45 protein-coding genes and 1 pseudogene are annotated in these 43850 nt (G+C 37.7%); 26 read left to right on the top strand and 20 right to left on the bottom strand.

Translation table 11 applies throughout. The annotated features are described in order from the left end of the window. Window positions 1-764, top strand: a 764-nt coding sequence (locus CDA10_RS15225; RefSeq protein WP_157909365.1) for a calcium-binding protein, incomplete at its 5' end; no start/stop codon positions are given. A 414-nt stretch (window positions 765-1178) separates the two neighbouring features. Continuing rightward, a complete protein-coding gene (locus CDA10_RS15220; RefSeq protein ID WP_228704646.1) occupies window positions 1179-1475 on the top strand; it encodes a helix-turn-helix domain-containing protein in 297 nt (98 codons plus the stop codon). On the opposite strand, the gene CDA10_RS15215 is transcribed toward CDA10_RS15220, so the two are convergent. Beyond that, the gene (locus CDA10_RS15215; protein ID WP_089606426.1) at window positions 1376-1990 is read right to left on the bottom strand and encodes a TetR/AcrR family transcriptional regulator; all 615 of its coding nucleotides are present in this window, start codon (window positions 1988-1990) and stop codon (window positions 1376-1378) included. The two genes, CDA10_RS15220 and CDA10_RS15215, sit on opposite strands and share 100 nt — an antisense overlap. A gap of 80 nt (window positions 1991-2070) precedes the next feature. On the opposite strand from CDA10_RS15215, the gene CDA10_RS15210 reads away from it, so the two are divergent. Then, complete coding sequence (locus CDA10_RS15210; protein ID WP_089606425.1) at window positions 2071-3732, top strand: acyl-CoA dehydrogenase family protein; 1662 nt, start codon at window positions 2071-2073, stop codon at window positions 3730-3732. A 158-nt stretch (window positions 3733-3890) separates the two neighbouring features. Here CDA10_RS15210 and CDA10_RS15205 read toward each other — a convergent pair whose 3' ends face one another. The 3 genes and pseudogenes from CDA10_RS15205 to CDA10_RS15195 all read right to left on the bottom strand — a co-directional run. Then, the gene (locus CDA10_RS15205) at window positions 3891-4340 is read right to left on the bottom strand and encodes a winged helix-turn-helix transcriptional regulator (RefSeq protein WP_089606424.1); all 450 of its coding nucleotides are present in this window, start codon (window positions 4338-4340) and stop codon (window positions 3891-3893) included. 114 nt (window positions 4341-4454) lie between these two features. Next, window positions 4455-5270 carry an alpha/beta hydrolase gene (locus CDA10_RS15200; RefSeq protein WP_089606423.1) on the bottom strand — a complete coding sequence of 272 codons (816 nt, stop codon included), beginning with the start codon at window positions 5268-5270 and terminating at the stop codon, window positions 4455-4457. A gap of 293 nt (window positions 5271-5563) precedes the next feature. Then, a pseudogene (locus CDA10_RS15195) lies at window positions 5564-6325 on the bottom strand (LysR substrate-binding domain-containing protein); the annotation flags it as partial. Window positions 6326-6329: 4 nt separating this feature from the next. Between CDA10_RS15195 and CDA10_RS15190 the strand changes: the two are divergent. Together CDA10_RS15190 and CDA10_RS15185 are read left to right on the top strand one after the other, a co-directional pair. Then, on the top strand, window positions 6330-6932 hold the full coding sequence (locus CDA10_RS15190; RefSeq protein ID WP_089606422.1) for an isochorismatase family protein: 603 nt from the start codon (window positions 6330-6332) through the stop codon (window positions 6930-6932). A gap of 215 nt (window positions 6933-7147) precedes the next feature. After that, the gene (locus CDA10_RS15185) at window positions 7148-7336 is read left to right on the top strand and encodes a DUF7230 family protein (protein WP_089606421.1); all 189 of its coding nucleotides are present in this window, start codon (window positions 7148-7150) and stop codon (window positions 7334-7336) included. 31 nt (window positions 7337-7367) lie between these two features. Here CDA10_RS15185 and ptsP read toward each other — a convergent pair whose 3' ends face one another. Both ptsP and CDA10_RS15175 read right to left on the bottom strand, forming a co-directional pair. Then, a complete protein-coding gene (ptsP, locus tag CDA10_RS15180) occupies window positions 7368-9662 on the bottom strand; it encodes a phosphoenolpyruvate--protein phosphotransferase (RefSeq protein ID WP_089606420.1) in 2295 nt (764 codons plus the stop codon). 77 nt (window positions 9663-9739) lie between these two features. Continuing rightward, window positions 9740-10243 carry an RNA pyrophosphohydrolase gene (locus CDA10_RS15175; RefSeq protein ID WP_089606419.1) on the bottom strand — a complete coding sequence of 168 codons (504 nt, stop codon included), beginning with the start codon at window positions 10241-10243 and terminating at the stop codon, window positions 9740-9742. Between the two features lie 183 nt (window positions 10244-10426). On the opposite strand from CDA10_RS15175, the gene CDA10_RS15170 reads away from it, so the two are divergent. Beyond that, on the top strand, window positions 10427-11077 hold the full coding sequence (locus tag CDA10_RS15170; protein ID WP_089606418.1) for an HAD family hydrolase: 651 nt from the start codon (window positions 10427-10429) through the stop codon (window positions 11075-11077). A 205-nt stretch (window positions 11078-11282) separates the two neighbouring features. Further along, window positions 11283-11525 (top strand): DUF2789 domain-containing protein, encoded by a 243-nt coding sequence (locus CDA10_RS15165; protein WP_089606417.1) that lies wholly within the window; start codon window positions 11283-11285, stop codon window positions 11523-11525. 165 nt (window positions 11526-11690) lie between these two features. On the opposite strand, the gene CDA10_RS15160 is transcribed toward CDA10_RS15165, so the two are convergent. After that, window positions 11691-12548, bottom strand: a complete 858-nt coding sequence (locus CDA10_RS15160) for a LysR family transcriptional regulator (RefSeq protein ID WP_089606416.1) — start codon at window positions 12546-12548, stop codon at window positions 11691-11693. Window positions 12549-12760: 212 nt separating this feature from the next. Here CDA10_RS15160 and CDA10_RS15155 point away from each other — a divergent pair, with 212 nt between their 5' ends. Next, entirely contained in the window at window positions 12761-13612 is an 852-nt protein-coding gene (locus CDA10_RS15155) for a glycine-rich domain-containing protein (protein ID WP_171334006.1), read from the top strand. A 50-nt stretch (window positions 13613-13662) separates the two neighbouring features. On the opposite strand, the gene CDA10_RS15150 is transcribed toward CDA10_RS15155, so the two are convergent. Beyond that, the gene (locus CDA10_RS15150; RefSeq protein WP_213062852.1) at window positions 13663-13911 is read right to left on the bottom strand and encodes a DUF2061 domain-containing protein; all 249 of its coding nucleotides are present in this window, start codon (window positions 13909-13911) and stop codon (window positions 13663-13665) included. A 398-nt stretch (window positions 13912-14309) separates the two neighbouring features. Here CDA10_RS15150 and leuC point away from each other — a divergent pair, with 398 nt between their 5' ends. From leuC to leuB, 4 genes are all read left to right on the top strand, one after another. Beyond that, window positions 14310-15725 (top strand): 3-isopropylmalate dehydratase large subunit, encoded by a 1416-nt coding sequence (gene leuC / locus CDA10_RS15145; protein ID WP_171334007.1) that lies wholly within the window; start codon window positions 14310-14312, stop codon window positions 15723-15725. A 99-nt stretch (window positions 15726-15824) separates the two neighbouring features. After that, on the top strand, window positions 15825-16475 hold the full coding sequence (gene leuD, locus CDA10_RS15140) for a 3-isopropylmalate dehydratase small subunit (protein WP_089606413.1): 651 nt from the start codon (window positions 15825-15827) through the stop codon (window positions 16473-16475). A 105-nt stretch (window positions 16476-16580) separates the two neighbouring features. Then, window positions 16581-17150 carry a hypothetical protein gene (locus CDA10_RS15135; protein ID WP_089606412.1) on the top strand — a complete coding sequence of 190 codons (570 nt, stop codon included), beginning with the start codon at window positions 16581-16583 and terminating at the stop codon, window positions 17148-17150. 43 nt (window positions 17151-17193) lie between these two features. Next, complete coding sequence (gene leuB / locus CDA10_RS15130; RefSeq protein ID WP_089606411.1) at window positions 17194-18273, top strand: 3-isopropylmalate dehydrogenase; 1080 nt, start codon at window positions 17194-17196, stop codon at window positions 18271-18273. Between the two features lie 87 nt (window positions 18274-18360). On the opposite strand, the gene CDA10_RS15125 is transcribed toward leuB, so the two are convergent. Together CDA10_RS15125 and infA are read right to left on the bottom strand one after the other, a co-directional pair. Further along, window positions 18361-18768 carry a hypothetical protein gene (locus tag CDA10_RS15125; protein WP_089606410.1) on the bottom strand — a complete coding sequence of 136 codons (408 nt, stop codon included), beginning with the start codon at window positions 18766-18768 and terminating at the stop codon, window positions 18361-18363. Between the two features lie 482 nt (window positions 18769-19250). Continuing rightward, the gene (infA, locus tag CDA10_RS15120; protein WP_001284370.1) at window positions 19251-19472 is read right to left on the bottom strand and encodes a translation initiation factor IF-1; all 222 of its coding nucleotides are present in this window, start codon (window positions 19470-19472) and stop codon (window positions 19251-19253) included. A 228-nt stretch (window positions 19473-19700) separates the two neighbouring features. Here infA and CDA10_RS15115 point away from each other — a divergent pair, with 228 nt between their 5' ends. Next, window positions 19701-20711, top strand: coding sequence for an AraC family transcriptional regulator (locus tag CDA10_RS15115; RefSeq protein ID WP_089606409.1), 1011 nt, complete (start codon window positions 19701-19703; stop codon window positions 20709-20711). An 89-nt stretch (window positions 20712-20800) separates the two neighbouring features. Here CDA10_RS15115 and truA read toward each other — a convergent pair whose 3' ends face one another. From truA to asd, 5 genes are all read right to left on the bottom strand, one after another. After that, window positions 20801-21598, bottom strand: a complete 798-nt coding sequence (truA, locus tag CDA10_RS15110; RefSeq protein WP_089606408.1) for a tRNA pseudouridine(38-40) synthase TruA — start codon at window positions 21596-21598, stop codon at window positions 20801-20803. Window positions 21599-21606: 8 nt separating this feature from the next. Then, on the bottom strand, window positions 21607-22581 hold the full coding sequence (locus CDA10_RS15105) for an asparaginase (RefSeq protein ID WP_089606407.1): 975 nt from the start codon (window positions 22579-22581) through the stop codon (window positions 21607-21609). 48 nt (window positions 22582-22629) lie between these two features. Further along, window positions 22630-23940: a FimV/HubP family polar landmark protein gene (locus tag CDA10_RS15100; protein WP_089606406.1), complete on the bottom strand. Its 1311-nt coding sequence runs from the start codon at window positions 23938-23940 to the stop codon at window positions 22630-22632. A gap of 48 nt (window positions 23941-23988) precedes the next feature. Continuing rightward, the gene (locus tag CDA10_RS15095; RefSeq protein WP_089606405.1) at window positions 23989-25506 is read right to left on the bottom strand and encodes a FimV/HubP-related protein; all 1518 of its coding nucleotides are present in this window, start codon (window positions 25504-25506) and stop codon (window positions 23989-23991) included. 161 nt (window positions 25507-25667) lie between these two features. Next, window positions 25668-26786, bottom strand: a complete 1119-nt coding sequence (asd, locus tag CDA10_RS15090) for an aspartate-semialdehyde dehydrogenase (protein ID WP_089606404.1) — start codon at window positions 26784-26786, stop codon at window positions 25668-25670. A gap of 186 nt (window positions 26787-26972) precedes the next feature. Here asd and CDA10_RS15085 point away from each other — a divergent pair, with 186 nt between their 5' ends. Beyond that, window positions 26973-28088 carry an endonuclease/exonuclease/phosphatase family protein gene (locus CDA10_RS15085; protein ID WP_089606403.1) on the top strand — a complete coding sequence of 372 codons (1116 nt, stop codon included), beginning with the start codon at window positions 26973-26975 and terminating at the stop codon, window positions 28086-28088. A gap of 385 nt (window positions 28089-28473) precedes the next feature. Here CDA10_RS15085 and CDA10_RS15075 read toward each other — a convergent pair whose 3' ends face one another. After that, a complete protein-coding gene (locus tag CDA10_RS15075; protein ID WP_089606401.1) occupies window positions 28474-29409 on the bottom strand; it encodes an LpxL/LpxP family acyltransferase in 936 nt (311 codons plus the stop codon). Between the two features lie 181 nt (window positions 29410-29590). Here CDA10_RS15075 and CDA10_RS15070 point away from each other — a divergent pair, with 181 nt between their 5' ends. Together CDA10_RS15070 and CDA10_RS15065 are read left to right on the top strand one after the other, a co-directional pair. Continuing rightward, a complete protein-coding gene (locus CDA10_RS15070; RefSeq protein ID WP_089606400.1) occupies window positions 29591-30142 on the top strand; it encodes an O-acetyl-ADP-ribose deacetylase in 552 nt (183 codons plus the stop codon). Between the two features lie 30 nt (window positions 30143-30172). After that, entirely contained in the window at window positions 30173-31150 is a 978-nt protein-coding gene (locus CDA10_RS15065; RefSeq protein WP_089606399.1) for an acyltransferase family protein, read from the top strand. Between the two features lie 175 nt (window positions 31151-31325). On the opposite strand, the gene CDA10_RS15060 is transcribed toward CDA10_RS15065, so the two are convergent. Next, window positions 31326-31553 (bottom strand): hypothetical protein, encoded by a 228-nt coding sequence (locus CDA10_RS15060; RefSeq protein ID WP_089606398.1) that lies wholly within the window; start codon window positions 31551-31553, stop codon window positions 31326-31328. 353 nt (window positions 31554-31906) lie between these two features. Continuing rightward, the gene (locus tag CDA10_RS15055; RefSeq protein ID WP_089606397.1) at window positions 31907-33817 is read right to left on the bottom strand and encodes an ATP-binding cassette domain-containing protein; all 1911 of its coding nucleotides are present in this window, start codon (window positions 33815-33817) and stop codon (window positions 31907-31909) included. A gap of 34 nt (window positions 33818-33851) precedes the next feature. Here CDA10_RS15055 and CDA10_RS15050 point away from each other — a divergent pair, with 34 nt between their 5' ends. The 7 genes from CDA10_RS15050 to CDA10_RS15020 all read left to right on the top strand — a co-directional run bounded on the left by CDA10_RS15050 (window position 33852) and on the right by CDA10_RS15020 (window position 40799). Further along, window positions 33852-34097: a SlyX family protein gene (locus CDA10_RS15050; protein ID WP_089606396.1), complete on the top strand. Its 246-nt coding sequence runs from the start codon at window positions 33852-33854 to the stop codon at window positions 34095-34097. Window positions 34098-34256: 159 nt separating this feature from the next. Further along, on the top strand, window positions 34257-35303 hold the full coding sequence (locus CDA10_RS15045) for a hypothetical protein (protein ID WP_089606395.1): 1047 nt from the start codon (window positions 34257-34259) through the stop codon (window positions 35301-35303). 324 nt (window positions 35304-35627) lie between these two features. After that, window positions 35628-36077 (top strand): ammonium transporter, encoded by a 450-nt coding sequence (locus CDA10_RS15040; protein ID WP_089606394.1) that lies wholly within the window; start codon window positions 35628-35630, stop codon window positions 36075-36077. A 29-nt stretch (window positions 36078-36106) separates the two neighbouring features. After that, on the top strand, window positions 36107-38752 hold the full coding sequence (gene topA / locus CDA10_RS15035; RefSeq protein WP_089606393.1) for a type I DNA topoisomerase: 2646 nt from the start codon (window positions 36107-36109) through the stop codon (window positions 38750-38752). A gap of 88 nt (window positions 38753-38840) precedes the next feature. Beyond that, the gene (locus CDA10_RS15030; RefSeq protein WP_089606392.1) at window positions 38841-39287 is read left to right on the top strand and encodes an NUDIX hydrolase; all 447 of its coding nucleotides are present in this window, start codon (window positions 38841-38843) and stop codon (window positions 39285-39287) included. 54 nt (window positions 39288-39341) lie between these two features. Next, the gene (locus tag CDA10_RS15025; RefSeq protein WP_089606391.1) at window positions 39342-40100 is read left to right on the top strand and encodes a hypothetical protein; all 759 of its coding nucleotides are present in this window, start codon (window positions 39342-39344) and stop codon (window positions 40098-40100) included. 132 nt (window positions 40101-40232) lie between these two features. Next, a complete protein-coding gene (locus tag CDA10_RS15020; RefSeq protein WP_089606390.1) occupies window positions 40233-40799 on the top strand; it encodes an HdeD family acid-resistance protein in 567 nt (188 codons plus the stop codon). A gap of 112 nt (window positions 40800-40911) precedes the next feature. Here the strand turns inward: CDA10_RS15020 and CDA10_RS15015 are convergent, their stop codons facing one another. Next, window positions 40912-41361, bottom strand: coding sequence for a carboxymuconolactone decarboxylase family protein (locus tag CDA10_RS15015; protein WP_089606389.1), 450 nt, complete (start codon window positions 41359-41361; stop codon window positions 40912-40914). Window positions 41362-41453: 92 nt separating this feature from the next. Between CDA10_RS15015 and CDA10_RS15010 the strand changes: the two genes are divergently transcribed. The 3 genes from CDA10_RS15010 (at window position 41454) to CDA10_RS15000 (ending at window position 43212) form a co-directional block, all read left to right on the top strand. Beyond that, complete coding sequence (locus CDA10_RS15010) at window positions 41454-41645, top strand: hypothetical protein (RefSeq protein WP_157909364.1); 192 nt, start codon at window positions 41454-41456, stop codon at window positions 41643-41645. A gap of 86 nt (window positions 41646-41731) precedes the next feature. After that, window positions 41732-42865: a glycerate kinase family protein gene (locus CDA10_RS15005; RefSeq protein WP_089606387.1), complete on the top strand. Its 1134-nt coding sequence runs from the start codon at window positions 41732-41734 to the stop codon at window positions 42863-42865. A 17-nt stretch (window positions 42866-42882) separates the two neighbouring features. Continuing rightward, window positions 42883-43212 carry a hypothetical protein gene (locus tag CDA10_RS15000; RefSeq protein WP_157909363.1) on the top strand — a complete coding sequence of 110 codons (330 nt, stop codon included), beginning with the start codon at window positions 42883-42885 and terminating at the stop codon, window positions 43210-43212. 22 nt (window positions 43213-43234) lie between these two features. On the opposite strand, the gene CDA10_RS14995 is transcribed toward CDA10_RS15000, so the two are convergent. Beyond that, window positions 43235-43850 (bottom strand): S41 family peptidase (locus CDA10_RS14995; protein ID WP_267284021.1); only part of this gene is annotated, 616 nt, incomplete at its 5' end.

Raw genomic sequence — 43850 nt, 5'->3', positions numbered from 1 at the left:
AGAAAGATATTTACATCTTCCAAGCCGGGCATGGTCAAGACATTATTAAAGATAACAGTCAGGACTGGACGAATTTCCAGAACTTCAATGATGTGGGGTTTGAAGGCGCAAACTTTGCAGATGCCCAATTTCTAAAAATAGGAAATGACTTGGTTATCAAAGCATTTGGTGCAGAAGATACAGTAACCTTAAAAAACTACCTAAATGACAATGATTCATATAGCCGAGATTTCAATTTTATCTTTGCGGATAAGACGATTTCAACTTCAGATATTATGAACATCTCGATACAGCAAGAAGGTACAGATGGGAATGATGTACTGACTGGATGGGGAAGTCGGGATGAGTTAATTGGTGGTCTTGGAGACGATACACTGAATGGTAATGAGGGTGTAGATACCTTAATCGGTGGCATAGGTGATGATGTTCTGAATGGCGGCACAGGATTGGACACAGCAATTTTCAAACTTTTACAAGGTTTTGAAAGTGACGCAACTGGTGGAAATGGAATAGATACATGGGGAGATTTTAATCTAAGTCAAGGTGATAAAATTGATGTATCTGATCTATTCATTGGTGAGATAAGTAAAGAAAATTTAAACCAATTTGTATCTTTCGAAAAAAATGGTTCAACGGTTACACTAAGCCTTGATCGAGATGGAAGTGGAACTAACTACTCAAGCAGTAAAATATTAGCCCTAAATAATCAATCTTCTCTAAATAGTTTAGATGATTTAATACAAGTTGATACTTTTATTATTTAACAGCTTAATTTATAGCTACAAATGAGGTTACTGATGGTAGCCTCATTTTCAATTAATATATACTCAAAAAAACAGCCATTCAAAATGGTGATTTCTTAATGACAAGTTATATCAGTTAAAAATTCACTATTAAGTAGCGAAGTTAGATAAATAGGTAAATAAAACTTTGTACTTATTTCGACCGAATATCATCAGTTTTTTGGCGCTATTTGCATATCATTTGTCGTGATCCGATTTATTATTCGCTCATTAAAATTTCTAAAATACCTCTAAGCAATGCGAATACACGCAATATGAATACTGAGGTAATAGAAATGAATAAAGTTCAAGACCAAGTTGTACTAATTACTGGCGCTTCTTCTGGAATGGGGGGGAAAGCTTTTATTAAAAGAAGAAGATACAAGTTTTAAAACGATATTAGATGATACCCGTCAAGCTTTAGCGCAGTATTATTTAAAGCAATCATCCATCAGTCCAAGTGAAATTTCATTCTTATTGGGTTTTCAGGAAGTCAATTCATTCGCAAGAGCTTTTAAAAGTTGGACTGGACACACTCCTAATACATATAGGCTTCAATCGTATTGCTATCTTACGCTCCATGGTTTTGAAAGTTATACAAAACAGCTTAATCCATTGATAATATCCTTCTCCAAAACCTCCCATTCTGCAAACTCAGGCTGCGTCAATAAAGTCTGTGACACAAAGCCATAGCAAACCCTTTGCACATTTAAGCTCATACGTTGAAGCAGTTCATTATCCTGAATAAAAGGTTCAAGAATGCTTTGCCACATTTGCACCATCATGGCATAACTTTTTTGATAACTTTCAATGCTTGAAACTTGCCGTTCCAATAAAAAAGACTGTGCCCACAAAAACTGTTGTGCTTTAATTTCTTTAAGCTGGAAATGAATAATCTGCTGTAAATAAGCTTGAAAACTCGGAATTGTGGATAACTCATATTGGCTTTGTGCATAACTTTTTAAGATTTCTGCATTACTTTTGACATGCTGATGAATGGTTAATGCAATCAAATCTTCTTTCTTCGAAAAGTATTCATAAAATGTTCCTAAACCTACACCTGCAAGATCGGTAATTTCACGAATGGTAATTTCATTGGCTGAACGCTCAGCTAAAAGCCGAACAAAACTTTCCATCAATGCTTCTTGAGTCATTCTCGCCCTTGATTGGCGTGGCTTACGACGGACTTGAATGTCAGGAATTTTCATAAATTAAAGCTGAACACCCGCAAAAGAATTTTATCTTATACTGAATGTAATTCGGTAAAACAACAAGGTGAAGATTCAGGATGAATACGGCACACAACTGGCAAACACACCAAATTCACAATCAATTTGATGAATTGCAGAATTACAACTTGTTGAGTACAGATCAAGTACTGCAAGAAATTTTGCAGCGCTATGGTAGTCAGGATCAATACAATTTAACTGAGTTTGGGAAAATTGTAGGTTCTGCTGAATATTATGAATATGCAGATTTAGCTAATCGACATACTCCTGAGTTACATAGTTTTGATGCACGTGGTCGCCGTAAGGATTTTCTAGAATTTCATCCTGCATGGCATAAATGGATGCGTTTGAATCGACAATTCGATACCCATGCTTATCCATTTAATCATCCTCAATCATCGAGCAAATGGGTTGATTGGGCGGCACGGTTTTTCCTGAGTGGACAGGTTGAGGCTGGCAATTTATGCCCTAACTCAATGACAATGGGGAGTATTCCACTGATTCAGAATGAACCTGAGCTTTGGGCAAAAATCGGTGAGAAATTACTATGTAAAGAATATGATGAACGTGACGTGCCGATTAGCCAAAAAAAATCCATTTGGATGGGCATGGGTATGACGGAAAAGCAAGGTGGCTCAGATGTGCGTGCCAACGAAACCTTTGCTGTTCCTGTCACTGAGTCTGGCCGTGGACAAGTGTATTTACTCACAGGGCATAAATGGTTTTTCTCTGCACCAATGTGTGATGCACATCTTGTGGTCGCGAAAACTGAACAAGATGGTTTTGCATGTTTCTTTGTTCCTCGTTGGTTGGAAGATGGCACTAAGAATACGATTGAAGTACAGCGCTTAAAAGATAAGGTCGGTAACCGTAGTAATTCAAGCTCAGAAGTAGAGTTTAAAAATGCTTGGGGCATTATGATTGGTGAGGCAGGGCGAGGTATTCCGACCATTATCGAAATGGCAAACTATACACGTTTAACCTGTTCAGTCGGTTCAAGTGCCATGCTACGCCAAGCTTTGGTGCAATGTATTGCTTATACACGGCAACGCAAAGCATTTGGAAAGCATTTAGCTGAACAACCTTTGATGCAAGCGGTTTTGACCGATTTAGCTTTGGAAACAGAAGCTGCGATGCAACTCAGTTTTCATCTTGCACATTGTTATGAAAATGATGATGAATTGTCATTGGCATGGAAACGTATCATGACACCTGCGGCTAAGTTCTGGGTATGTAAACGAGCTGTAGAGTTGACTGGTGAAATGATGGAAGTCTTTGGCGGCAATGGTTATGTTGATACTGGAATCATGGCACGTATTTTTAAAGAAGCACCTGTGAATACCATTTGGGAAGGTTCGGGCAATGTCATGTGTTTAGACGTATTACGTGCGATTCAACGTGAGCGTGAATCGATTGAAATATTGTTTAAATCCTTTGCCGAGGTGGCCAGCCAAGATGCAATTCTACAGAATGAATTACAGTCCTTGTTTAAATTATTCAGCAGCTTGCAAGCAGATGAATTACAGTTCATGGCACGGGGTTTAGTCAGCCGTTTGGTGATTTTTGCGCAAGCGATTTTATTGAAACAGCATGCACCTGATTTTGTTGCTCATGCTTTTATTCAGAGCCGTTATAGTGAATTTCATGGCAGAGTTGTTGGTATTCTCGATCCAAAAGTTGTGGATGTGGAAAGAATATTGGAACGGGCTTTGGCGAGTTAATTTTATATTTAAGCCTTAGAATTTTATCTTTTATATTTGCTCAATCACTTACGGCGTTTTCTTTATCGTTTCTTTGTCGTTCTATGGATTGAAATGCCGCATTTAAAAGCCTTAGTTATTTAAAATTAGGTGAGGCTTTTAAATATGCAGTTGGGTGATTACTTATTTTTATAGGTTCTTTGAATCGCATGGGTTTCTTCAGTAATGATTTTACCTGTTATTTGATCAACCAAAATAGGTTGAGTGGCTTGTCCTGTTTGAGTATCTGTAATCACAACAGTGACTTGCTCAGGTGGGAAATGTTGATTTCCCCAATCCATCAATGAGATAAGAACAGATTTAAAATCTCGACCTCGTTGGGTTAAGTGATATTCATCACGAGGTGGTTTAGATGAATATTGGTATCTTTCTAATAAACCTGAATCAACCAATCCATTCAATCTACGAGTCAGTGTACTTGAAGCAACTCCAAGACTGGTTTGAAATTCATCAAAACGTTTCATGCCATAAAATGCATCTCTTAGAATAAGGATGCTCCACCATTCTCCAACATTATCAAGGCTTTGAGCAATAGGGCATTGCATATCACTAAAACTTTTTTTTTGCATTTTAATTGACTCAAATGATTTTAGAAAAAGCACAAAAGAGGTAAATCACCTCTTTTGCTTGATTCATAATGACTTGGACTAAACATCATAAATCATAATATGTTGTGAGTCTTGTTAAGTTGGTTTTGTAAAAGATTTTTTTAAAAAGGGTAGGACATATTTTATATATTCCTCAGGTTGGTCTCGGTAAATATAAGTATGTTTTCCACCAGAGATGACGTGCATTTCTACATTTGCAGAGTTTCTCATGGCATGGCTGAGTTTTTCTCCATGTTTAGGTGGTGTATAAATATCTTTATCACCATAAATCAACATGATATTGGGTTTCCCTAAAAGCTGAGATGCATCTTCAATCGGTCTAAGATCTCGTTCAATCCACGGCCAAATAATTTTAGAGGTTTGAATTGCGGTATGTGCGATTGGATAATGTTTCCAAAAATCAGGAAGTGTTGGAAATACTGCTTCTAAGATTGCAGTGGTGTATGGACTTCCTTCTCTTGCCATAGAACATAGTCCCCAACCTGCACCAAATGATGCGCCAACCAAGCCTACATCTAGACTTGTTGCTTTATTTTTTGCAAATATACCCGCAGCCAAAAAGTCGGCAGGATAGTCAAAGGATGCGGCTTCACTTTCTCCAAAACCATTCGCATCGAATAAAAAAACATTAAAATTATTGTTTAAGAATAATTCTGCATGTCCATAACGCAACCAAAAACCTTTGGCGGCTTTCCCCATAGGATGGCCTAATACTAAAGTGCCTATTGGTGCTACGGCACTTTTCCAATAACCAATGAGTTGAACGCCTTTGGCATTTTTGAACGCAACATGTTCCCAGCCATCTTGTGAAATATCACTGGGCCAATTCCAAGGTGTTTCAAAGCGACCAAAAAAAGGCTTTCTTAATATTCTATGTGCAATGTGATTCATTCAATTTTTCCTGTTTGTTTTTTGAATAAGGAGGAGTCATTTTTATAACTTACTTTCATAATGAAAGCAACTTGTGAATTTATTCTGATATGTTTAAAACAAATATTTTGAATGTGGTGGTGTCGTGATAAATACTGAATGAGTTGATTAGAATATTTGACCCTGATCTAATAAGATAAACGATCATATAGGTCGGACTATATTCTATTTTTATGAAATATAAGCCTTTTTCTCACAATCATAACAATAAAGAAAAAGGCTGATTTATTTTGTCAATTCAAAACAAAAAATTGTCAGGAAGCTCTAAACGCATCTACTAAAAAGTCGATTAATGCTTTGACAGAAGGCAATAGTCCTCTCTTTGAGGTATATGCCAAATGAATGAGCTCAGGTTTAGGCTCCCATTCTGGAATGACTTTAACCAACCGCCCTGATTTTAAGTCTTCACTAACAATCAAATCTGGTAATTTTGCAACACCTAAACCTTGTAATGTCGCAGAGTGCAAAGCACTGAGATCAGTCGTTGTCAGTCTAGGTTCACACTTAAAGTAATAATGTTCACCATTTTCATTAAATAAGTTCCAATGGTATTCAGGTGAAAATGATTCCATCATTAAAATGGGTCAAGCCTTTAATTCTTCAAGAGATTGAATAGCAAAATTTTGATGCGCTAAGTCAGGGCTAGCAACGATATATTGTCGAGCTACAGATAAATCACGAACAATCAAATCACTTAATGGTAATGGTCTAATTCGAATCGCAATGTCATAGCGTTCATTGATTAAATCCACTTTTCGATTTGTTGCTTCAACATGCAATTTTACTTTTGGATATTGTGCTAAAAACTGATTGAGTATCGTGCTGATATTGAGATGCAAAAGGTTGGTTGGGCATGAAATTTTTACAGTCCCCATTGGCTCAGAACTGAGCATTTCAATCGCTTCATCAGCAGATTCAGCTTCGATCAGCATGGCTTTGCAATGTTGATAGTAAATTTTTCCAACTTCTGTAATTGAAATTTGTCGAGTGGTGCGATTGAGCAATTTGACGCCTACAGCAATGTTGTTAATTGATCATCAAAGTGGTTTATTTCAAACTGTTGGTGATATGCCAATGCCTGAATTACGCCAACGTGCAGCAGCATTAGCCAAAATTGCTTCACTCGCAAATATTCCAGTGATTACTACAGCATCAGTGCCACAAGGTCCAAATGGCCCACTTATTCCTGAAATTCATCACAACGCACCACATGCACAATATGTGGCACGTAAAGGCGAAATTAACGCTTGGGATAATCCTGAGTTTGTTGCAGCAGTCAAAGCAACTGGAAAGAAAACGTTAATTATTGCAGGAACGATTACCAGTGTATGTATGGCATTTCCTGCAATCAGCGCTGTTGCTGATGGTTATAAAGTATTTGCCGTAGTTGATGCTTCTGGAACGTATACCAAAATGGCGCAAGAAATTACTTTAGCACGTGTGGTTCCGATGGATACTGCCGCAGTTGCTTCAGAAATTCAGAAAACGTGGAATCGTGCAGATGCTCAAGAATGGGCGCAAGTTTATACGCAAATATTTCTAGCTTATCAGTTGCTTATGGAAAGTTATGCAAAGGCTCAAGATGTGATTAGCCATAACGAATTGTTAGATTCAAATCGTTAATGAGCGCTTGAATTAACATTGAGAAGCCATCATTTTATTGATGGCTTTTTTGATAGTCGAGCAAATTTTTGGGTGATTTATATTGATCAAAAAATGGAGGCTAAAAATACAATTTTGTTGATAAAATAATGGTGTAATCCGCTTGTATTCTGTACAAAAAAGCGTAATATCACAGTCCCAGACAAAGTGGGAAGCCAATCATAAAGGTGAGAAACATGGCAAAGAAAAAGCAACAGCTTGAGGTTGTGATCAACAACTTTGTAGCAAAACACATGCATGAAGTGAACAAAAGCCAAGTGTTTGTAGATCGAAAGAAAGATGCAAAACGTGGTTATAACAAACATAGGCAAGGTCGATATTCTGATGATTATCGGCCTTTTTTATGTGCGCTTGTTTTTGCTTGAAAATTTAAAAATATAGAATAAAAAGAATGAATTAGATATTTACCATACGATTCGATTTAACCATATCACCTAAACCATGATGCCTGAAATAATATTCCATCCAACTTTTCACCGTCAGCGGATTGTTCATCGCAATCACTTCTTTTAAAAGCTTTTGAGCATCGGTCATAGGCACGTGGCAAATCGCTTTGCGTACACGCAGGATATTACTTGAACTCATCGATAATGTATTGAAACCCATTGCCATTAATAAAATGGCAGATAATGGATCACCTGCCATTTCCCCACAAATACTGACAGGTTTTTCGTATTTATGACATTCTTGTACTAAGCGATGGAGTGCTCTGAGTACAGCCGGATGAAAATGTGAATAAACATTAGCAACCCGTGGATTATTACGATCTACAGCAAGTAGGTATTGCGTTAAATCATTAGAACCGACAGAGAAGAAATCGACTAAAGGTGCAAACTCTTCTATTTGCAATAATACACTTGGCACCTCAACCATGATGCCGATTTTAGGCTTCATGATTTTGACTTGCTCTTCTTCTTGAACAGCAAGCCAATCACGTTCTAATAAATACAGTGCTTCTTCCACTTCACTGACACTGGTCACCATTGGCAATAAAATGTGTAAATTATTTAAGCCGATACTGGCTTTAAGCATCGCTCGAATTTGCGAAGAGAAAATTTCAGGATGGTCAAGTGTGAAACGAATACCACGCCAGCCCAATGCAGGGTTTTCTTCTTCAATTTCAAAGTAAGGTAAGTCTTTATCTGCACCAATATCAAGCGTACGCATGACCACTGGTTTATTGGCAAAGTGACTAAGCTGTTGACGGTAAATCGCACGTTGTTCTTCTTCACCCGGGAAACGTTCACGCAACATGAACGGAATCTCTGAACGATATAAACCAACACCTTTGGCGCCACGTTGTACGCCTCGTACAACATCAATCATGAGACCTGTATTTACATATAACTTAACTTCAACACCATCAGGGGTGATTGAGTCTTTGGTTTCGTATTGCTTCAAATCTTTAGCGATTTGTTCTTCTTCTTTTTGGATTTCTTTGTAGCGGGTACGCAAACGGCGTGGCGGATTGACGAAAACACGCCCTTGATATGCATCCACAATCATTTCAACGTCATCTAGGGTATTTACAGGTAATTCAGTTACCCCAACCACCGTTGGAATACCCAAAGCACGAGCCACAATCACCATATGCGAGTTGGCTGCACCTTCAGAGGTGACGATAGCCGCAATTTTATCAACAGGTAGTTCAACTAGAGCAGCGGTACTGATTTCCTCACCAATGAGAATGCTTTCAGACGGCAGTTCTTTATGACTGGTATCGCCTTCTTGCAATGCTGCTAAGATACGTCGACCAAGATCTTTTAAGTCAGAAACACGTTCACGTAAATAATCATCTTCCATTTGTGCAAAGAGTGCAGCATGACGTTCGATCACATGCTTAACTGCACCTTGTGCCCAACTACCATCTCGAATGATTTCTTTAATTTCAGAAGGTAATGCATTTTCATCTAACATGCGTAAAAACACGCTAAATAAAGCACGTTCTTCAGACATCAGTGAATCTTGCATTTTTTCATCAAGTGATTCAATTTCAGCTCGTACTGATTCAATCGCTCGGTCTAATAATTCAAGCTCTTCACTAATATCATCGGCATCGCGGTCTGGAACAGCAGCTAAATCCGCAGGAGGGTAGAGAATAATGGCACGACCTAAGGCAATACCACCTGCACCAGATGCGCCTTGGAAGGTTTTATAGTTTGGAGAATTACTGGGTTTGCGGAATACATCGATATTACCCACGGCATGTGCGTGTGCAATGACACCTGAAAGTTGTGCGCAAAGGGTGACCAAAAATGATTCGGCTGCTTCACTGAAATCTTGGGGCTCTTTATTTTGAACGACCATTACGCCCATTACCTTACGGCGGTACATCACGGGTACGCCAAGGAATGAGTTATAAATTTCTTCTCCAGTTTCTGGGAAATAAGCAAAGCGTTCGTGTTTAGAGGCATTGTCTAAATTGACAATTTCTTCACGTTGCCCAACTAGCCCCACCAAACCTTCGCTCAATTGGAGTGAAACATTACCAACAGATTCAGGGTTTAAACCTTTACTTGCCATCAACACATAACGCTGATTACGTTCATCCAACAAATAAATAGAGCAAACATCCACATGCATGGCTTCAGAAACTTGGTTGACCATGATTTCTAAGGAATCATGCAAACTGACGGACGCATTGATCTCTTGTACAATGCGTCTTAAGGTGTCTAGTTGCATGTTCGACATGAATGTATGCTCCTTATTTAATATATATTTTAAAACGTTTTAATCAGTATTATTTATAACAGTACGAACCTAAAAAATCATTCATATTTTGAAGAAATTTCAGATGTACGTTGTGGCATTTGCATACACAGCTCCAACATCGCTTTACGATAAACATCCCGTTTAAAGTTCACCACTTGTCCAAGCGGATACCAATAACTGACCCATTGCCATTGATCAAATTCTGGCGGATCCGATAGATTCAACTGAATATGTTTTGTTGAAGCTACCAATTTTAATAAAAACCATTTCTGTTTTTGCCCAATACAAATCGGATCGGAATCCGAACGAATGTATCGAAGCGGCAAACGATAATGCAACCAGTCATCTGTCTGGGCGATTATTTGGACATGCTCGGGTAGGAGCCCAACTTCTTCTCGTAGTTCTCTATAAAGAGCTTGCTCAGGAGTTTCTCCAAACTGGATCCCTCCTTGAGGAAATTGCCATGCATTGTGACCAATGCGCTTTGCCCATAAAACTTGTCCAATATCATTTGCCAAAATGATCCCGACGTTGGGTCGGAAACCTTCTGAGTCGATCATTTGGCTACCTAAATTTCGTGAATTTCATTGACTTTGTATATGGGGACGAACACTCTTTAGTCCAACTCGACGCAGCCAAAGTAATAATGTTATAAAATTGCTATGATCTTAACGAATTTCTATCGACTAGCGGTGATAGATTTACATTTTTTTTCTTAAATTTCAGTTTGAACGAGTATTTTCATGAAATTGGCGTTGTTTGACCTAGATCACACCTTATTAAATACCGACTCTGACCATTCTTGGGGCGAGTTTTTAGTCAACGAAGGCTTGGTCGATCCAGTCCGTCATCGTGCAATGAATGATAAATTTTATGAAGACTATAAAGCAGGACAATTAGACCCGATTGCTTATAATGAATTTGTCTTTGAATTTTTAACACAGCATGATGCTGAATACTTAACTGAGTTACATCAGTTGTTTATGAAAAAAGTGATTCGCCCGCAAATGCGCCCAAAGGGTTTTGAGGCGATTGAAAAGCATAGAGCCGCAGGGCATGCTCTCGTTGGGATTACTGCAACTTCAGATTTTATTACTGCACCAATTTTCCGAGAATTTGGTATTACCGAAATTATTGCGACCAATGCTGAAGTGAAAGATGGAAAATATACGGGTAAAGTCATCAACATTCCATGTTATCAAAAGGGTAAACTCGCTCGTTTAGATCAGTGGTTAGAAGGTCGTGATGTAACGGAGTCTTGGGCATATTCAGATTCAATCAATGATCGTTTCTTATTGGAATATGCAGATCATGCAATTGCGGTCAATCCAGATGATCGTTTGGAAGTATTGGCCAAAGAACAGGCTTGGGATATTCAAGACTGGTCGATTTAATATTCATTCGCTAGGTCTCATATAGGTGTAGTAAGGCAGTGATCATCGCTGCCTTTTTATTGAAATGATTTCAGTATAAAAATGCCAATAGTTTCTTAGTTTTGTAAATATTTTTATAAATGAATATTTTGCACTTCACTTTAGCAATAAAAATGTTATGTTGAATTGAATGTCTAAAAATTTATAAGCTGATGGAGAATATAATATGAGCCAGACTCGCCCAAGAATGACCAATTTATTTGAACAGCTCGGTTTAGATTCAAGTGAGGACGCGATTCAAAAGTTTATCGCAACACATCAATTAGATGCAGATACCTTTTTGACTCAGGCAAGTTTTTGGACAGAGGCTCAACGCCAGTTTTTAGCAGAAAAAATAGAATCAGATGGTGAATGGGCTTTGGTGGTGGATCAGTTAAATGAGTCGTTGCATGAAGACTCTGTGAAATAGTCACTTTTGAAGTTGTTATTGCTGAGTGAAAGTGGAGTCACTATTTCATTATTTTTAAAGCCATTATTTGAGAATTGTTGTATTTAAAGCCTTTCTGCGTGTAAGTGATTTTTATCATTTAAATGCAGAAGGGCTTTTTAACAGCAAAGAAAATTATGGGTTGATTTATTTCATCATGTTAATCAATTCTTGTACAGCACGTGACTGTGTACGTGCAGGATGCCAAACCATACCCAATTGACGATTCATTTCAAAATCGATATCTAACTGTCGTAAGTCTTGATTCAATAAAGTCTTAGGTAAAACTGACCATCCTAAGCCAATTGAAACTAACATTCGTATAGATTCTAAAGGGTTATTACTCATGGTGATTTTAGGTTTCAGTCCTTGCTTTTCAAACTCAGCTAAAGTGATTTGACTGGTATAGGTTTGAGCAGCAGGTAATAAACTTGGATATTCAATTAAGTCTTCAAGTTTTAAATTGGCTTTTTGAGCTAAGGGATGAAATGGTGCAACGACGAAAACTAGAGGGTCATCCCAAATTGTAATATAACTTAAGCGATCATCACCCTGTGGAGGCAAGGTTAAAAAGGCAAGTTCTAAATCCCCTGCAAGTACCTGCTCATGCGCTTGTTCAGAGTCCACAAAGTGTACGTCGAGTTTTACTTCTGGGAAATGTTGCACATATAATTTTAAATGTTGCGGTAGATGATGCAAGCCAATGTGGTGACTTGTCCCGATTTTCAATTTTCCACGAACTTCACCTTGCTCATGGCTGAGTGTATGGTGAATATCGCCGAGTTCATTCAACCAATTCTTTACTTTAGGTAATAATGAATGTGCTGCATGCGTTGCTTGGACACCACGACCTGCGGATTCAAACAGTTTGACCCCAAAATATTCTTCTAAACTGTGTATTCGTTTGGTCACAGCGGGTTGGGTGATAAACAGATGTTCTGCTGCCATCGAAATAGAACCTGTTTCCATCACTTTAACAAAAGCGTCAAAAGCAGCAAGATTCATAATATTTACATCCATAAAGAATTTTTATGCGTAATTCATTATTTAGAAGTTTTAAGAATTAATCAAAGCAATTTTCAATTTTTTTTAATTTATGTATAAAAAGACGATGGTTCTAGCAATTTTAGAAAAATTTGCATACAAGTTTTTGCTATACGTGATTGACTATCATGCTTTATAGTGTGTCTATAAAAACAATAAAAAGGAAAAAATATTTGAATCAAACAACATCTACATCCATCCGTTATTTTCAACAGCTTAATCGAAATACGCTAACAAAAACATGGTTAAGTTTCTCGATCACTATTCTTATTCTTTACAGTATCGGTTTAGCGTTTGCATATTTCTTCAATGCTTATTTTCCAATCATAATCATGATGATCTTTACATTTTCATGGTTTAAAGCACGATTAAATCGTTTGAAGAAAATGCAGAATTTAAACCACTTTAAAATACCCAGTAACATTTGGATTGCTTTTAAGCAAAGGCATCCAAATATAAGCCCATTGGCATATCCATGGATTGAAGAGGGTTTTAAAGACTATTTAGCAATTCATATGTGGCGTAGAAACGCTTATGCGATGCCTTCCAATGCTGTAGATGCTTTGTGGCATTTATTACTTGAAGAGTTTGATGATTTCTATCAGTCCATGTGCCAAGACTTTTTAGGTTATAAACTGGTTCATAAGCCACATGATCAGCAACCAACAGAATCTCAAAAAGCATCGCAAAAACTACAATTAGTAAATACTTGGCATGGCGCATGTCATTTACATGGGTTAAATCCACAAGACCCTCAACGTCTACCTCGGCTATTCCAAATTGATGAACATATTCGATGGGAACAAGGTTTAATTTTTAGTTTGCCTTTTATGGCGGCTATGTATGCTCAAACGATGCAAACAACTTCTGATATACCGAGTACAACTTCGTCTGGATCATCTTGTTCATCATCGACGGCATGTTCAGGTTCATCTTCTGATTCTGGTCATTCTCATCATAGTTCAGATTCAGTTTCGGACTCGTCATGTAGTAGTTGTAGCAGCTGTGGCGGTGGTGGTGATTAGTACACTTTCACAGCTGATGTTTACAACTTAGATTTTAATCAAGGCTAGATTTAAGCTTTAACAATTTGAGTTTGCGCTACTTTTTGATCTTTTTTGTTCCATACTTTCTCGTGGAAGAAGAATGCAACGGCTTGAACAGTCGGTTCAACTAAACTTAAAGTGACTGCCATCCATAAATTACCTGTAATCACATAACCTACAAGCATTGCCACGGTAATATGCATGATGTAATAACTTAAGGTTTTCTTGAAAATACGTTGATTGCTTTGTACGAAGTTTTGAATACGCGCCATGAGCATCACCACACTTGAATAAATCTTGAAATTAAATAAATGATAATCATTATCATATAAAATGTAAAAAGGAATTTTTGATTGATGGTGATTGGTTTTCTAAATGAGTACGATATTTGAGAGAAAAATAAACATTATTGGAGAGTTGAGTTGTGATGGGGGAGCCGTATATAAAAAGTTTCAAATGATTTCAATGATTAAACTTAATGATCATTCATGAAAAAGAAATCATTAAACATGAGCGGTTTTTTTACTTGAAATAATTCCAAAAAGTTTTTAAATTAATAAAAATGATAAATTAGATTTATGTGAAAACGTCGCTATAATCGATATTAATGAAAGAATTACCCAGTCCAGTGGAGCACCTCGACATGGCAGGCGAAAACCAAAAAGCACAAAACCCAATGCCAAAAACATTGTATGACAAATTGTGGGATGACCATTTAGTAAAACAACGAGATGATGGCTCTGCATTACTTTATATCGACCGTCATTTATTGCATGAAGTGACTTCTCCGCAAGCCTTTGAAGGCTTACAACTTGCAGGCCGTAAGCCTTGGCGTTTAAGCGCCAATGTTGCGACACCTGACCATAACGTTCCGACATCAACCAAAGAACGTTCAGAAGGGATTGCAGGGATTGAAGATGATACTTCTCGCATCCAAGTGCAGACTTTAGATGACAACTGTAAAACTTTTGATGTCGTTCAATTTGATATCAATGATGTACGTCAAGGTATTGCACATGTAGTTGGTCCTGAACAAGGTTTAACTTTACCGGGAATGACGGTTGTATGTGGTGACTCGCATACAGCAACACACGGTGCATTTGGCTGTTTGGCACACGGTATTGGTACATCTGAAGTTGAACATGTATTGGCAACCCAATGCTTAGTTCAAAAGAAAATGAAGAACATGTTAGTCCGTGTAGATGGTGTATTGGGTCAAGGTGTGACATCTAAAGATGTGGTTTTGGCAATTATTGGCAAAATCGGTACAGCTGGCGGTACAGGTCATGCGATTGAATTCGGTGGTCAAGTATTCCGTGATATGTCTATCGAAGGTCGTATGACGGTTTGTAATATGGCAATCGAAGGTGGTGCACGTGTCGGTATGGTCGCTGTCGATGACAAAACGATTGAGTACGTAAAAGATCGTCCATATGCACCCAAAGGTGAACAGTGGGATGCTGCTGTAACTTATTGGAATACTTTACATTCTGATGATGATGCACATTTTGACACTGTAGTTGTGTTGCAAGGTGAAGAGATTGAACCACAAGTATCGTGGGGAACATCTCCTGAAATGGTGATTCCAGTTTCACAAGCTGTGCCAACTTTAGAACAAGCCAAAGATGATGTACAGCGTAACGACTGGACACGAGCATACAATTATATGGGTTTGACTGCGGGTCAAGCCTTGGCAGATATTCAATTAGACCGCGTATTCATTGGCTCATGCACCAATTCACGTATTGAAGATATCCGTGCTGCTGCTGAAGTTGCAAAAGGCAAAAAAGTTGCAAGTTCAATTAAACAAGCTATGGTTGTTCCAGGTTCTGGTTTGGTTAAAGCGCAAGCTGAAGCAGAAGGTTTGGATAAAATTTTAGTTGAAGCTGGTTTTGAATGGCGTGAACCAGGTTGTTCAATGTGTTTGGCAATGAATGCGGATAAATTACAACCGGGTGAGCATTGTGCATCAACTTCGAATCGTAATTTCGAAGGACGTCAGGGCAATGGTGGTCGTACACATTTGGTGAGCCCAGCGATGGCAGCAGCAGCAGCAATTGCTGGTCATTTTGTTGATGTACGTACATTCTAGTTTAATCCCTCATCCCGACCTTCTCCCAGAGGGAGAAGGAGTTCCATCTCCTTTAAGGAGAGGGCTAGGGAGAGGTTACGGATTCAGTGAGAAATAATCATGAAAGCTTATACCGTTGAACAAGGTATCGTTGCACCATTAGACCGTGCCAATGTAGATACAGATTTAATCATTCCAAAACAGTTTTTGAAATCAATCAAACGTACTGGTTTTGGTGATAATTTATTTGATGAATTGCGTTATTTAGATGAAGGTTATTTAGGTCAAGATATTTCTAAACGTCCTAAAAATCCAGACTTTGTATTGAATCAACCGCGTTATCAAGGTGCATCTATTTTAATTTCACGTGCTAACTTTGGTTGTGGTTCAAGTCGTGAACATGCACCGTGGGCATTGGAAGAATATGGTTTCCGTACCGTAATTGCACCGAGCTATGCAGATATTTTCTTTAATAACAGCTTTAAAAATGGCATGTTACCTGTCATTTTGTCTGAAGATATTGTTGACCAATTATTTAAAGAATGTGCTGCAAATGAAGGTTATCAACTCACGATTGATTTAGAAGCGCAAGAAGTACGTACACCAAATGGTGAAGCTTTTAAATTTGAAGTTGATCCATTCCGTAAACATTGTTTATTGAATGGTTTAGATGATATTGGATTAACTTTACAAGCAGCTGACGATATTCGTGCTTATGAAGAAAAAACCAAGCAATCACGCCCTTGGGTATTTGCTGAAATTAAAGCTTAGTGAAGTCAATCACACTTTATACATAGCGTGCGAGCCCAAGTCTTGTTAACATATTGAACATAAAAAATGAATGTTTACTCAGTGAAGCAAGGTTGGGGTTGAACAATGGCAAAGTTTTTAGGCTACAGCGTTATCATCGTTTTATCGAGCTTAGTCTTGAGTGCTTGTCAGTCGACTCAAACGGTTGATTTGATGAGAATTAAGAAAGCTGAGAAAAAACATCATAGTCAAAATACTGTTGCTGTTTATTGCTCAGGCGCAGAACATTGTGAATTTGCACGATTAAATGATTTAGTCATTGTTGATGAAAAAGCGGCACGTACGAATCGTAAAGCCATTGAAAAAGGTTATTTGAAATTAACAGGTGAACCTTTGGATCAAAATGGTGTGTATTTAACGATTCCACCTCAGCAATATGAAATGGTGATTCGATTCTATCCAATTACCAAACAACATGCTGAAGTGTTTCATGTGATTCATCAATTTGAAGGTGATCAAACCTATACATTTAAAATGTATCGCCAAAGATCATCAAATTCAGGCAGTTTGCTCAATGTTTCTGCTCCTACACCGCTTTGTGTAGATATGATTCAAGAAAAGCGTACAATTCGCCGTTTTTGCCGACCGCACAATGCGGTAACGGGCGTTAGCGAATTTGTAGAACAAAAAATTTAATCTCAAACAACAGTTAAGCTGTTACATATAATCGGAACGACAAATGTCTAAACAAATTTTGATCTTGGCAGGTGATGGTATTGGTCCAGAGATCGTTGCTGCTGCTGAAAAAGTACTTACACGTGTCAATGAAAAATTTAATTTAGGGTTAACGTGGGAACACGGTTTATTGGGCGGTTCAGCCATCGATGCACATGGTGAACCTTACCCAGCAGTAACAGCAGAACAAGCTCAAAAAGCAGATGCAATTTTACTTGGTGCTGTAGGCGGTCCTAAGTGGGATAATATTGAACGTTCAATTCGCCCTGAGCGCGGTTTATTGAAAATCCGTAGTGAATTAAATTTATTCGCTAATTTGCGTCCAGCAATTTTGTATCCACAATTAGCAGATGCATCAAGCTTAAAACCTGAAATTGTTGCTGGTTTGGACATTCTCATCGTTCGTGAATTAACAGGTGGGATCTATTTCGGTCAACCACGTGGTATTCGTGAACTCGAAAATGGTGAGAAGCAAGGTTTTAACACGGACGTTTATTCAGAATCTGAAATTAAGCGTATCGCGAAAGTTGCTTTTGAAATGGCAAATTTACGTGGTGGTAAAGTTTGTTCTGTAGATAAAGCCAATGTTCTTGAAGTGACTGAGCTTTGGAAACAAACAGTCACTGCGATGAAAGAAGAGCAGTATCCTGAAATTAACTTATCACACATGTATGTGGACAATGCTGCAATGCAATTGGTACGTGCGCCAAAACAGTTTGACGTGATTGTGACTGGAAACTTATTTGGTGACATTCTTTCTGATGAAGCGGCAATGTTGACAGGTTCAATCGGCATGTTGCCATCTGCATCATTAGATGAAAATGGTAAAGGTATGTATGAGCCATGTCACGGTTCTGCACCTGATATCGCAGGTCAAAATGTTGCAAATCCATTGGCAACCATTCTTTCAGTTGCGATGATGCTTCGTTACACCTTCCGTGAAGAAGTGGCTGCAAAAGTAATTGAAGACGCCGTAGGTCAAGTTTTAGATCAAGGTTTACGTACTGGCGATATTATGTCGGAAGGTATGAATAAAGTTGGAACATCTGAAATGGGTGATGCAGTTGTAGTCGCAATTGCTTAAGCTTAGAGTTTGAATAAAGAGACACAGCTTAGGCTGTGTTTTTTATTGCGCGATTAACAACCTCAAATCAATTTATCGCACATCGAATTAACACGCTTTGCCTAGGTATTGAATAGACTGTGCAATATCATCTTTCAGTTTAAAGGTCACTTTACAACTAAAATTAATATCATAGGTGGGCGTTGCTGTCATGTCATAACGAATCACAGGCGCACCCGCCGCATTTGTACCTACGGTTGCATTAGCTCCAGCCATTGGAATGTTTAGTGGCCTGAGAATGGTATAACTGAGCTCTGTAGGAGTGCTTTGAATATTTTTAGAAGTTTGATAGCCCAATGCTTTGAAATCTAAATTCTGCTGAATTTCGGAACGACTTGAACCAATAAATTGTTGTAAATATTCATCTAAATTCATTTGCCTAGGTACATTGGTTTGGCATCCTGTTAAAGGAATTGTAAAACCTATTGCCCATAAAAGTTGTCGAGCTAACTTCATTGTTGCACTCCAAGGCCTACGACTCTATTTTAAATAGTGTAGTCTGAGTGCAATAAATAAACAAATTTCAGCTGGGGTGAATGAGTAAAATAGACAAGCAGAAACAGTCTATGCATTTGAATATCAGAGCAGAATGTGAGAATGTTGAATGATCAGCACTGGGAATGGATTTAAGCATTGAGCAGTAAAATTCACTTCAATATTCCCAAATAATGCTTAAACTCTATGGAGAACAGTGAGATAGATAAAGCGTGGAGCTAAGATTTAACTCAAACAAGATAGCTTTAACTTTAATTTAAATCATCATCTATAAAGCTTTGAAGATTCTAGATGTTTTGAAGAGAAGGTTAATGATGAGTTGATTAGATTTTAGAGAGTAAGAGAATACCTTGCCAAACGATAGCAATGGATCGATGAGTAAAATAAGAAGGATCGTGAGAATGAAAAAGCCACCTCAAAGTGGCTTTTGCTTCCGCTAGAACTTAGCGTGCACGATAAGTAATACGACCTTTAGTTAAGTCATATGGTGTCATTTCGACTTTAACACTGTCGCCAGTTAAAATACGAATATAGTGTTTACGCATTTTACCAGAAATGTGAGCAATCACTTCGTGACCGTTTTCTAGACGTACACGGAACATAGTATTTGGAAGCGTTTCGGTGACAACGCCTTCGAACTCGATAAGTTCCTCTTTATTGGCCATAGCCTACCTGATGATCAAATTGGAAAGGCGCAAATTATAGGCAATTTTTTATAGAAAGACAAGATTATTCGACTTTACAAGGTGGCAGATGACTTGAAAATAGGCGAACATATTGTTAAACAATTTCTACAAAAAAAAGCGGATAAATATTGTCAGTTTAGCCAATCGACTGTAATCTAAATCTGATGATTTAAGTATAAATGAATAACATACAAGGAAGGGCACTGCGTGAGTCAGCTAACTGATGCTTCGGTTGTTTTACGATTAGGCTATCAAGCGATCCGTCGTGCAGGATTGCCGACAGAAGAAATATTATCCAAGGCGGGAGTGACATTAAATCAAGTCGATCAAAATGCACGTACTCCGCTCAACGCACAATATGCTTTTTGGACTGCGGCTGAAGAGGTTAGCCGTGATCTTGATATTGGATTACATCTTGGTGAGCACTTACCTCTTTATCGAGGGCAAGTGATTGAACACCTATTTATTTCAAGTGAAAACTTTGGTGAAGGGCTCAAGCGCGCTTTGGCATATCAACGTTTAATTAGTGATGCTTTTCATGCGACATTGGTGGTTGATGATAATGGACGGTGCTATTTAACCAATGGTCAGCAGCCTTGGGGAGATAATATTGTCAATCGTCATTTTTCTGAATGTGCACTTTCTGGGATTTTACGGTTTTTTAAATTTATTACTGAAGGGCGTTTTGAACCGATTTATATCGATTTTAATTTCAGCCAAGGTGCTTCAGATGCCGAATATTTTCGTGTTTATGAATGCCCAGTAAGTTTGGGACAAAAAGAAACGCGTTTGTATTTTGATCCAGCCATTTTAGATTATCCATTGTGGCAAGCTGAACCTGAACTTTTACAGCTCCATGAGCAATTGGCGCTAGAAAAACTCCAAGAGCTTGCACGTTATGATCTTGTTGGGGAAGTTCGCCGTGCGATTGGTTCAACTTTAGAGAGTGGTGAAACCACACTGGAAACGGTTGCTGCTCAACTGAATATTACACCGCGCCGTTTGCGTACTCAGCTTTCTGAGGCAAATACCAGCTTTCAGCAAATTCTTTCTGACTATCGTTGTCGATTAGCTAAAAAATTATTGGCCAATACCAATGAAAGTGTAGAGCGTATTGTTTATTTAACCGGTTTTTCTGAGCCAAGTACGTTTTATCGAGCGTTTAAGCGTTGGACCAATGAAACGCCAGTGGAATATAGAAAACGTAAACAGCGTTGAGAAATTTTCCCTAACCTCTCTTTTATAAAACGAGAGGAATTCCTCTTCCTTTTTTCAAAGGAAGGGTTAGGGAAGAATTCGAAAATAAACTACTCTGGCATATTCAGCCAATGAGGGCCTAAAGGCATTTTAGGTAATTCGAATTGTTCAGGATAATCTGCATGGATGAAATACAAGCCATCAGGTGGTGCTGTGATTCCCGCAGCTTTACGGTTTTCAGCAGCAAAAATCTGATCGATATGATCAACCTCATACATTCCTTGACCAATTTCCAATAAACAACCCATGATGTTACGTACCATATGGTGTAAGAAACCATCGGCTTGAATATCTAAAACCAAATAATTGCCATGTCGGATTAAACGGCAGTGTTTAACATGGCGCACAGGTTGATTAGACTGACATGCGGCTGCACGAAAGCTTTCAAAATTATGCGTACCTTCAAACTTTTTGGCAGCTTCAATCATCTTATCGACATCGAGCGGATAAAATGCATGTGTCACTTGTTTATGTAATAAAGCTGGACGATTTGCAGATTGATAGACCACATAACGATAGCGCCGTGCTTGCGCTTTAAAGCGAGCATGGAAATCATGATCCATTTCTTTAATCCATTGGATCGAAATGTCTTTTGGCAATTGGCTATTTGAACCCATTAACCAACCACGCATTGGACGGATCGCACTGGTATCAAAATGTGCCACCATATTGGTCGCATGCACACCTGCATCGGTACGACCCGCACCGTGTAAAATAATGGGCTCATCAGCAATTTTACTCAGCACCTTTTCCATGGTTTCCTGAATACTTCGCACACCTGCTTGCTGAGTTTGCCAACCCTTATAACGAATGCCACAAAACTCAATACCAATTGCAAAGCGTTGCATAAAAACCTCTATTCAGGAAGATCATACCAATGGTCGTGCCATTGTTCCGAAGTGGGGTATTGTAAATAAATTTTGAGGATTTTGGCATAAAGATCTGCTTGACTGAGTGCATCGCTGACTAAAATTTTTGCATCTTTGATCCATTGACTCACTGCATAGCGTTGGTCCATACCGCCTAATGGGACTTGTGTGGAGAGAACCACTTGGCAGCCATTCAGTTGTAGTGCTTTAATTTTTTGAACAATGTGATCATTTACCGCAAGATTACCTACACCATAGGCTTGAATAATTAAAAAATGAGGTGGTTTAGTGAGTATCAAATCTAAATTATGAGCCAGCTGTTCTTGTTCGATAGGCAACATCATCCAATTGATAATATTGAGTGTTTTTGCTTTTTCAATATGTGTAAGTTGTACATTGATAACGTGAGGATCAATATTAATTTCCTGATCTACGATTTGTCCTCTAAACGCATCCAGTGCAGTGCTATGGGTTTTTAATGCAGTCCGAGCATGAATCACTTGGTGAAAAAAGGCGAGATAAACCCCCACAGGAAGGCTCATTACAGCATCTAATGCTGTATTTAAATTATCAATGGCATCTGTAAATTCACGAGTATTTTCACCTGAAATATTCAGAAGAGGGTACTGACTCCCCGTGATGACTACATGACAAGATTCAGCGAGGAATCGAGAAAGTGTCGCTGCAGCATAACTGAGTGTATCGGTACCATGAATAATGACAAAATGTTGGAAATTTTGTAGTTGAAGGCTTTGTATTTGTTGAATGAGTGCCAGCCAATCTGAGGCAGTGCAAGCACTACTGTCTTTAATATTCGGTGCTTTAAAACACTCAATTTTTAGATGCGATGGAAGTACGTGTTGTAGCCGAGGTAGAAATTCAGTCTCAGGCATTGGTGCCAAAGGCTCACCGACACAGCCAAAAGTTCCACCCATATAAATTAAAGCAATTTTCTTGTTCATAATAAAAAAGCAGCCATGAATGACTGCTTTATCTTAGAACGAATAGCTTTAAGAAGCTATTTGATTGAGTAATGTTTGAGACAATTGACGTTGTTCAGACGTATATTTTGATTCATTTTGTGAGAGAAGTTCACGAGCAGATGCATATGCACCCAAATCAATATATTGTTGAGCAAGGTCTAAATCTAATTGAATTTCATCCACTTGAGCTAATTCAGGGAAGGATTGAACCAAGGGATCACTTGAATCGACAGTTTGGTCTGTTTCAGCTGTTGATGGTGTTGCTTCAAGGTTTAACGCAGGAACTACTACTTCAGTCTGTTCTGTTTTCTGATCTAAATCAAAACTAAAAGTGGGTTGTGTTTCGGCTTCTTCGTTCGGGGTAAATTTAAACTCTAATTCATTTGGGTGTGTGACAGTTGTTTCTTCTTCAACTGTTGGCGTCGCAATTGGTTCAGCAAAGTCGAGTTTAAATTCGGTTGCAATTTCTTCTGCTGGTTTATCATTTACAACAGGAGTTGCTGTTTCAGCTTGTGTAAAACTAAACTCTAAAGGTGCAATATTTTCTGCTTTCTTTTCTTCAGTTGGAGCGGGAGCTTCAAATGAAAAATCAGCAGTAGGCGTTGTGTCTTTTTGAGTGATTGAGTCAAGATTAAATTCTAAGGGTTGAACTTGTTCTTGTAATGAATCATTTTGCCTTTCTGCATCAATTGAAGTGTCAAATTCAAGTACATTATTTGATGTTTGTGGTTCAGTCGAGTGTTCTGGCGTTGTTTGCGTATGATCAATTAAAGCGTCAAATGCAGCATGATTGCTTTTCGATTCAGACGTATTTGATGTAACAGGTTCAAATGCAATCGATTCAATTGAATTTTCAGTTTTTGCTTGAGTTGAGCTTTGCTTTTCCTTGGATTTAACAACAATCTCATCTAAACCCAGTGAGCGAATGTGGTTAATTAATTGATTAAAAGCAAACTCATCTTTTTGCGCTAAATGTATATCTATTAAATACAAATAAAGTTCATGCTGTGCATTATCTTGATTTAAAGCTTGATTGATTTTTGCTTCAGCAGAGGAGTAATTTTTATCTGAAATTAATTTCTCAATATTTGCTTTTAATTCAGGACTTAACGGTTTTGCGGTTTGCGTAATAACAACTTCTTCTTTAACAACAGCAGTTTGCCCTTGAGAAGTCGTGCTACGTGCAGTACGTGCTACATTTTTCTTCGCAGTCTTTTTATTATTATTCTTTTTAGCGCTGGCGTTAGAACTGGTATTTTCTTTATTGGCATCTTCACGTTTTTTTAAAACGATGGCAACAACCAACAGTAAAATAAATGGAATCACATACAACAACATTTTATTTCCCCTTCATTGAGCACAATGAATCAATATCCTAAATACATTCTAACTTTTTGGCTGTTTTACATTTTGTTGCTGCAATTGTTGTTGCAATTGCGCAAGCCGAGCATTTAATAGTTGAATTCGTCGGTTCTTTTCTTGTAAAGCCGATGCAAGTTGAGTTACGTCCCTCTGTAATTTAACCGTTTTTTCACGGGATGTCATAACTTTTGTAGATAATTCAGTATTTGTCTGATTCACCTGAGTATTTTTCTTGGCAGAGCCTTGTGGTACATTTTGCTCATTATCAGCAATCAAGCTCATTTCTGCTTGGTCTAAACGGTACTTTGCAGATCCTGACTGTTTTCTTGTGGTGATTGGCGCAGTTGGTGTTTTGTATTTAACTTGAGGCGTTTGTTTATAACTTGCCGCCAGATTTAATGCAGCACCACGACGAATACGATTAACGTCGCCTTGAATAAATGCATTGGCATTATTTTCTTTAATTTGTTTCATGACTTCAGGAATACTTTGATGTGTTTCAGCAGAAATTCTTGAAGCGATTGTCCAAAGTGATTCATTGGCTTGAACAACATGTTTAGGGGCATTGTTATTGCTGACTTTTTTGACTTGTTGTTTTTCTGATGGTACCGTTTTTGCTGTTTCAGGTTTTACTTTTGCCGTTTCTGTTTTTTTGGCAATTTCAGGTTTAGGCTTTGTCGTTTCTGTCTTAGCCTTTTCAGCTTGAACAGTTTCTGACTTCGTTGTTTCAGGCTTAGATTGTGTAGTTTCAGTCTTTGCTGCCTCAGTTTCAGTCTTCGCTGTGACTACTTCTGGTTTAATTCCTGTTTTTTGCACATCTAGAATTTGTTGAGCGGCTTTTATCGGTGTTACAGATGCTTGTTGAGTGATTGCTTGAGTATTTTTAGAATAATTCACTGTTTTGGTTTGAGAGGTAGTATTTTGCACGGCTTGTAAAGTTGGTGGTGCAGTAACACTAATGACCAATGGTTGTTGTGCATTTGTTGAAGCAGAAAGTACAGATTTTACTGTGTTGGTAGATGTAGGCGCAGTACTATGTGCCCGATATGAGGTACTGCTTGGTAAGTTAAGAGCAATATCTTTTTCACTAACAATGATTTGTGGTGTCAGTAATTTCTCATTCCCTGTGGCATTCGGTTTCGCTATGGGGATATTTGGACGACCACGAGTTAAAGCTGTTTTTATTTGTTGAAGATGTGTCGCACTTCCTTCTTTTACTTTTAATAAAATATTCAGTTCTGGGTCTACCATCGGACGTGAGGAAGTGATGACGATAACTCCAGTACCATCATGAGAACGTCGTGTATAGAAATTTAAATGCCCTGGTGGCTGATTTGCAAATCCGACACTCATCATGTCTTCTGTGTCTGCTAAACCAACTTCAACTTTTTCATTTGGATTGGCATTACTAAATTTCATCTCAGCATAAAGTAAATCCCCAGATCCAGATTGAATTTGAATCGGGGTGAGCGTGATCGCACTCACTGTTTGCGAAGTCATGATGGTTAAAATGGCGATTTTTAATTTGTTATATCTAGTCATCTCTATCCATTGTTCTGACGAAGTACAAGCCTCTAAAATTATACAATACCTAGCTGTATTCTAAATGTAAAATTTTAACATTGTGGTTACATAAATATAGTTACATAAAAAAGCCGATCAAGATAGATCGGCTTTTTTTAATGTCGAGTTTTTTTACGATTTTAACTATTTTTGTAGTCAATTAAAATACGTAACATACGGCGTAAAGGCTCAGCAGCACCCCAAAGTAATTGGTCACCCACTGTGAATGCGCCTAAATACTCTTTACCCATGTTGAGCTTACGTAAACGACCTACAGGTACAGACAAAGTACCTGTTACAGCCACTGGAGTAAGATCAGTCATGGATGCTTCACGTGTATTTGGAACTACTTTTGCCCATGGATTAGACTGACGAATCATGTCTTCAATTTCATCAAGCGGTACATCTTTCTTCAATTTCAATGTTAATGCTTGAGAATGACAACGCATCGCACCAATACGTACACAATGTCCATCAATCGGAACGATTTGAGAATTACCTAAGATCTTGTTGGTTTCAACTTGACCTTTCCATTCTTCCTTCGATTGACCATTTTCAAGTTGCTTGTCGATATAAGGAATCAACGAACCAGCTAAAGGTACGCCAAAGTTTGCAGAAGGGAAGCCTTCGCCACGTTGTAATTCAGCAATTTTACCATCAATATCTAAAATAGCTGAGCGTGGATCGTCTAATAGGTCTTTAGTATTATTATAAAGATAACCCATACCTGTAATCAGCTCACGCATGTTCTGCGCACCAGCGCCAGAAGCCGCTTGGTAAGTCATCGCCGTCATCCATTCCACCAAGTTTTGTTGGAATAAAGAACCCATGCTCATCAACATTAACGAAACTGTACAGTTACCGCCAACGAATGTTTTAGTACCATTGATTAAACCATCTTTGATGACATTTAGGTTAACTGGGTCAAGAACGATAATTGCTTCATCATCCATACGTAATGTAGACGCTGCATCGATCCAGTAACCATTCCAACCTTCAGCTTTTAGCTTTGGGAAAACTTCAGAGGTATAATCGCCACCTTGGCAGGTAATAATGACATCCATTTGCTTCAGACTGGTAATGTCCGTCGCTTCCATAAGTGCTGGAGCAGTTTTACCACCAAAAGCAGGGGCTTCACCACCTGCATTACTGGTAGAGAAATAGAATGGCTCAAAATGAGCAAAATCATTCTCTTCAACCATACGTTGCATAAGGACGGAACCAACCATCCCGCGCCAACCGACCAGACCTACTTTCATGTCACTTTGCCTCGGTGCGTTAAAAAATAAAAAGGGGGCTTGAGTGTATCAAAAGGGTGTGTAACTGCAATAGCATACACAATGAAAACACAACTATATTGTGCAATATATCTTGTTTATGATACATGCAAAATTGATATTAATTTATGAATGAATAAAAAATTAAGAATATAAGAGTGACAAAATATGATTTGGATTGAAGTATTGGCAGTTGTTGTGATTTGGCTGAGCTTTTGGTCATTGATTCCGCGAGATGAGTGGTGGTTTCGTGGAACAGATTTTCCAAGACTACAGATCTTGGCTTTAGGTATTATCGCCTTATTGTTTTTGCTATTTTGGAAAGCACCGTGGGATCTAAGCCGTGAAGTTATTTTATTCTTTCTAATCGCAGCTTTGGCCTTTCAGTTGAAGATGGTTTTACCTTATACCTTTTTATGGAAAAAACAGGTTAAGCAGGTTAAAAAATATCAATTAAATCGTGATCAACAAATTTCAGTCATTGTTTCTAATGTGCTTACTCCGAATCAGCAATATCATTTACTGATTGAGCAAATTGAAAAACATCAACCTGACATTGTACTCACCTTAGAAACAGATCGAACTTGGCAAAATGAACTTGCTAGAATTGAAAATGACTATCCATATCAAGTTCCTGTTCCTTTAGATAATTTGTATGGCATGCACCTCTACAGCAAATTAAAACTGGTGGATACAGATGTTAAATTTATTTTGAGTGATGAAATTCCATCGATTCATACGACCGTTATTTTACGTTCTGGACAAGCAGTACAGCTTTACTGTTTACATCCTAAACCACCAAGCCCGACTGAAGCCAAAGATTCAACATTACGTGATGCTGAATTGCTGATTGTCGGAGATCAAATTAGAGATTTAGATGAAAGTTGCATTGTGATGGGGGATTTAAATGATGTCGCATGGTCACGTACAACACGATTATTCCAAAGGATCAGTGGCTTGCTTGATCCGCGAGTAGGGCGTCGCTACATCAATACTTTTCATGCGGATTATAAGTTTTTAAGATGGTCTTTGGATCACCTATTTCACAGTACGGATTTTGCCCTAGTACATATGGAACGTTTGCCTCATATTGGATCAGATCATTTTCCTATTTATGTGGTTTTGCAAACAGGGCGTGTCTTTGAGCAGATTCAGGAAGAACTTGAACAGTCAGATGTAGATGAGGTAGAAGCACAGCAAGCGATCCAAGAAGGGATTGAAAAAGCTGAAAAAGAAGAGAAAAAGGTGACGGATGAGATTACAGATTCTTATCGGCGAGATTGAAAACGGTTAGACAAAAATAATGTGAAATGGTTCAGATTTGTAAGAAATTGCTTACATGGATTTAGTCCCGAAGCGGATAGTATCACAAAGCATTTGGGCTTAATCTTTACTCATCGGCAAACGGATTGGGAAAGGAAGAGTCCCGCTAAGGAAGACGAAGCTGATGGAATAATCATCATGGATTTGATGTTGGAATGGATCACCAAATAAAATAAAAATAAGACACGAAAGCACAACCTCATAAGCCCGAGTTTTGCAGGATGCAGAACTCGGGTTGTGTTTTTTATGGAGATTGAAAATTAAAAAGACATCATTTTTCGATAAGCACGTAAAGCTATCGAGTGTATTTCTTAAAGTTAAAATTTAGAGATTGAACCCATTCGATTTAGTAAATTTTGTCATAGCCTTGAGGGCGAGTTTTAAAGCGGCGATGAAACCACATATATTGCGTTGGTGCGATACGAAGCTGATTTTCAATGATTTTATTGACACGAATTGCATCATTTAACTCATCTTCGCTCGGTAAAGGATCAACAGCAGGTTCAATCAAAACATGATATTTAGGATTTTTAATATCACCATCACGATAAAAATAAAGCGGAATAGCAACAGCCTTCGATATTTTCAACAAACGACGATGTGCAGTTACCGTTGCTGCGGGTGTTCCAAAAAATGGCGCCATCACCCCTTGTTTTAAACCAAAATCTTGATCTGGACTATACCAAATTGCATCACCATCTTTTAAATGGCGAATCAGCCCACGCATATCATCATGGTCAATTTGAGCTTTATAAATGGTTGCTCGACAACGGTAGATCAGCATATCTAAAAGAGGATTGTTTTGCGGACGGTAAACCACATCAGGTTCAAAGAATTGCGTACATAAATAACCGCCTGCATCGAGCATGGTGCTATGTGTTCCAAGCAATAGAATGCCTTTGCCTTGTTGTTGCGCTTGAGTGATGTGTTCTAAACCTTCAATGCTGACACGATTTTTAAACCATTGTGGGGAATACCAAGCATTTAAGGTCTCGAAAACGCCAATCATTTGGTCGACAAAAACTTGACGTGAATTTTCAATCACTTGTTCGGGAGACCATTCAGGAAAACAGACTTCTAAATTACGTATCGTGGTTTTACGGCGTGATTTAAGACGATTAAACGCAATATTGCCTAACACTGTCGCCAAACGATGCTGAATCGACCACGGTAAAATGGCAAGTATCATAAGGAATACGATAGCAATCCAAATGCCCCAATATTTAGGTTGCAAGAATGCCCAATAAAATTCTCCAGGTTCGTACTGATGCTTTTTGCTCATAGCAATTTTGTAAATTTGGGGTAAGTTAAGACTGAAAGAAGTGTAGCATGAAGCTGATTAAAGTAGAAAATTGCATGCTAAACAGAGCAATTCGGTAGGACCTAAGATCTGTTGTATTCTCAACACATGACAAAAATATTGGATGTGTTGAGATGGATAATGAATAACAAGGATATTGAAAATGAAAACGCTACGTTTGATTCAAGGTGATATTACGATTCAAAAAGTAGATGCGATTGTCAATGCTGCCAATACTTCTTTATTAGGCGGTGGTGGAGTTGATGGTGCGATCCATCGTAAAGGTGGTTCTCAAATATTAGAAGATTGTCAAAAAATAAGAGCAAAACAAGGTGGTTGTGCGGTTGGTGAAGCAGTGATGACTACAGCAGGGACATTACCCAGTCGTTATGTGATTCACACAGTGGGACCCATTTGGCAAAATGGTCAGAGTGGTGAAGATGAATTACTCAAAAATGCATATTTAAATAGTTTGAAGCTTGCAGAAAAAAACCAATTGACCACCGTTGCATTCCCAAATATTTCAACAGGTGTTTATCATTTTCCTAAACATCAGGCAGCGAATATTGCGATTCAAGTCGTGCTTGAATATATGCAAAATGCTCAGAGCTTGGATGAAATCAATTTTGTTTGTTTTGATTTGGAAAATTTTAAAATTTATCGTCAACAGCTTGCTGAAGTTGATCAAAATCAATTTCACGTTTTAGGTATATAATTGAATTTGTTTAAATAGAAAAATATTGCCATGAGAGATACTTATTTAGATACCAGTAAAGCTGTTCTGATCTTTCTCGTGGTATTGGGACATTTTTTAGAAAGAATGATCGGGTGGAATGATCCAATCGGGCATACGTTATTGGGTGCGATTTATTTTGTGCATATGCCTGCATTTATTTTTGTTTCTGGCATGCTATTTAAAGATAAGAATTGGTTTAAAAATATTTTATTTTTTATCTCACTGTATCTTCCTTTTCAGATTTTATTTCCGGCTTTTGATACGATTTGGTCGGGTCATTTTCAGATCAATTGGAATTTATTTGAACGGCCGTATTGGATTCTGTGGTACTTGCTTGGCATGATGGTTTGGACATTACTGACGCACTTTTTGATCAAAACAAAATTTGCAGTTTGGATTGCTTTGATTTTGGCATTGTGTGTAGGCTTAAGCCCTTGGAATAACTATCAATATTCTATTGGGCGAATTTTTACGTTCTTACCATTTTTCGTGATTGGTGCTGTTTATGGCAAAGCAATCATTCAAAATATTCGATCAATTTGCTATGCAGAGTGGTTTGGATTATTGGTCCTTTTATGCATTGTTAGTTTTGTTTATTTAAGCCAAATCAATCAATTCTGGCTGTATGGAAGTTTAAGTTATCAACAACTTAAAGTCAGTGCATTGGATGGCACTTGGATGCGACTAGGGTGTATGGCTATTTCAAGTCTAGGGATTTTTGCTATTTTCGCCATTGTAAAGCTATTCAAGTCTCGTTTTCTTAAACTCGGCACAAATACTTTACCTGTTTATTTACTGCATGGTTTTGTCGTGATTGTTATTTCACGGTACTGGAAATTAGAGACTCATATTTTTATCGAGATTGTGATTTGTATGGGTTTATCTGTGGTGACCTGCTGGGTTTTACAACAGCAATTTTTTGATATGTTATTAAGAAAAATGTCGTTGTGGTTAATAAAACCTGTTGAGAGATTAGGTTTGAAATAGTATGAATTTTATATGGTTATGAATAGTTTAAAGCGTAGATAAAAACCAAAATTAGCGTTGAAGATTGTATTAGATCCCAATGTGCTTTGATCTTGAGTTTAAATGATTGAATTATATATAAAATTAGAAGCGATATCACTGATATAGCTTCTAATTTGGGAGAATTTCATGCGTTTTATGATTTGGCTACTGGTGCTTTATCCTCTACTTTTTTAGGTGCTGTTTTTGCTGCACTATGTTTTTTAACATGATTTGTCTGATGCTGCTTATGTGTTTTGTGTGTAGCTGTTTGATGAGTTGCTGGTTTTTGTGTTGTATGTTGTGCAGGTGTTGCTGCCATTGCTGAACCTGCAAAAACGGCTGTAGTGAATGCTGCGATTAATAATGATGTAACTTTTTTCATAATGTCTACTCTCTGTTTAAGCGCTTTGATATGTTCGATATCTGGTTAGATTCGATAGTGTTATATTCAATGATTTATGTGGAAAGATCATGGAGTAAATGTAGTATTAAATAGTTGGAATGCAATGAATTTTTGTAAGATTGAAGTGCTATGGTAACGCCAAAGATATTTTAAAGTTAAATTAAGATTTCTATGAATAATGCATCTCGGTTTTATTGTTCTACTCAAACTTAATTATTTCTGAAAATTTTTAAGCAATGTTGAAATGTATTGAATGGATGAGTTCAGTATTTTTAAATGTGAACCGTTGTAAAAAACTCCGCACGATGGCGGAGTTTTTTACACGCTTTAGATTAACCTTTGATCAGGTTTTCTAATTCTTCCCAACGCTCTAATTTTTCCATAAGCAACTCGTCAATTTCTGTTAGACGTGCTGAAAGTTGCATGGCTTTGTCTGCATTTGAAACAAATAAAGAACCATCTGCAAGCAATTTATTAATTTCAGCTTGTTCCTTTTCAAGCGCTTCCATTTCCGCAGGTAACTGCTCTAAAGCGCGTTGATCTTTATAGCTCAACTTTACTTTTTTGCTCGATACCTCAACAGGCGCAGTCGCTGCTTCAGCTTTAGCAAGGGCTTTTTTCACATCACTTTTTTGATCAACGACTTTCTGATCAGGACGTTGCTCTAAATAATCTTGATAACCACCAATGTACTCATCAATATTACCTTTGCCATCAAAGACCCAAGTGGATGTCACAACATTGTCCATAAAGGCACGGTCATGTGAAATCAATAACAATGTTCCCTTATAACCACTCAACATTTCTTCAAGTAATTCTAAAGTCACCATATCCAAGTCATTGGTTGGTTCGTCCATCACAATCAGGTTAGATGGTTTAAGCAATAATTTTGCTAAAAGAATACGATTACGTTCACCACCAGACAGTGCTTTTACAGGTGTGCGGGCACGTTCAGGAGAAAATAAAAAGTCTTGTAAATAGCTGTAAATATGACGGCGTCCACCATTCACATCCACAAAGTCAGAGCCTTCTGAAACGTTTGCCATGACTGATTTTTCAAGATCTAAAGCATTACGCAATTGGTCAAAATAAGCCACTTCAAGCTGTGTACCTGTTTTCACAGAGCCACCATGCTCAAGTTCGCCTAAAATTGCTTTGACTAAGGTTGTCTTACCAACACCATTATCACCGACTAAACCAATACGATCGCCACGTAAAACCAAAGCTGAGAAATCATTGATAATGGGTGCATTATCGCCAAAAGCTACACGTAAGTGTTCAATGTCAAAGACCAACTTACCAGAGCGATTAGCGTCCTGTGTTGCCATGCTCACTTTGCCTTGTTGTGAACGACGGGCTTTAGATTCTTCACGTAAGTCTTTAAGTGCGCGAACACGACCTTCATTACGTGTACGACGAGCTTTAATACCCTGACGAATCCAAACTTCCTCTTCAGCTAAGCGTTTATCAAATAAAGCATTTTGCTTTTCTTCGGCTTCCATTTGCATTGCTTTTAATTCTAGATAACGTGAATAGTTACCTTCGTAGCTACGCAAAGTGCCACGATCAAGTTCAACAATCCGGGTCGCAATACTGTCTACAAATGAACGGTCATGTGAAATGAAAAGTAATGTTAAATTATTTTGATCGAGTAAAAATTTCTCTAACCATTCAATACTTTCAACGTCCAAATGGTTCGTCGGTTCGTCGAGCAATAACACATCAGGTTGAGTCAGTAATGCACGTGCCAAAAGAACACGACGTTTACGACCACCCGATAAATCTGCAAGATCGGCTTCAGGGTCTAAACCCATTTTACTTAGAATAGAATTAACTTTGGTTTCTAAAGCCCAACCGTCAAGGAGATCTAATTTATGTTGTAAATTCCCCATACGATCACAAGCTTCCATATCGCCCAATACACATGCATCACTGGCTTCATGGTATTCTTTGAGCACTTGAGCAGCTTCGCCCGCACCTTCGGCAACGATGTCAGCGACTTTACCTGAGTCCATAGGGACATCTTGGGCAAGCATGGAAATGGTGATCCCGTTTTGTAAGGCAATTTCACCACGATCAGGCAATAAACTTCCCTCAATAAGCTTGAGTAAAGTAGACTTACCTTCACCGTTACGACCAATCAAACAGACTCGCTCGCCACGTTCTAAATTGAAGTTTGCGCCGTCGAGCAGGGCAGGTCCACCAAACGCGAGTTGGACATCCCTTAACGTAATATAGGCCATACTGTTTCCTAAACATCCCAAATGAGGACTTAAAATGACTAAACATAAAAATCTTGATGATCAGGCGCCATTTTCCGCACCCATAGAAGATTTGCAAGTCCGAATTGCATTTTTAGATGATTTAGTCGAACAATTAAATGACCAAGTGACTCAACAAAGCTTAGAACTTGCTGATTTAAAAAAACAAATGCAATTATTGTATCAACGTGTGGAATCTTCAGATTTGTCAGAAGGTATTGCAACATTTGATCCAATGACCAATCGTCCGCCGCATTATTAACAGATTCTGAATTTTTATGTGAATTCAAATCGTTGAATATGACACTCAGTCTGTTGGAAATCGTATGCAATTTGTCGGTTTATTTGATATTTCTATTTGACCTTTTCTTGAAAGCTCGTTGTAATGCATCACTTTAGATAAATAGCAAACTCTTTAACCATGCAGAATAAAGTCGTTTTACTTGATCTTGAAAATAATATGCCATCGGCAAAAATGCTGAGAGATATTGTTGAGCATTATCCAACTTTATATCTGTTTAATTGTGATGGTGGTTTTCAATACTCGCTAGAAGATTTAACTGAATTTTCAAGTTGGGTCAGTAGCGGACAAATCGTGATTTTAGAAACGGCACACGCTGCTCAAAAAGAATTTGAATATGCTGTTGTTGTGGGGCAATTGATGGCATTGTTGGCATCGGAAACACATATTGAAGTGATTTCTGCAATGTCTGATAGTGAAATGCTCATTGATCTTTTATGTAGTTCAGATTTGAGTTGTAGTTTGATTCAGACGCAATCAGACACAGATCTACAAGAACATCAATTTAATCTTCCAAGCTCAACAACCATTCAAGAAAAACCTTATTTACAACTGGTGAAAAAGTATTGCGATGCTTTAGGCAAAATGTCTGGAAAGCCGAATACGATTGAAAAATTAAGAAATTCTATTGGCAATGTCTTGCATATTGTTCCAGAAAAAGCACAGCATTTGGTGGGTATGTTAATTAATCTAAGAATTGTGAAACGCTTTGATGAACAGGTTTCATTTCGTAAAAAAGTATTAAAACAATGGGTTGCTTTACAAGTTGAACAACCTGAAATTGTAAGTGAAATGAGTCTAGATGCAGCAGAGACAAAAGCTCAACCTAAAATGAAGGTGGAGAAAATTGATCAAATTTTAGAAAGTTTAAAGCAAAATGCTGAACAGAAATTAAGTGATACTTTACAGCAAGATGCAACTGAGCATGTGCAAAAAGCACTTTTTAAAAATTTTGAAAAAATTGATCCAGTACAGATAGAAGTTATTCGTAAATTGAATGATTTGAAAAATAATAAACCCAAAGATATTTATGAGCTCAGAGATGTATTGGAACAATTATTTCCGAAGTCTGATATTCGATTGTTACTCAAAGAACTGATTGAAAAAGGCTATATTTACTGGAATGGGCATGAAGTTGTATATAGTCATGAAATGTATTTAAACTAATTTCTCTTTGCTATTTTTGCTAGATTTAGGTCTTAATAAAATAGAAATTTTTATTATTATTCCGTTAAATTTATGCTGTATTGAGGTTTAGAAAGTCGATTAAACCACAATTTTAAAATCGTTTAAGATTTATTCTTAAAAATATTGAATTGAAAATTGGGTTAAATTAACATTGTTTTTACTTGTGAATTATTAATTATTTCATATGGTTATTACATTTTATGTTTCATGTGGTTGAATTCTATTTGCAAATTAATTTATCTGACAAACTTGCGTTTTATATTCAGCTTATGCAACTCTAATATAAGCAATAAAAGGTGAACTATGGAACACACTGGTCTTTGGGTTGCGCTCATTATCATTATTTTTGTATTGGGCTCGATTTTTGGTTTACGCGTAAGCCCTAGAGAAAAAGCATTAGGTTTAATGCGAGAAAAGGCCCGTAAGATGGGTTTATACCCTCGTTTAGTGGCTGCACCCGATTGGACTAAAATACCGAAGGCAACAGAAACAAGAGCGAGTATGGTGGCATATTATAGTGTGCTTATTCCAGAAGCTCGGTTGCCTCTGATGCGTGCAAGAGTTGAAGATTCAAAATTAATCATCATCCAAGGGGATGCGAAATTTAATGATCTTCCCATTGCATTAAAAGGTATTTATGCTATTGATATGCAAGCAAACTGTGTCGGTATGTATTGGGATGAAGAAACAGACCTAAGAGCGACGCAACTTGATGATATGAAAGCATTTTTACTTAATTTGGCTGAATTTTAATTTCATAAACACAGGATAATTGGTTCATTATGGCGAAAGCTCCTCGGTCCACAACAAGCAAAAGCACTACAGCAGACTCTCCTAATGCTGGAAAAAAACGTGCCTTAGTGATTGTGGAGTCGCCTGCAAAAGCGAAAACCATCAATAAATATTTAGGCTCAGATTATATTGTGAAGTCATCGGTAGGTCATGTTCGTGATTTACCTACAGGTGGTTCAAGTAAATCGACAGAAAAAAAGCCTGTTACTCGTACTAAATTAACTGAAGCACAGAAGGCTGAAAAAGCACAAACAGCTTTGGTCAATCGTATGGGTGTAGACCCTGAACATGACTGGAAAGCACACTATGAAGTGCTGCCTGGCAAAGAACATGTTGTTGCTGAACTGAAAAAGCTTGCTTCGCAAGTTGACGAGGTTTATCTCGCAACGGACTTAGACCGTGAAGGGGAAGCCATTGCTTGGCATTTAAAAGAAGTGATTGGTGGTGATGACTCACGTTACCAACGTGTGGTCTTCAACGAAATTACTAAGAATGCCATTCAAGATGCATTTAAGCATCCAGCACGCCTTGATATTGACAAAGTCAATGCACAACAAGCACGTCGTTTCTTAGACCGTGTTGTTGGCTTTATGATTTCTCCATTACTTTGGGAGAAAATTGCCCGTGGTCTTTCAGCAGGCCGTGTGCAATCTGTTGCAGTTAAACTTGTGGTAGAGCGTGAACGTGAAATTCGTGCATTTATCCCTGAAGAATATTGGCAAGTTTTTGCAGATACCAAGTCTCAGAAAGAGGAAATTCGTTTAGAAGCCGTTAAACAAAACGGTAAGACCTTAAAATTACAAAATAAAGCACAAACAGATGCTTTATTGAGTATTTTGAATGGTGCTGAGTATAAGGTTGCAACACGTGAGGATAAACCGACTAAGGTCAATCCAAGTGCGCCTTATATCACATCGACACTTCAACAAGCAGCAAGTACACGTCTAGGTTATTCGGTAAAGAAAACCATGATGCTTGCGCAACGTTTGTATGAAGCAGGTTTTATTACCTATATGCGTACTGACTCAACATTCTTAAGTGATGATGCTGTCAATATGGTACGTACACATATTGAAACTGAGTTTGGTGCAAAATACGTTCCTGCAAAACCGAATCGTTATGGTAATAAAGCTAACGCACAAGAAGCCCACGAAGCGATTCGACCATCCAATGTTGCCTTGAAAGGTGACAGTTTGGTAGGTGTCGAACGTGATGCACAACGTCTTTATGATTTAATTTGGCGTCAGTTTGTTGCATGTCAAATGACACCAGCAGAATATTTATCATCAACGATTTTAGTCGATGCGAATGGTGTCGAGCTTAAAGCCAAAGGTCGTACGTTGGTTTTTGATGGTTTTACTAAAGTTCGTGGTCAGAACAAATCTGATGATGATGTACTTTTACCTGCGGTTAAAGTGGGCGAAGTACTAAAACTTGAAAAACTAGATCCATCACAACATTTTACTAAGCCACCTGCACGCTTTACTGAAGCCTCATTGGTTAAAGAATTAGAAAAGCGTGGAATTGGTCGTCCTTCGACCTATGCTGCGATTATTTCAACTATTCAAGATCGTGGTTATGTGAAGCTTGATAATCGCCGTCTTTTTGCAGAAAAGATGGGTGAAATCGTCACAGATCGTTTAGATGAAAATTTCAATAACCTCATGAATTATGCATTTACCGCAGATTTAGAAGGGCAATTGGATAAAGTTGCGGATGGTCAGCGCAATTGGAAAGAACTTTTAGATAGTTTTTATGGTGATTTCAAAAAACGTTTAACGACTGCTCAGGGTGAAAACGGTATGCGCCGTAATTTACCTGTAGAAGTGGAAGCTGTACATTGTAAAGAATGTGAGCGTCCAATGCAGATTCGTACTGGAACGACAGGTGTATTCCTTGGATGTTCAGGGTATAACCTACCACCAAAAGAACGCTGTAAAGGAACGTTGAATTTAACCCCAGTTGAGTCATTGGCTATACTTTCAGATGATGATGGTGCTGAAACTGCCGATTTAATGTCGAAAAAGCGTTGTCCAGTCTGCGGTACTGCAATGGACAGTTACGTGATTGATGGTGGTCGTAAACTGCATATTTGTGGGAACAATCCTGACTGTGATGGTTATGAACTTGAAGAAGGTGAGTTCAAAATCAAAGGTTATGATGGCCCAACCATTCCATGTGATAAATGTGATGGTGAAATGCAGTTGAAAACGGGTCGTTTTGGTCCATATTTCGCATGTATGAGCTGTGATAATACACGTAAAGTATTGAAAAATGGTCAGCCTGCACCGCCACGTGTAGACCCGATCAAAATGGAACACTTACGTTCAACCAAACATGATGATTTCTTTGTGCTTCGTGATGGTGCGGCAGGTTTATTTTTAGCTGCAAGCAAGTTCCCGAAAGTGCGTGAAACACGTGCACCAAAAGTTGCTGAATTACGTTCTGTTGCAGATCAACTTGATCCGAAGTATCAATTCATTTTGAATGCACCTGATGAAGATCCAGAAGGTAATCCGACATTGGTAAAATTCAGCCGTAAAAACCAAGCGCAGTATATTGGTTCAGAAACCCCAGAAGGCAAACAAACCAAATGGTCGTTGGTTTATCAAGATGGAAAATGGGTTGAAGCCTAAGTTGTAAAAATAATTTATAAAATGCTCACTTTGGTGGGCATTTTTTATATGATAAAGGTTAATCCATAAAAATAAGTTTAGTTTAAAAATGATTCCAATACGCTCGATTGCTGTATCCGCTGTTTTATTATCAGAAATAGAAGGCGAATTAAAAATCCTATTGATGAAACGCGTCAAGCAAGGTTTTTGGTGTCATGTTGTTGGCAAAGTAGAAACCAATGAAACAGCGAGTCAGGCTGTCCTTCGTGAAGTTGGTGAGGAAACAAGCATTCAAGTACGCCAATTATTTAGTGCGGATTACATAGAGCAATTTTATGAAGCAAGTCAGAATGTGATCGAAATGATTCCTACATTTGTAGGATTTTGTGATAAAAATCAAGCTGTGGTTTTAAATGATGAGCACACAGATTATAAATGGTGTAGTTTAATTGAAGCGAAAGCGTTGGCTGTATTTTCAAATCAGAAAAAACTCTATGATTTTGTTTGGGAGCATTTTGTTATAAATAAACCAGAAGTATTGTTAGAAATTAAATAAATATTAAATTTTACCCGTTTATTAAACATTATCTCATAAAGATTGAGGTTGAAGATGTGGAAAAAAATTAGAGTTACACTTTTACTTGTCATTTTACTGGTTGTCGGTATCAATGCTTGGCGAGATATGAATCAAGATTGGTCTAAACCGATTGTTGTTTTAATTCATCCAATTAATGCAGATAGACAAGCAACGACCTCACGATATATTCAACAAATTTCGAGTAATGATGCCATCGAAATCCAAAACTATCTACAAACAGAGTCTAAAGAATTTCGTGATCAACCCATCGCATTTCATTTTAGATTAGGGCGAGAGCTGACAGTATTACCACCAAAAACGCCTGATAATTCGAGCGCATTAGATAATATTCTATGGAGTCTGAAGTTTAGATTTTATGCATGGAAACAACATGAGGGTGTTGATGGATCTCCTTCAGTGACTCTATATCTCAACTTTTATGATCCTCAAATTCACAAAACGTTAAAACATTCCACAGCCTTAGAACGTGGTCGTATTGGAACAGTAAATCTGTTTGCCTCTCGTAAACAAAGCGGCAGTAATAAAATGGTTTTAACACATGAACTACTGCATACCTTTGGTGCAAAAGATAAATATGACCGTGCAACAGGGCAACCAATTTATCCGCTTGGTTATGCCAACCCTGAACAACGACCTTTGTACCCACAACAACGTGCTGAGATCATGGGAGGCTATATCCCAATTTCTCAAACCAAGAGCAAAATACCGAACAATTTGCATGACACCATGATTAGCCGTTTAACTGCGCAAGAAATGGGTTGGGTGAAATAAGTCTTGTTTAATCCATATTTTTGATCAAGAACAAGACAGTCGTTTTGTTCTTATTTGGATGCAGATTTTATACAGACAAAAACTTGAATTAGATCAACAATAAAATTAATCAATAACAACGAAGAGAAGAATATGCGTACAGTTGGAAATGATTTAATTCGTCATCAGTTACATGAAAATCGGAAATGGTATTTGCTACTTGGAGCATTATTGGTCATTTTTGGATTGGTTTTACTTGCTTCATTGGGAATGGCGACACTAACCGTTGTGGTTTTATTTGGTATATTGATGATGATTGGCGGTGTATTACACCTGATCGCAGCATTTAAAATTTTTGATGGAAGCTTCCGTTGGTTATGGGCGCTATTTGGCATATTGTATTTTATCGCAGGTTATTATGCTTTCAAATCGCCAATCACTACGGCTGTAGTATTAACGAATCTATTGGCAATTATTTTATTGATTGGTGGTTTTATACGCGTCTTTAACGCATTTATATTGAAGCCTATGTCTGGTTGGGGTTGGACATTATTTTCAGGTTTACTGACTTTAGCAACAGGTGCAATTATTCTTGCATCTCCAGATGCGCCATTTTGGGTATTAGGTATGTTCTTAGGTGTAGATATTTTATTCCAAGGCGTAAATTATCTAACTTTTGCGGCGGCCATTAAAAAAATTCCACCTGCAAGTCATTCTTAAAAATAAAAGATTTAAAAACAAAAGATTAAAAAAGGAGTCTAATTTAGACTCCTTTCTCGTTTAGCGCAGATCAGCTTCTAGCTTTAGTTTGATGATGAATTTGATTTTTTAATTATGGATTGACCGCATATTGGCTTGAAATCGCGATACGATTCCAAGTATTAATCACAATTGCAACCCATTCAATTGCACTAATTTCTGCTTCAGATAATACTTTTGCAGCTTCTTGATAGGCTGAGTCTGGGAAATGTTGAGTGGCAATTAAAGTCATTTCTTCAATTAAAATTAAAGCAGCTCGTTCTTTCTCTGAAAAATAACCACTTTCACGCCAAGCACTAATCAATGCAATACGTTCCATAGATTCGCCTGCTTTAATCGCATCTTGCGTATGCATACGAACACAGAAGGCACACTGGTTAATTTGAGAAGCTCTTAATTTAAGTAAGTGAGAGAATCCGACATCAAGTCCAGCGTGTTGAACTTTTTGCATAGATAAGTTTTCAAGTTCTAATACCGTTTTATAGAGTTCAGGGGCGGTTTTGCCTAAATTTACACGTTGCATATATAACCTATTTTGAAGAGAGAATTATTGTTCAGAATGATTTTATCTGTAAAATGAATCTCACTTTGTTTAGTTTATGCATAAAAATAATCATGAATAAAAGCTATAAGATTTCTTTCATTCTCTCTGCTATGGTGAGTATCGTATTTTTCATGGCTAAAGAATTACAACAAGACGGTATTCGTATTGATTTTGGGATAGGTGTGATTCTCGGTTTCTTTGCATTGCTGATCATAATCGCATGTTACTTCTATCTACGAGGTGAAGAAAAATTTAAGAAATGAAGAAAAACGATATTTAAGTAAAAAAGAAAAGCCGAGTGATTAAGAAATCATGTTATTAATAAAATCAACATTCTAAAAAATGATGAATGATGAAAACTTTTATTTTAGCGCCTGATTCGTTTAAAGAAAGTATGACTGCTGAGCAAGCATGTATTGCGATGCAACGTGGTATTCAAAAAGCGATTCCCGATGCTCAATTTATCCATGTTCCAATGGCCGATGGTGGTGAGGGGACAGTCGATGCATTGATTACTGCTAGGAAGGGGCGACAAGTTGCGATTCAAGTATCAGGCCCATTCCCTCATCAGAAAATAGATACCTATTTTGGATTGATTGATGATGATAAAACCGCTGTTATTGAAATGGCGATGGCAAACGGGATTCATCTCATTGAAAAATCAAAACGCAATCCGTTATTCACCAGTACCTTTGGTACAGGAGAAATGATTAAAGCGGCTTTGGATCATGGTGCAACTAAAATTATTATTGGATTAGGCGGTAGTGTCACCAATGATGCAGGTGCAGGTATGGCACAGGCTTTAGGTGCAAAATTTCTAAATCAAAATGGTCAAGCGGTTGAACAAGGTGGAGGACAACTTGATCAAGTTTATACGATTGATCTTTCAGGCTTAGATGCACGATTAAAAAATACTGAAATCCTGATTGCCAGTGATGTGAATAATCCTTTATGTGGTGAAAATGGTGCATCACATGTCTTTGCACCGCAGAAAGGTGCTCGTCCTGAAATGGTTAAAATTCTAGATCGTAATCTGAATTATTTTGCCGATCTCGTAAAACGGCAATTCGATATCGATGTTAAACATATAGCAGGTGCAGGTGCCGCAGGTGGTTTAGGCTTTGGACTCATGGTTTTTGCTGCTGCGAAAATTCGTTCAGGGGTTGAAATGATCATTGAAGAAACACAGCTTGCCGAAAAGATTGTGCATGCAGATTATGTTTTTACTGGTGAGGGTGGTATTGATTTTCAAACCAAATTTGGGAAAACGCCTTTTGGTGTAGCTCAAGTGGCAAAGCGTTTGAATAAACCTGTAATTGCCTGTGCGGGGTATATTGGTGAGGGGATTGAAGAACTCTATGTAGAAGGATTCACTGCTATTTTGGGGATTGTTGATGGCGTATGTGATTTGCAGACAGCGCTAAAAAATGGTGAGAGAAACTTAGAAAGAACCTGTGAAAATGTGGCACGACTTTTGAAATAATGAACTGAGAGAAATGTATGAAAAGAATAATGTTGGGGGTCTTATTGCTCTGTATCCAAAGCTTTAGTTTTGTATGGGCAGATGTGACACAAGATGTACAAAATCAATTAAATCAAGGTAATAAAACTTCTTTTCGTTTTGCAGATAATACTATTCAAACCATGGCATATTTAATTGAAGGTGAAAAAGGAATTAAAATTATTATTGATAAAAATGTTGATACTAAGCAGAGTTTTGCTATCAATTTAAGAGATCAAAATTTCCTCGCTTATCTTGAAATGACGACTCAAAAACTGGGGTTAAAATACCAAGTTATTGATTCAAAAACGATTCGTATCTATAAATAATAGTGTTCTTTTTATTGAAAAATTACAGTTTCTGTTCTAAATATTTTTGAGCAAACTTCACTTCATCATCATAAGCTTGCTGATCTTTAGGAATCGGTAGTTTGATACTTGGCGGAATACCAATATTATCAATTTCTTGTCCCGCACGACGATGTACATAGGATGTTGCATACCATAAAGACAATTTGGTAGATGGTGTTTTTATGTCTCTTAAATTAGAAGCATCTAATACTCCATAAGTATTTCTACCCATGGTCACAACCCTTGGGTTTTGTCGAACAGTTTTAACAAACTCTTCACCTGAACTTCCACAATCTTCATCCGTCAGAACAACAACCTTTTTAGGGTTTGCTAATACATCTTTTTTCTTAATTTTGTCTACAAATAATGATGCATTGCCTTCTATATAGACCCAATCATTTTTATTTTGTTCCATTTTATTGATGATTTCGCCAATCTTCTTTTTTGTTTCGGTATCGGGTATCACTTTTTTTAGGTCTTTATAAGCTTGAATATTCGTTGGTGAAGTGTAAAGTTGTGGTATTTCACTCCAATATTCGGCTTCACCAAGTAGTTTATATACAGGTTCAGCAGAACTGTCCTGACCTCCAGCATTTTTACGCAAATCTAAAATTAAA

This window comes from Acinetobacter piscicola (assembly GCF_002233755.1).
GTDB classification, from domain to species: Bacteria; Pseudomonadota; Gammaproteobacteria; order Pseudomonadales; family Moraxellaceae; genus Acinetobacter; species Acinetobacter piscicola.
Note: the sequence above shows the minus strand (reverse complement) of the source record. Positions and strands in the feature narration are given on the sequence as shown.

What these genes read in the sequence shown, in the direction of transcription:
- CDA10_RS15185 (WP_089606421.1), top strand. Translation starts at nt 7,148, where the DNA reads ATGGCAAAGAAAAAGCAACAGCTTGAGGTTGTGATCAACAACTTTGTA.
- CDA10_RS15095 (WP_089606405.1), bottom strand. Translation starts at nt 25,506, where the DNA reads ATGACTAGATATAACAAATTAAAAATCGCCATTTTAACCATCATGACT.
- asd (WP_089606404.1), bottom strand. Translation starts at nt 26,786, where the DNA reads ATGAAAGTAGGTCTGGTCGGTTGGCGCGGGATGGTTGGTTCCGTCCTT.
- CDA10_RS15015 (WP_089606389.1), bottom strand. Translation starts at nt 41,361, where the DNA reads ATGCAACGTGTAAATTTAGGCAAAACCGCCCCTGAACTCTATAAAACG.
- CDA10_RS15070 (WP_089606400.1), top strand. Translation starts at nt 29,591, where the DNA reads ATGAAAACGCTACGTTTGATTCAAGGTGATATTACGATTCAAAAAGTA.
- CDA10_RS15150 (WP_213062852.1), bottom strand. Translation starts at nt 13,911, where the DNA reads ATGCTCATGGCGCGTATTCAAAACTTCGTACAAAGCAATCAACGTATT.
- CDA10_RS15045 (WP_089606395.1), top strand. Translation starts at nt 34,257, where the DNA reads ATGCAGAATAAAGTCGTTTTACTTGATCTTGAAAATAATATGCCATCG.
- CDA10_RS15065 (WP_089606399.1), top strand. Translation starts at nt 30,173, where the DNA reads ATGAGAGATACTTATTTAGATACCAGTAAAGCTGTTCTGATCTTTCTC.
- ptsP (WP_089606420.1), bottom strand. Translation starts at nt 9,662, where the DNA reads ATGTCGAACATGCAACTAGACACCTTAAGACGCATTGTACAAGAGATC.
- CDA10_RS15175 (WP_089606419.1), bottom strand. Translation starts at nt 10,243, where the DNA reads ATGATCGACTCAGAAGGTTTCCGACCCAACGTCGGGATCATTTTGGCA.
- CDA10_RS15190 (WP_089606422.1), top strand. Translation starts at nt 6,330, where the DNA reads ATGTTGTTAATTGATCATCAAAGTGGTTTATTTCAAACTGTTGGTGAT.
- CDA10_RS15135 (WP_089606412.1), top strand. Translation starts at nt 16,581, where the DNA reads ATGGCAAAGTTTTTAGGCTACAGCGTTATCATCGTTTTATCGAGCTTA.
- CDA10_RS15000 (WP_157909363.1), top strand. Translation starts at nt 42,883, where the DNA reads ATGAAAAGAATAATGTTGGGGGTCTTATTGCTCTGTATCCAAAGCTTT.
- CDA10_RS15010 (WP_157909364.1), top strand. Translation starts at nt 41,454, where the DNA reads ATGAATAAAAGCTATAAGATTTCTTTCATTCTCTCTGCTATGGTGAGT.
- CDA10_RS15020 (WP_089606390.1), top strand. Translation starts at nt 40,233, where the DNA reads ATGCGTACAGTTGGAAATGATTTAATTCGTCATCAGTTACATGAAAAT.
- CDA10_RS15215 (WP_089606426.1), bottom strand. Translation starts at nt 1,990, where the DNA reads ATGAAAATTCCTGACATTCAAGTCCGTCGTAAGCCACGCCAATCAAGG.
- leuB (WP_089606411.1), top strand. Translation starts at nt 17,194, where the DNA reads ATGTCTAAACAAATTTTGATCTTGGCAGGTGATGGTATTGGTCCAGAG.
- CDA10_RS15005 (WP_089606387.1), top strand. Translation starts at nt 41,732, where the DNA reads ATGATGAAAACTTTTATTTTAGCGCCTGATTCGTTTAAAGAAAGTATG.
- leuC (WP_171334007.1), top strand. Translation starts at nt 14,310, where the DNA reads ATGCCAAAAACATTGTATGACAAATTGTGGGATGACCATTTAGTAAAA.
- topA (WP_089606393.1), top strand. Translation starts at nt 36,107, where the DNA reads ATGGCGAAAGCTCCTCGGTCCACAACAAGCAAAAGCACTACAGCAGAC.
- CDA10_RS15030 (WP_089606392.1), top strand. Translation starts at nt 38,841, where the DNA reads ATGATTCCAATACGCTCGATTGCTGTATCCGCTGTTTTATTATCAGAA.
- CDA10_RS15200 (WP_089606423.1), bottom strand. Translation starts at nt 5,270, where the DNA reads ATGAATCACATTGCACATAGAATATTAAGAAAGCCTTTTTTTGGTCGC.
- CDA10_RS15210 (WP_089606425.1), top strand. Translation starts at nt 2,071, where the DNA reads ATGAATACGGCACACAACTGGCAAACACACCAAATTCACAATCAATTT.
- truA (WP_089606408.1), bottom strand. Translation starts at nt 21,598, where the DNA reads ATGCAACGCTTTGCAATTGGTATTGAGTTTTGTGGCATTCGTTATAAG.
- CDA10_RS15205 (WP_089606424.1), bottom strand. Translation starts at nt 4,340, where the DNA reads ATGCAAAAAAAAAGTTTTAGTGATATGCAATGCCCTATTGCTCAAAGC.
- CDA10_RS15170 (WP_089606418.1), top strand. Translation starts at nt 10,427, where the DNA reads ATGAAATTGGCGTTGTTTGACCTAGATCACACCTTATTAAATACCGAC.
- CDA10_RS15105 (WP_089606407.1), bottom strand. Translation starts at nt 22,581, where the DNA reads ATGAACAAGAAAATTGCTTTAATTTATATGGGTGGAACTTTTGGCTGT.
- CDA10_RS15125 (WP_089606410.1), bottom strand. Translation starts at nt 18,768, where the DNA reads ATGAAGTTAGCTCGACAACTTTTATGGGCAATAGGTTTTACAATTCCT.
- CDA10_RS15075 (WP_089606401.1), bottom strand. Translation starts at nt 29,409, where the DNA reads ATGAGCAAAAAGCATCAGTACGAACCTGGAGAATTTTATTGGGCATTC.
- CDA10_RS15055 (WP_089606397.1), bottom strand. Translation starts at nt 33,817, where the DNA reads ATGGCCTATATTACGTTAAGGGATGTCCAACTCGCGTTTGGTGGACCT.
- CDA10_RS15100 (WP_089606406.1), bottom strand. Translation starts at nt 23,940, where the DNA reads ATGTTGTTGTATGTGATTCCATTTATTTTACTGTTGGTTGTTGCCATC.
- leuD (WP_089606413.1), top strand. Translation starts at nt 15,825, where the DNA reads ATGAAAGCTTATACCGTTGAACAAGGTATCGTTGCACCATTAGACCGT.
- CDA10_RS15060 (WP_089606398.1), bottom strand. Translation starts at nt 31,553, where the DNA reads ATGAAAAAAGTTACATCATTATTAATCGCAGCATTCACTACAGCCGTT.
- CDA10_RS15165 (WP_089606417.1), top strand. Translation starts at nt 11,283, where the DNA reads ATGAGCCAGACTCGCCCAAGAATGACCAATTTATTTGAACAGCTCGGT.
- CDA10_RS15040 (WP_089606394.1), top strand. Translation starts at nt 35,628, where the DNA reads ATGGAACACACTGGTCTTTGGGTTGCGCTCATTATCATTATTTTTGTA.
- CDA10_RS15160 (WP_089606416.1), bottom strand. Translation starts at nt 12,548, where the DNA reads ATGAATCTTGCTGCTTTTGACGCTTTTGTTAAAGTGATGGAAACAGGT.
- CDA10_RS15085 (WP_089606403.1), top strand. Translation starts at nt 26,973, where the DNA reads ATGATTTGGATTGAAGTATTGGCAGTTGTTGTGATTTGGCTGAGCTTT.
- CDA10_RS15025 (WP_089606391.1), top strand. Translation starts at nt 39,342, where the DNA reads ATGTGGAAAAAAATTAGAGTTACACTTTTACTTGTCATTTTACTGGTT.
- CDA10_RS15050 (WP_089606396.1), top strand. Translation starts at nt 33,852, where the DNA reads ATGACTAAACATAAAAATCTTGATGATCAGGCGCCATTTTCCGCACCC.
- infA (WP_001284370.1), bottom strand. Translation starts at nt 19,472, where the DNA reads ATGGCCAATAAAGAGGAACTTATCGAGTTCGAAGGCGTTGTCACCGAA.